Source organism: Cellulophaga sp. F20128 (genome assembly GCF_023015805.1).
Lineage (GTDB): Bacteria > Bacteroidota > Bacteroidia > Flavobacteriales > Flavobacteriaceae > Cellulophaga.
On the sequence record NZ_JALKBA010000018.1, the window covers coordinates 1 to 57671 of the forward strand.

Genomic DNA, 57671 nt, shown 5'->3' on the forward strand with positions numbered 1-57671 from the left:
AAGTATTATTACCACAAATCATTGTTGATGCTTTACAACCTAATATTGTAGAACTTGCAATTGCTACCGATGATTTATCGCTACTAGTTGACGCCTTACAACAAGCTGATGCTGGCCTGGTGGAATTACTTGGTACTGATGGGCCATTCACGGTTTTTGCTCCAACCAATGCTGCTTTTGCAGCACTACTAGACAATCTAGGCGATGACTATATGAGTCTTGCAGATTTTGACACGGACGAAGAAAAAGAACTCCTTACAAACATACTTAAATATCACGTGGTTGCCGGTGCCGCAGTAAAATCGACAGCCTTAACTGAAGGCCAAGTAATACCAACTGCAGCGGCGCAAAATGTAAGCATTAGCTTAACTGGCGGAGTATTTATCACAGATGCCAATAGCAATAGTGCTGCGGTAACTACAGCCGATGTTATGGCAAGCAATGGTGTGGTTCATATAATAGACAAAGTATTATTACCAAGCACACATTAAATTAATCTGTTGGTTTGATTAATTTGGTTGTTGTACCGGTGATTTAACAATCACCGGTTTTAACCTATAATTTTAAAATAGTATCTTACAAAACATAGGTACGAACGCACTATGAAAAAAATTATTATAATCGGTTCCGGTTTTTCTTCCTTATCTGCAAGTTGTTACTTGGCAAAGGCTGGTTATGACGTTACAATTTTGGAAAAAAATGCAACTACTGGAGGCAGAGCAAGGCAGTTAAAAACAAAAGGTTTTGTTTTTGATATAGGACCTACTTTTTATTGGATGCCCGATGTCTTTGATACCTTTTTTGCCGATTTTAATAAAAAAACAAGTGATTTTTACCACTTAGATCAGTTAAATCCCGCCTACAAAATATACTTTGACACCAATGATTCTATTGCTATTTCTGAAGATTTTAAGGAAACCAGAAATACATTTGAAAAAATAGAACCAGGCAGTGGCAAACAATTAGATCGTTTTATAAATAAAGCTAGAATTAACTATGAAATCGCCATTAAAAATCTGGTATACAACCCAGGAGAGACCGTATTTGAGATTATTAACAGAAAAACCATAACCAAATTATACGAGTTTATACTTACCATTAAAAACCAGGTTTCTGGGTATGTGAAAAATGAAAAACTTCGTAAAGTATTAGAATTTCCTGTTTTGTTTTTAGGAGCTAAACCAAGCAATACCCCCTCCTTCTATAATTTTATGAATTATGCAGACCTTAAATTGGGCACATGGCACCCACAAGGCGGTATGTATAAAGTAGTAGAAGGCATGCAAACCTTAGCTCAAAGTCTCGGTGTACAAATAATTACGGATAGTCCTGTTCAAAAAATAGATATCCAAGATGGTGTGGTAAAAGGCGTTGAGAGTAAAGCTGGGTACCTAGAATGCGATATTTTACTAAGTGGCGCAGATTATCACCACACCGAAACCTTACTACCCCCTCAGTACAGACAATATTCTGAAAAATATTGGGATAAAAAAATATTTGCCCCATCTGCCCTTTTATTCTTTGTTGGTTTTGATAAAAAAATAGAAAAGGTAAATCACCATACCTTGTTTTTTGATACTGATTTTGAAGAACACGCAAAAACAATCTACGATACCAAAACATGGCCTAACAAACCGTTGTTCTACGCTAGCTTCCCGAGTAAAACAGATAGCACAAGCGCACCCAAGGATAAGGAGGCTGCCATCTTCTTGATACCGATTGCTCCGAACATAGAAGATACAGAAGCCCTTAGAGCACATTACTTTTCTCAGATTATTAGCCGAGTAGAAAAACTGACAGACCAAAGTATTAAGGAACATATCTTGTTTCAAGAATCGTATTGCGTCTCTAATTTTAAAGACGACTACAACTCTTACAAAGGCAATGCCTATGGTTTAGCAAATACCTTATTACAAACCCATATATTAAGACCTAAATTAAAAAGTAAAAAAGTAGAAAATCTTTATTTCTGCGGACAATTAACCGTCCCTGGACCAGGGGTACCCCCATCCCTAATCTCTGGTAAGGTTGTAAGTGAACTTATTTTAAAACACAGTAAATTATGAAAGCTCTGTTCGATTCTTCAAGTGTTAATTGTAGCAAATTAGTTACAAAAACATACAGCACCTCCTTTTCATTAGGAATACGGCTTTTTGCGCCCTCAATTAGACCTGCAATTTATTCAATTTATGGATTTGTCAGGTATGCAGATGAAATTGTTGATAGCTTTCAAGGCTATGACCAAGAGGTATTACTTCAGGAATTTGAAGATGACTACAAAAAATCCTTGGTGCGAAAAATAAGCCTAAACCCTATCATAAACTCTTTTCAGCACGTAGTTAGACAGTATGATTTATTTGAGTATGTTGATGCTTTTTTAGCAAGTATGCGTCACGATCTTGACAAAACGGATTACAACACCAGAAAAGAATACAACGATTATATTTATGGCTCAGCAGATGTAGTAGGATTAATGTGTTTACGTGTTTTTGTAAACAATGACAATGAGAAATTTAATCACTTAAAAGAATCGGCCCAGTACTTAGGCTCCGCTTTTCAAAAGGTAAATTTCTTAAGAGACTTTAAGGATGACATCAATGAATTGGGTAGATCTTATTTTCCCGAACTTGAGACAAACACGCTAACTCAGAACGCAAAAGAAAGCATCCTATTAGATATAGAGAACGATTTTAAAGAAGCATACAAAGGCATAGTGCAATTACCTTTGGAAAGTAGAATGGGTGTATTTGTGGCCTATAAATACTATTCTAAGTTGCTTAAAAAGTTAAAAAAAGCAGATACTACCCGTATTATGAATAGTAGAATCCGAATTTCAAACCCCTTAAAGTTTATAATTTTAACCAAGGCATATATCCGACTTAAATTCAATATCATTTAAGGTAAAACATGTAACTTTATAGTACTTTAATTTTACTGTATATTTATTGAATGAAATTCGTTTTTTCCTTTGTGGTGCTCCTTTTCAATCTAACATCAGATTGTACAACTATGACTGACCTTAGAAAGCAGTTTCACACCATTAAAACCCAAGAAGATTTAAAAGAATTTATCAACGCAACAAAAGATAGTAAGTGCCCTAAAGTAACACCTTATATTGCCTCATGCACAATGAAAAAAGCAGAGTACACCATATGGCCTTTTAAAAAATTAGCTTATTTTAATGAAGGCAAAAAAGCTTTAGAGCTTTATATTGAACAAAACCCAAAGGATATTGAAGCGCGATATGTTCGCTTTTTAGTTCAGCGTAATACGCCCACTTTTTTAGGGTATACTACAAGAATTGCAGGAGATAAAAAATTCATTAACGATCATATTTCTACTGCTAATTTACCAGAAGAATACAAGAGCACAATTTTAATTAACGTTAACACCATAAGTCCAAACAAATGACAATAGCCCTATACATACTAATTACCCTTGGTACATTTGCTGTTATGGAAGTTGTAACCTGGTTAACACATAAATTTGTAATGCACGGTTTTTTATGGTATTTACACGCAGATCATCATCAGCCAAAGTACCCACATCCCTTTGAAAAAAACGATTTATTCTTTGTTATTTTTGCCATACCAAGTATCGCTTTATTTTATTTTGGCATTCGTCCTGCACTTAATTTTTTATTTTTTATTGGGCTTGGAATCTTATTTTATGGAATTGCCTATTTTTTAATTCATGATGTTTTAATTCACCAACGATTTAAATGGTTCAAGAATACAAAAAATAGCTATTTAATTGGGTTACGAAAAGCGCATAAGGTGCATCACAAACACTTAGACAAACATCAAGGTGAATGTTTTGGAATGCTATTTGTTCCAAAAAAATACCATACCCAATACAAACAGTAATGAAGCCTTTTTACTATTTACTTATAGATATTACCTGCATAAGTGTCCCGCTCCTTGCTAGCTTTTACAAAAAACATCCATTTTATAAAAAATGGCCCTCTTTTTTTAAAGCATGTCTTCTTGTGGCCCTATTTTTTATAGTATGGGATTATTGGTTTACTGCTATTAAAGTATGGGGATTTAATACAGACTACCTTAGTGGTTTATTCATAGGCGAACTCCCTATAGAAGAAATTTTATTTTTTATAGCCATACCCTACGCCTGTGTATTTACTTATTTTGCCTTATTATTTTTAGTAAAGAAGAATCCTTTACAAAAAATTGAAAAATACATCACCTATGTACTCATCACTATATGTATGGTGGTAGCCGTACTGTTTTACGACAAGTTATATACTTTTACCACTGCCTTTGTAGCTGTCCTTTTTCTTGTATACGTAAGCTATAAAAAAGTGAACTTAAGTTATCATTACCTCACCTACCTATTAATCATTCCGTTTTTTTTAGGTAGTAATGGAATCCTTACAGGTAGTTTATTGGAAAGTCCCATAGTGTGGTACAACGATGCTGAAAATTTAGGAATTAGAATTGGCACCATACCTATAGAAGACAGCGTTTACGGTTTAATTCTAATTTTTATGAATATTGAATTGTTTCGCTTTTTTAATAAAAAGAAACAACCTGTTATTTAATTCTCTATCCCTTCCTTATATACCTTTAGCGCTCTTTCTCTGGCCTCTTTATGCGCCACCATAGGATGTGGATAATCTAAGGTATCTAATTCCGGAATCCATTTTTTTACATATATAAAGTCTTTATCAAACTTTTTCAACTGTGTAATAGGATTAAATATTCTAAAATAAGGAGCAGCATCACAACCTGTGCCCGCAGCCCATTGCCAATTTCCGTTATTGGAAGCCAATTCATAATCCATTAACTTTTTAGCAAAATAGGCCTCACCCCATTGCCAATCTATTAACAAATGTTTACACAGAAAACCAGCAGTAATCATCCGCACCCTATTGTGCATAAAGCCAGTTTGGTTCAATTGTCGCATTCCTGCATCTACCATAGGGTAGCCTGTAGTACCAGAACACCACTTATCAAAATCAACTTTATTATTGCGCCATTGAATTCCGTCATACTTAGATCTAAAATTTTGGGTAACTACTTTCGGGAAATGATACAGGATTTGAGTAAAAAATTCTCTCCATATTAATTCACTCAAGAAAACACTTTCCTCTCCCTTTAACCCTCGTACTAACGACCGAACACTCACAGTTCCAAAACGCAAATGAGGTCCTAAATAGGTGGTCATATCATCTGCAGGAAAATCTCTTTTGGCCGCATAAATTTCTAAATGTGTTAGATTATACGGCTTAACGGCAATAGTAGATGCCACAAACCCCAAGTCATTTAAGGAAGGGAAATCGACAGACAACTCTAACAACTTCCCTTTTAAAGTACATTTTTGTTCTTGGATATATTCTGTTTTTAATAGAGACAACCATTTGTTTTTATAGGGAGTGTAAACCGTATAAGGACCTCCGTCATTTTTAAGAACATCATGCTCCTCAAAAATAACACTGTCCTTATACGAAGTTACCTTTATGTTGTTTTCTTTTAAAAGCGCATTTATCTTAGCATCGCGCTGCAGGGCATAAGGCTCATAATCTTTATTGTAAAAAACACTTTTCACCGTATAGGTCCTGATCAATTCTTTCCAAGATTCCTCTGGGGTTGCATGCATACAAAGCAGGCCACTATTAAATTTCTTCAAGCTATTATTTACCTCTGATAAGGTTTGATGAATAAACGTTACCCTTGCATCATCCTCATCCAATTCACTTAAAATATTGGGATCAAAAATAAAAATTGGCACTACCCTATTACCAGAATTTAATGCCTGACAAAGTGCCGTATTATCTTCCAACCTTAAATCCCTTCTAAACCAAAAAATGGAAATATTTTCGCTCATACTACTGATAAAATCAATCTACTTCAAAAATAACATCTATTCATGTAAACAAGGCAGTATCTGCACAATTTATCACTGCCATCATTACGAGATCGTGAATAAATTTGAAAATAAAATTCTAGAAGTTTTAATATCTACGACACATAGTTATATTTGCAGCGCTAATCTCTTGTTTAGAACAAACAAGTGTAAGCCCACGTGGCGGAATTGGTAGACGTGCTACCTTGAGGGGGTAGTGTTCTTATGGACGTGCTGGTTCGACTCCAGTCGTGGGCACAAAAAAACCGTTTCATTTGATAATGAAACGGTTTTTAATTTTTAGTTTACACCAAACTAAAGGTCTTTAATTTTTACATTTCTGTACCAAACGCCAGCTCCGTGATCCTGTAGCGCTAAATACCCATCGTTGGTTTTTCCATAATCTGGATAGTCGTTCCACTTTCCACTATTGCGCCTTTCTTTCCAATCATCGCTATATTTATTAAACTCCACAATTTTTTCACCATTAAGCCAATGCTCTGTATGTCCATTATTAAAAATAATTTTACTGGTATTCCACTCACCTACAGCCTTTAATTCCTTTTTATCATTTGCTATATGCATTTGGTAATTAGCCCCTGCATATTGCGAATCATCTATGTCTGGATAGCCGTCATCATCTAAAACCTGATATTCTGGACCAGTTTGATAAGGAGAATGATAGATTGTATCCTCTACAACATGATAAAAAACACCACTATTCCCTACTTTACTTATCTTCCATTCAAACACCAATTCAAAATTATCATATGTTTTAGTGCTAATAACATCACCACCAACATCTCCTGCTTTCCCAAAACATTCAATGATGCCATCTTTAATAGACCAGTTGTCTGGTAATTCTTCTTTATTATATCCTCTCCAGTCGGTTGCATTCGTTAAAGAAACCCAATCATTAACAATTGGCGTTTCAACTAGTTCAACTTCTTTTTCTGTTACCGCTTCTTTTTTTTCCTTGCACGCGCCCATTAGTACTACAATGCTAAGTGCTCCAATAATTTTTCTCATCGTTCTTTTTGAATTTAAAATACGCACTAAATATATCAATTTATTATAAATATTAGTTTCCATAAATTAAACTTTAAATCCATAGTATTCCAATGCAAAAAGTTATACTATATTAACTATATCCTTATCTTTACGGCTTCATACAATGAAAGTATATCCTTTTAAAATACCCAAACCGTTAAACAACAACCTCATTATACAGGTTGATGAAGAAGATATTTTTTACAACAAACTACATCAACACCAAGAAATTCAGATTTCATATATCCAAAAAGGTACAGGAACCCTACTAGTAGCAGACAGTATACATACCTATAACCCGGGCGAACTTTACGTTATAGGCAGCAACTTACCTCACGTTTTTCAATGCGACGCCAATAACTTAGGGAAGTCGAAAATGGTATCTATTTTTTTTACCAAACAATCCTTTGGAGAAAAATTTTTTGACACCGTAGAGATGAACGAATTGCATTCTTTTTTTAAAAATGCCGGCTCAGGGTTTAAGGCAACAAGCCTTCCTTTAGCCTTGGAAAATAGCATAAGGACAATTGTGGATTTATCTATTTTAAACAGTTTCATTGTACTTATACAACTCCTTCAAAACTTGAGTCACGCAAAGGTTAAAACACTTACATCCTTTGTATATCCTAAAAACATTACAGATGCAGATGGCAAGCGCATGCAAATTATTTTTGATTATGCCATATCTAATTTTACGAATGAAATTACCCTACAATCCGTAGCAGATCTCGTATTTATGACCCCTAATGCATTTTGCAGATATTTTAAACAACGAACAAATAAAACTTTTTTTCAATTTCTAATTGAACTACGTCTAGAATACGCATGCAAGCTTTTAAAAACTGAAAGCGAGATGTCTGTAGAGGATATTTCAATTAAATCTGGTTTTAATAACCTATCCAACTTCAATCGGAAATTTAAAGAATATAAAAATAGCACCCCTAAGAGATACAAGAACTATAATTATTAATACGGTAACATAGTATCGGTTTTAGGTAATATGAACAATAGAAGTCTTTACAATTACCCCTAATTTTGTTTTTAACATTTATTAAAAATAAAAAATTATGAGCGTACAATGGAAAGGTGTTATGCCTGCAGTGACCACTAAGTTTGATGCAAATGACAACTTAGACTTGGATATGTTTAAAGTGAACCTAAAAGCACAACTAGATGCTGGGGTAAGTGGTATAATTCTTGGCGGTACTTTGGGAGAAGCAAGTACCTTAACTAAAGACGAAAAAAGCACACTTGTTAAAGAGACCGTTGCTTTTGTAAACGGAAAAGTACCAACCATAATAAATATTGCAGAACAAACAACGAAAGACGCTATTAGTGCTGCCCATGCTGCCGAAAAAGATGGCGCTCACGGGTTAATGTTATTACCTCCAATGCGTTATAAAGCCGATGATAGAGAAACTGTTACCTACTTTAAGGAAATTGCAAAAAACACTTCTCTACCAATTATGTTATATAACAACCCTATAGATTACGGTATTATGATCACCTTGGATATGTTAGAAGAATTAACAGAATGTGAGAACATTCAAGCTGTTAAAGAATCTACCAGAGACATCTCTAATGTAACCCGCATGAAAACTAGATTTGGCGACAGGTATAGCGTTTTAACTGGTGTAGACACCTTAGGTCTTGAAAGTATTTTAATGGGAGCTGATGGATGGGTTGCCGGACTTGTATGTGCCTTCCCAAAAGAAACAGTAGCTATCTACAAATTAGGACAAGCTGGCAGAATTGAAGAAGCTAGAGCAATTTATAGCTGGTTCTTACCTATATTAGAATTAGATGTTAGTACCAAACTTGTGCAAAATATTAAGTTGGCCGAAGTAAAAACGAACATTGGAACTGAAAATGTTAGAGCTCCACGTTTACCACTTATTGGTGCTGAAAGAGAAAACGTTTTGGCAATTTTAGATGCTGGTTTAAAAAATAGACCAACATTACCAGATTACTTATCTTTGTAAAGTATAATTCTATACCACAAAACTCATTGTGCTTTTTGATTTGTTTGGTTACACTTTTCTGGTAATTCAACTATTTATTCCAAAAGCACAATGAGTATTAAATCACTAGTAATTAAGTTATTGAAACAAACATTAAAAAGGAAAGACTGAAAATGATTACAGGCAAAAATTATATTGGCTCAACAGCATCGGGATTAGGAACAACATTTAAAACTTTTAATCCTATTGAAAATAGTGAGAATGACGCTACTTTTCATGAAGCTACTGAGCAGGAAATAAACGATGCAGTAGCTTTGGCTAAAAAAGCTTTTTTTACCTATAAAAATGTATCAGGATTAGAAAAATCAAATTTCTTAAATGCCATTGCTGATGAAATTTTAGAGCTTGGTGATGAACTAATTACCACTTACACAAAAGAATCAGGTTTGCCTGCAGGCAGAGCTACAGGTGAACGCGGTAGAACAATTGGCCAATTACGTTCTTTTGCAAACTTAGTAAAAGAAGGTAGCTGGGTTGAAGCTTCTATTGATACTGCAGAGCCAAACAGAGCACCTCTTCCTAAGGTTGATATTCGAAAAATGTTAGTTGCTGTAGGTCCAGTTGTGGTTTTTGGTGCTAGTAATTTTCCATTAGCATTTTCAACTGCTGGTGGTGATACAGCTTCTGCTCTTGCATCTGGCTGTCCTGTGATTGTAAAGTCGCACCCAATGCATGCCGGAACAGGCGAGTTGGTCACTTCAGCAATCCTAAAAGCAGCACAAAAAACAGGTATGCCTAATGGTGTTTTTTCTAACTTAAACAGCAGCGGCATAGAAGTTGGGACTCAATTGGTTAAACATAAAGACATTAAATCTGTAGTATTTACAGGAAGTTTTACTGGCGGAAAAGCCTTGTTTGATATTGCCAACAACAGACCCGAACCAATCCCTGTATTTGCTGAAATGGGAAGTATAAACCCCATTGTAATTTTACCGAATACATTAGAAAATAATGCCGAAAGTATTGCCAATAACTTAGCAGGATCAATTACGCTAGGAACAGGACAGTTTTGTACTAATCCAGGGCTTATTTTAGGTCTTAAAAGTGATGCCTTAACAGCATTCACTAAAAATTTAGCACTTAAACTATCTGGTATTGATGCTGGCTGTATGCTTCACCCCAATATAAAAAAGGGATTTGCAAGCACAAAAGAAATGGTTACAGCGCAAGATAACGTTGTGGTTCTAACAGAAAAAAATGCAGCTGAAAATCCAAACTTCGCTAAATCTCAACTGGCAACTGTAAGCGGAAAAACCTTTTTAAAGAACCCTAAATTACACCAAGAAGTATTTGGGCCCTTTTCTTTGGTGGTTCAATGTGAAAATAAGGATGAACTTCTAAACGTTTCACAAGCATTGGAGGGTCAATTAACAGCCACCATTTTAGGAGAGTCAGAAGAGTTGACTAACTACTCAGAAATCATCAGCTTTATTTCTGACATAACAGGGCGGATTATTTTTAATGGAATGCCCACAGGTGTAGAAGTTTGCCCTTCAATGCATCACGGAGGCCCATACCCTGCAACCACAGACAGTAGATTTACCTCTGTAGGTACAGGTGCTATTAAACGATTTGTTAGGCCATTATCTTTTCAAAACTGGCCCGAAGAATTATTACCAGAAGCACTGAAAAATAAAAATCCATTAAGTATATTACGTCACTTAAATGGAACCGCAACAGCAAAATCAATCTAAAGAATGAAAACAGTAAAGTCAATACTAATCCTAACCCTTTTATTACTTGATTTTACTGTATTTGCTCAGCACAAGGATTCCAACCAATTAGCTGAAATAATAAAAACTTATGAAAAAGAACGGACCTATGATTTTAATCGATTTGAATCTGTAGAAAATACAATTGCTTATTATCAAAAAGAATCTGATTTTGCCGAAAAATTAATAGGAGATATAGCCGCAATAAATCCAAAATCACTTTCTGAAACTGAAAATATTTCATTAGAATTATTGCTATTTGTACTTCAAGATAAAATAGATACACATACTTTTAAGATGTATTTAAATCCCATTACTTCTGAATCGGCCTTTCATTTAAATTTAGCCGCTATGGCAGACAGGTCATTTAGCAACTACAACCAAGTGAAAACCTACCTAAAAGAATTGCAAAGCCTACCCAATAAAATTGAGTATAATTTAGCACTTTTAAGAGCAGGAGTAAAGGAAGGTATTTCTCAGCCCAAAGAAGTTTTTGGAGATTATGGCTTTAGTTACAACAAACACATTACTACAGATTACAACCAAAGTGAATTTTACAAACCATTTAACCATCTTCCCAATGTACTTACAAAAGAACAGAAAGATAGTGTATTATTGGTTGCCAAATTGAGCATTCAAAAGAATGTAATAGCACAATATAAAAAAATTAAACTGTTTTTTGAAACTGAATATTTTCCAAATACTAGAACTAAATTAGGAGTTACCAATACTCCAAATGGCAAGGCCTTTTATCAAAATAGGATTAATTTTTATACCACAAGCACGGAATATTCAGCAGATGATATTCACCAAATTGGTCTTAATGAAGTTGCTAGAATAAAAGCCAAAATGCAAGAAATAATTAACGATTTAGGTTTTAAAGGTAGCTTTTCTGATTTTTTAAAATACCTGAGAACAGACCCTCAGTTTTATGCTACATCACCAAAAGAATTATTAATGTTAGCTCGGGATATTGCCAAACGAATTGACGGACAATTGCCGAAGTATTTTAAAACACTGCCTAGAAAACCATATGGTGTTGAACCTGTTCCTGCAGCAATTGCCCCAAAATACACGGCCGGAAGGTATTCCGGTGCAAGAAACGAAACCAGCGCTGGCTACTATTGGGTAAACACCTACAATTTACCGAGTAGAACTTTATACACCTTACCTGCTTTAACTGCCCATGAAGCTGTACCAGGGCATCATTTGCAAATATCATTAAACAACGAATTAAGCACATCTATTCCTAAATTTAGAAGAAATTTATACCTTTCTGCCTATGGTGAAGGCTGGGGCTTGTATGCAGAGTATTTGGCTGATGAAATGGGTATTTATACTACACCCTATGAAAAATTTGGTCAATTAACCTATGAAATGTGGAGAGCCTGTAGACTCGTTGTAGATACTGGAGTTCATGCAAAAAATTGGGGGAGGCAGCAAGTGCTTGATTATATGGCATCAAATACGGCATTATCAATGCATGAAGTTACCACTGAAACAGATCGATATATTTCTTGGCCAGCCCAAGCAATTTCATATAAAATTGGAGAAATAAAAATTCGAGAATTGCGAGAAAAAGCAGAATCGGCCCTAGGAGATAAATTTGACATTAGAGATTTCCATGTGGTAATTTTAGCCGAAGGAACTGTTACATTATCCATTATGGAAAATAGAGTAAATAGCTATATAAAGGCTGTAAAAAATGAGTAAAAACACCTTTCATTGTCTAGACGCACATACCTGCGGCAATCCAGTTCGATTGATAAAAGAAGGCGGACCTAACCTTATAGGCGCTACTATGAGCGACAAACGGCAACACTTTTTAAAAGAGTACGATTGGATTAGAAAAGGTTTAATGTTTGAGCCTCGAGGTCATGATATGATGAGTGGTAGTATTTTATATCCACCAACAAACCCGGCCAATGATATTGGCGTACTTTTTATAGAGACAAGTGGTTGCCTCCCTATGTGCGGACATGGAACAATTGGCACGGTAACCATTGCCATAGAAAAAGGTTTGGTTGTCCCAAAAGTACCAGGAGAGCTAAAATTAGAAACCCCTGCTGGCTTGGTAAAAGTCTCCTATAAGCAAGACGGAGAGAAGGTAACTTCGGTAAGACTAACCAACGTAAAATCATATTTAGCCAAAGAAAACATAACAGTAGAATGTCCTGATCTCGGAATGCTCACTGTTGATGTATCTTATGGCGGTAATTTTTACGCCATTGTAGATCCCCAAGAAAATTATCAAGGATTAGAAAATTATACAGCAGATCAGCTAATTTCATGGAGCAGGGTATTAAGAGACCGCATAAACCAAGAAAACACCTTTATTCATCCTGAGGATGATACCATTAATGGTTTAAGCCATTTATTATGGACCGGAAAAACCATATCTGATAAAGCATCTGCTAGGAATGCTGTATTTTATGGCGACAAAGCAATTGACCGCTCTCCTTGTGGCACAGGAACATCTGCACGAATGGCACAGTGGTACGCCAAAGGCAAGCTAAAAAAGGGGGATGAGTTTATTCATGAAAGCATTATTGGCAGTCAGTTTATTGGCCGTATTGAAGAAGAAACTACCTTAGGAAACCAAAAGGCAATTATTCCAAGTATTGAAGGTTGGGCTCGCTTGTATGGCGAAAACACAATTACGATAGATGATGATGATCCGTATGCATTTGGTTTTCAGGTGATCTAAAAAAAATGAGAAAATGATTTATTGGTTTGATGAACAAAAGTAAAAAAATGAAAACAAACACAATTTCATTCAATCAATAAAATACGAACTAAAGATCTATCAATTTATATTGAAACTACATAACAAAATACACAGAACAGATTCTGTCTTAGCTATTTAGCAACAGCTAGAAAAAATACAATATTTTAAATATCATTATCTCATTGTTTCATTAACTCATTATATTACCACATTGAAAAACTGTATTGTCATAGGCGGAGGAATAATAGGATTATGCTCTGCATACTATTTAAAAAAAGAAGGACATCACGTAACTATAATTGATAAATCGAATTTAGATAGCGGTGCCTCATACGTAAATGCAGGTTATATTACACCTAGTCATATAATTCCCCTTGCTGCTCCTGGAATGATGGCTAAAGGAATAAAGTGGATGTTTAATAGCAATAGTCCATTTTATATGAAACCACGATTAGATGTTGATTTTATAAAGTGGGCCTGGCAGTTTAACAAATCGGCTACAAAAGCCAATGTAGAAAAAGCAATCCCTCTTATAAAAGATATTAATATTCTAAGTCGTGAATTGTACCTAGATATCCTTACTTCAGGGGATTTAGGCGATTTTCAGTTAGAACGCAATGGTCTACTAATGCTGTACAAAACGGAAAAAGAAGGGAACCATGAAAAGGAAGTAGCTAAAAGAGCCCAAGACATGCAGTTGGCAGTAAAAGAGTTATCGGCAGAACAACTTCATCAATTACAACCTAATTTAAGCAAAGAGATTCTTGGTGCCGTACATTATGAGTGTGACGCCCATACAACACCCACCGAATTTATGGCTAAAATGAAAGACTACCTGCTAAAGAGGGATGTAGTTTTTAAAACCAATGAAGAAGTTACAGATTTCACCATTGAAAAAGACAAAATAACTGGCTTACAAACAAATAAAGATACGTATAAGGCTGATGAATTTGTGCTAGCTTCTGGGAGCTGGAGTCAGAAAATTGCAAAAAGATTACAATTAAAAATAAGCATTCAGGCCGGTAAAGGGTACAGAATAGACGTAAGCCGAGAAACACCCGTACTTTTACCTGCTATATTAATGGAAGCCAAAGTTGCCGTAACCCCAATGAAGGGTTTTACCCGGTTTGCAGGAACTATGGAGTTAGCAGGAATAAATAATACCATCAGAAAAGGAAGAGTCGCTACCATAGCTACGGCAGCAAGTAATTATTATAATAATTTTACAATTTCTGAAAATGAAAAATCAGATGCGCAATACGGATTTAGACCTGTATCACCTGATGGCTTGCCTTATATTGGCAAAACAGAACGCTTAAAAAACCTAACCATTGCCACTGGTCATGCTATGATGGGTTGGAGTTTAGGCCCGGCAACAGGAAAATTAGTATCAGAAATTATCTCGGACAAAGAAAAATCTATGGAAGTTGGTGGTTTTAATCCTAGTAGGAGATTCTAAATACACCTATTCTTTTAGTAGTTTATCTAGTAATTCCCTAGTAGTTTTACTATTCCAATTTTTTGCTCCAGTTTCTTCAACACTAATTTTTCCATCCTTAGTAAGGATGTAGGTTGTAGGAATAACTTCAGAAACTAGTTCAGCGGGTCTTTTAGAATTGGAATAAAATACAGGAAAACTAAAGTTGTTATCCGATACATACTTTGTAACACTGTTTGCATTATCCTGGGCAACAAAAACAAATTCCACTCGATCTTTATAATCCTTGTATAAGGCTTCTAAACTGGGCATTTCTGCCACACAAGGCGGACACCAAGTAGCCCAAAAATTAAGAAGAACAACCTTACCTTGCTTTGAATTAAAATTATGACTTACTCCACTTTCATTGACCAACTCCCAATTATAGTTAGTCACTGAAACCTGCTTTTCAACACTGACTACAGACGGCCCAAAGGAAAATAACTTATTTACAAATACTTTTATATGAAAACCTATAGGCGTAAATAATACTACGAGTAGGAAAACAAAAAACACTATATTACCTATCTTTTTTCTTGACATTATAACTATTCTTTAATGAGGGTATCTAATACCGTATAAATAGTTTCACTATTCCATTTAGCGATATCTTTTTTTTGATGAACAACAATAGATCCTTGTTTGCCAATTATAAAAGTAGCCGGTACAATAGTAGTATCTAGGGCAGAATTTTCTTTGGAGATTAAATAAGTTACCGGAAACGTAAATTTCTTCTTCGCCATAAATTCTTCTACCACAATCCTATCCTCATTGGTCATAATATAAAAATCTACTTTCCCTTTATAGCGATCATATGTTTCCTGAACATACTGTAATTCTGCTGCGGATGATACTAACCAGCTTGCCCACATGTGCACAAAAACTACCTTGCCTTGTGAGACTTTAAAATTAAACTCTTTGTGGTTTGCGTCTCTTAGTTTCCAATCGTATTCTGTTAATTTATCTTGCTTGGAATTTTCAATAACAACAGCTGTGGATGCAAATAATTTATACAACATCACCTTACCAAATTCTCCTAATGGTGTCACAAAAAAAGACAGCACAAAAAGAATCAATAACGTATTTAAAAATGTTTTTCTTTTCATCATTTAGCGATAACTCTCTTATTAACTCTTAGGTTGTTGTTGGTATTTACAGTATGGCTTTGAAACACAGCATACACAATCCAAAACATGTAAAATGCCACAGCATTAAAATACGATACAATTATTTCACTTAAAAGTAGGAAGATATATCCACAATAAAATAAAAAACTCCTGAATTACTTCAGGAGTTCCTTTGTTATTAAAATGTACTTTATTGATTAAGCACCATTCTCTTTCTTTATTACATTTAAGGCAGAACCTTCTCTATACCAATCTATTTGAGGTTGGTTATAGGTGTGGTTTAGCATAATTACATCTTTACTTCCATCAGCATGTATTAACTCTAAGGTTAATTGTTTCTCCGGAGCAAAGGCTGCAATATCTACAAAATTAAAAGTATCATCTTCTTGTACAAGGTCGTAATCTGCTTCATTATCAAATGTTAACCCTAACATCCCTTGTTTCTTAAGGTTTGTCTCGTGGATTCGAGCAAAAGACTTTACAATTACCGCTGCAACACCTAAATGTCTTGGTTCCATAGCTGCATGCTCTCTAGAAGAACCCTCCCCATAGTTATGATCTCCTACAACTACAGATCGTACACCTGCTGCTTTATAAGCACGTGCTGTATCTGGAACACCTGCAAACTCACCTGTTAATTGATTTTTAACAAAGTTTGTCTTTTTACCAAATGCATTTACTGCACCAATTAAACAGTTGTTAGAAATATTATCTAAGTGGCCACGGAAACGCAACCAAGGACCTGCCATTGAAATATGATCTGTTGTACATTTCCCAAAAGCCTTAATTAATAATTTTGCCCCTATTAAACTCTCGTCTTTTATGGGGGTAAACGGCTCTAATAATTGCAATCTTTCAGAATCTAGAGCAACTTTTACAACTACTCCTGAACCATCTTCATCTGGCGCTAAGAAACCTGCATCTTCTACATCAAAACCCAATGGCGGTAATTCTATACCGATAGGCTCATCTAGTTTCACTTCTTCACCATCTTCATTCAGTAACGTATCATTCATTGGATCAAAGTCTAATCGCCCAGAAATTGCTATAGCAGCAACCATTTCTGGAGAACCAACAAAGGCATGTGTATTTGGATTACCATCTGCTCTTTTAGAGAAGTTACGGTTAAACGAGTGTACAATTGTATTTTTCGCATCTCCTTTGGCATCACTTCTATCCCATTGCCCTATACATGGTCCGCATGCATTGGTAAAGATTGTAGCTCCTAAATTTTCAAAAACTTCTAAAATACCATCTCTTTCGGCTGTAAAACGAATTTGTTCAGAACCTGGGTTGATACCAAAATCTGACTTTGACTTAATTTTTTTATCAACGGCTTGTTTTGCGATTGATGCTGCCCTTGTTAAATCTTCGTATGAAGAGTTTGTACAAGAACCTATTAGTCCCCAATCTACTTTTAAAGGCCAGCCATTAGCTCTTGCCTTTTCACCCAATTGACCAACTGGTGTAGCTAAATCTGGTGTAAATGGACCATTTAAATGAGGTCTTAACTCATCTAAATTAATTTCTATAACCTCATCAAAATATTGTTCTGGATTGGCATACACTGCTGCATCTGCAGTTAGATGTTCTTTTACTTGGTTTGCAGCATCGGCAACATCATTACGGTCTGTTGCGCGTAAATAACGCTCCATAGACTCATCATAACCAAATGTAGAAGTAGTAGCACCTATTTCGGCACCCATATTACAAATGGTACCTTTACCTGTACACGAAAGATTTTTAGCTCCTTCGCCAAAATATTCTACAATTGCTCCAGTACCCCCTTTAACGGTTAAAATCCCGGCAACTTTCAAGATCACATCTTTAGCAGAAGTCCACCCCGAAATATTTCCTGTTAATTTAACCCCTATTAATTTTGGAAACTTAAGCTCCCAAGCCATACCGGCCATAACATCTACAGCATCTGCACCACCAACACCAATAGCAACCATACCTAACCCACCAGCATTAACTGTGTGAGAATCGGTACCGATCATCATTCCGCCTGGAAATGCATAATTTTCTAATACTACTTGGTGAATAATTCCTGCACCTGGCTTCCAAAAACCAATGCCGTATTTATTAGATACAGATTCTAAAAAATTAAAAACTTCTGCACTTGTACTGTTAGCACTTTTTAAATCTGCTACCGCACCATTTTTTGCTTGTATTAAATGATCACAATGCACCGTTGTTGGAACAGCAACCTTTGGTTTACCAGCTTGCATAAACTGTAATAATGCCATTTGCGCAGTGGCGTCCTGACATGCAATACGATCAGGAGCAAAATCTACATAATCCTTTCCCCTTAAAAACTCTTGGGTTGGTTCTCCATCCCATAAATGAGAATATAATATTTTCTCTGAAAGTGTAAGTGGTTTTCCAACAATTTCACGAGCCTTATCAACACGTTCAGCCATACGGGCATAAACCCCTTTAATCATATCTATGTCAAATGCCATTCTTTTAGGTTTTGAGTTTAAATTAATGCAATCCTACAAAATTAATAAAATCTGAAGGGTAAACGAAAGATTTGTGCTACGATTCATCTGAATTTAGCAAAAAAACTATAAAAGACATCCTTAAAAATGAATCTTTCATTATTAAGGTCTTTTTTTAATGAAATCGTGATAAAATTATCAGATTTTACGAATCTTATATTATTTTCTTCACAATATCCTCTTCTGAAATCCCCTCTGCTTCTGCTTTATAATTTTTTATAATTCTGTGTCGTAAAATTCCCTGGGCAACCGCCTTTACATCTTCAATATCTGGAGAAAATTTACCATTTACAGCGGCATGTGCTTTTGCTCCTAATACAAGATTTTGTGATGCTCTTGGGCCTGCTCCCCAATCTACATATTGTTTTATATAATCTGATGCCGTATTTAAATTAGGACGGGTACTGTTCACTAATTTAACCGCATATTCAACTACATTATCTGGTACCGGTATTCTGCGTACCAAATGCTGTACGGCAACTATTTCTTCTGCGTTAAACAAAGCGTTCACCTGTACATCATTATCGGATGTAGTTAGCTTCACTACCTGGATTTCTTCTTCAATAGTAGGGTATTTTAATTCAATAGCAAACATAAACCGATCTAACTGAGCCTCTGGTAGCGGATACGTCCCTTCTTGTTCTATTGGATTTTGAGTAGCTAATACAAAATAAGGGAGCTCTAATTTGTAATGATTACCAGCAATGGTTACTGCTCTTTCTTGCATGGCTTCTAATAGGGCTGCCTGTGTTTTAGGTGGTGTTCTATTAATTTCATCTGCCAATATAATATTAGAAAAAATAGGCCCTTTAATAAATTTAAAATTTCTATTCTGATCTAGTATTTCACTCCCTAAAATATCGCTAGGCATTAGGTCTGGCGTAAACTGTATTCTTTTAAAATTTAGCCCTAAGGTTTGTGCTATGGTATTTACCATTAAGGTTTTTGCCAAGCCGGGAACACCTACTAACAAGGAATGCCCTCCGGTGTATATTGATAACAGTATCTGATCTATAACAACATCTTGCCCAACAATCACTTTGGCAATCTCTTGTTTTAAGGCTTGGTGTTTTTTTACTAAATTTTGAATAGCAGTTACATCTGACATATATCTTACCTACTCTTTATACCAGTTGTTGGTAAACTCACAATCTTGGTTGTCTCTATTTACACTAACATAGGTGTCTTCTATATGCTTTTTCATCCATTTTTGAATAGCCTCAATTTTTTTCTGTGTCAAAGCCAATTCTTGAATCTTTACGTAATCCTGTGCAAAATCTGCTTCGTGCTCATCGTACCGATTGGTGATTTTCATAATCTTGTACTTCTGAGCTCCTCCTCTTTCTTCTGTTTCTAGAATAGGATTTGAAATTTCATTATCCTTAATATTTCTAATTTGGTTGTACACTTTAGAATCCATATCTGTAAGTTCAAACTTAGTTCCAAAATCTTTAGGATTTCTCAACTGTCCTCCTTCAAATTTCGTTTCTTTTTGATCTGAAAAATTAAGTGCTGCTTCTGCAAAAGTAAATTCTTTGTCAATAATTTTTTGACGAATTTCCTCCAATTCTTCTCTTGCTGCTTTTAATGCTTCATCGGAAACTTTTGGCGTTAAAAGTATGTGTCTAATATCTCTTTCAACTCCTCTAACTTTCTCTAAAAAGATGATATGATACCCAAAAGTTGTCTCAAAAGGTTCAGAAACCTCCCCTTCTTTAAGACTAAAGGCTACATCCTTAAATTCTTTTACAAATCCTGTTTCTTTAGTAATGCTATAAAAACCACCACTAGACCTAGACCCTTCATCCTCAGATGATATAATGGCTTTAATCTTAAAACTAGAACCATTCTCTAAAACATCGGATCTAATTTTTAGCAACTTATCTATTACTTTTTGCTTTTCTTCTTCGCTTGCCTTTGGTTGCTTTACAATTTGAGCAATCTCTAACTGTGTTCCAAAAACAGGTCTTTGATCTTTAGGTATTTCCTTAAAAAACTGTCGCACTTCTTCCGGAGTTATTTCTATCTCCGTAATAATATCTTGCTGCATTTTTTCAGACAACATTCTTAGCTTATTAATCTTAAAAAGGTCTTCTCTTAATGCTTCCTGAGATTCTTTTTTGTAGAAAGCAAGCAGCTTATCCATAGAACCAATCTGCCCTATTAAACCTTGAATTTGTCTTTCACTATAAGCGTTTACCTCATCATCAGCAACCAACAAACTATCTTGAACAGCCTGGTGGGCATACAAACGATCTTCCATTAGTTTCCCCAAAAGACTACATCTATTAACATCATCTTCAGAAACCCCCTGGCTACGCAAATCAATTAAAGTCTTTTCTATATCTGATTCTAATATTACATAATCACCAACAACAGCTGCAACACCGTCTAACTTTACTCTTTTAAAATCTGTTTTGGTTGTATCCTTTACCGTCTCCACCACATCTTCTTGCATGGCAAAAGCTGCTTCCATTGCCTGACTCGTAAATGGGCTAACGAGTAGCAACATAACTACAATAGCAACAATCTTATTCTTGTTTTTCATATATTTCAAATTCCTTATTTTTAATAGCTTCATCTATAATATCTACTTCTAAATTCTTTAAAAAATTTAAGCGTCTTCTATTTAACAGCACCCGCTTTATTGTTGGACTTATATGTGCTAGTGGAGCAATATCATTTCGCTCTAACACATCAACCACCTTTGTCAAATATACCCCTAATGAGTCTTGCAATTCAAAAAATTGTGATTTTTTTAAGTATAAATGCTGATTATCATCGGTTAAGGGCGGCACTTCATTTATTAATCTTGAGGCTTCTACCCATACAGAATCATTAAAATTCAACTTCCGAAACTGAACACTTATAGAATCAAGGTAGATCCGGTCTTTTTCCTCAAAATCTTTTAATTTCTCAATTACAGCAGATTTGTTTAAAAACTGAGGGGGTAATTCTACATATCGAAGTCTTAAAAGTTTCTCATTTAACTTAAAATTTTCCTTTTCTCTTTCATAAAATGCTAACAACTCGGCCTCACTGATTACAGTATCTTGCGTCTTTTGCACCAACGCTTCCTTATAGGCTCCGGTATATAAATCTGTTTTATAATTCTTCACCAACCTATCAAACTCAGCTAATTGCTCTTCGGAAAGGTTTACCCTGGATTTAGACATTAACAATTGTTTAGAGGCCCAATTATTAATAAAACTAGTTGTTAAAAGGATACTATCTTCTTTGGAGGTCTTTGTACCAACCAAGTCGGCTATATCCTCTTTATACAAATAGCTCTCTCCAACTCTAGCAATAGGCACTTGGTCGGTATCCTTCACAAAAATTCCTTCACAGGAGCCTAGTGTTAGCATTCCAAATAGCAGTATTACCAATGCATAAATTAACCTTTCTGTACGTAGCATAAAATTGCGTATCTCGCAAAAATAACAATTAGAAGCGGCAGTACAAGATTTATTATAAAGGATTAACACTTTTTAATATTAAATTGTAAAAATAATCTCCTTTTTTTGCTCTTGATTGATTCTTTTACCCGATAATTGGAAACCCAATAGCCTTATTAATTATAGAAATATTAGATTTACTGTTTTATATGAAAAAGCGATGAGTAAAAAGATAAAATTGATCTGGGATTTTAGAGGCCCTGCTGCAGAGAAAACGGCGGAACACCACGAAATTCACTTGAAAGAATTTATTGTGTCCGAGAACCTAAAATTGAATATTACGGGCTTTAGAGCATTAAATGATATGCACAGTATTGCATATCTTGTAGTTGAAGAAACTGAAATGATTCCTGTAAGAGATGCCTTAAAACCTCATAGAGGTGAATTATATACTGCGGAATGAAGTATCTTTTAACGCTTATATGTTTCTTTCTTTTGTTTTTTTCCTGCAAAGAAAGAACAACCACTTCCAATAATCCTTTAAAAACGGCCCTTGCTTCTACACATCCGGCCATACGTCAGGTAATGGATAGTGTTGCTAATTACGAAGTACAAATTAGATATACAGAAATTAACAAAACAAACGAGGCGTATCGCTTTGTTAATTACGATATAAATGTTGCTCCTGAACATTATTTTTATCCCGCCAGTAGTGTTAAATTACCCATTGCGATCCTTGCTTTGGAAAAATTAAACGAGACTAACTCTTTAAGCAAGGACACTTCTTTTTTTATAGAAGGCGATACTTTAACAACGACATTTGCCAAAGAAATTATTAAAATATTTGCTGTAAGCGACAATGAGGCTTACAACAGGCTATTTGAATTTTTAGGTCAAGAATATATCCATAAAAAGCTTATAGAAAAAGGGATAGAAGGCGTTAGTATAGTTCATCGGCTATCTACAGCCAATGCCAATGATATCACCACAAAACCTTTGATTATCTATTTAAACGACAGCACTACCTTCAGTAACACAGCTATAATTAACAACCCCCTAAAGCCTTTAAAAATCGAGAATTTAAAGAAGGGCATTGGGTATATGGATGAAGGTTTTATCGTAGACCATCCGTTTGATTTTAGTTTAAAAAATCACTACCCAATTACAGCACAACAACAAGTTCTACAACGTATTATTTTCCCAGACTCATTCACAGAAACACAACAGTTTAAACTAACAAATGGGCAATTGGAGTTTTTAAAAAATGCCATGCAATTATTACCTAAAGACGCTGGTTACCCTAAAACTTTGTATCATGATAGTTATGTGAAATTCTTTATGTATGGCGACTCAAAAGACCCTATACCCAGCACTATTAAAATATACAACAAAATTGGCTCTGCTTATGGCACCCTTACAGATTGCGCCTATATTGAAGACCTAGAAAACAAGGTGCAATTTATGTTAACAGCCACCATCCTAGTAAATAAAAATGGTGTATTTAATGACAATATCTATGAATATGACGAAATTGGTATTCCGTTTTTAGCCCAATTAGGGAGAGAGATTTATAATTACAACCGAAAACAAAAGCAGAACTAAACATCGTATTCCACAATAATTAGTGCGTACCAATGTTATATTATACAACCCATATGCAGCCTAAAATAGTATTTAATCATGAAATAGGATGGCTGGTAGCACAGGGTGTTTACAACATAAAAGGATAACAATATTGCAGGTGTACAAAAACCAATCGCTCATCTAGGACCCCAACTTATGACCAACAACCAAGAATATTTAAACAATTTAACCAAGCAATTTGAAATTCTCCTGAGCAAACAAGAGCATTTTGCCAAGGAGTTAATGATACTGCACAAGGAAATTGAGCGCTTAAAAAAAGAGGGAATCCCTAAGCAAACTGCTAACATACAAGACGCTATTAAACAGCCAAAAACAGATCAGGATAGCTCTACTACCCAGCCTATACAAGAAATTGCAAAAGAAACTCCTAAGGTTCACAATCCAGAACCTATAGAACCTGTTATGCCCAAAGCTAACAACACCGTATTACCAAAGCAAAAATCGAATATTGAAAAGTTTATTGGTGAAAACTTACTCAATAAAATAGGTATCATTATTCTTGTATTTGGAGTTGCCATAGGAGCCAAATACTCTATCGAAAATGACTTAATTAGTCCGCTGACAAGAATAATTATTGGTTACTTAACGGGCTTAACCGTACTTGGATTTGGCATTAAATTAAAAGAAAAATACACAAGCTATAGCGCTGTTTTAGTGAGTGGGGCCATAACAATATTATACTTTATAACGTTTGCAGCCTATAGTTTTTACTCCATTTTTCCACAGTTACCCGCTTTTGGTATTATGGTAGTTCTAACCGTCTTTGCCGTTATTGCCGCCGTACATTACAACAAGCAAGCTATTGCACATATTGGCCTAGTTGGTGCATATGCCGTTCCTTTTTTACTCAGCAATGGTTCTGGGCAAATAGGTATTTTGTTTTGTTATATGTCTATCATTAATATTGGCATCTTGGTATTATCATTTAAAAAAGACTGGAAGGGCTTGTTTTACTCTGCCTTTTGCTTTACTTGGCTTATCTATGCTTCTTGGTTTTTAACAAGCTTTAAATCCGAACATTTTTCTCTTGCTTTTTTATTCCTCTTTGTTTTCTTTTTGATATTCTACACTACTTTCATTGTAAATAAAATCATGAAGAATAAAGCCTTTAGTGCAAGTTCTATATTAATTTTACTAGCAAACTCCTTTCTGTTTTTTGGTTTTGGTTTCTTTTTATTAGATAACAATGTAGACTACCAAGGGTACCTTGGTGTATTCACTGCCGCCAACGCATTATTACATTTTTGTGCAGGAACTATTTTGTACAAACAAAAGTTAGCCAACAACAAACTTCTCTATTTTATTTTAGGGATGGTATTTGTGTTTATCACCATAGCTGTCCCTGTACAATTGGATGGTAACTACGTAACCCTCTTATGGGTGGGTATATCAGCCTTGCTTTTCTGGATAGGCACAACCAAAGATGCTCCTATACTTAAAAAACTATCATACCCATTACTTGCGTTAGCCTTAATTAGCCTTACTCAAGATTGGGGAGCTTACCTATTACAAGAAAACTATTACGGCACAAAAGAATTAGAAAACCACTTAACTCCAATCCTTAACATCAACTTATTGAGTTCTGTATTGTGCATCCTTGCCCTATATTTTATATACCGTATAAACATAAAACACAACGCTAACAAAAAAAGTGCTCTATTTTATAGTATTCCCAGCCTTTTAATACTACTTACCTATGTTAGTCTATTTGTGGAAATAATACATTACTGGAATCTTATTTTAGTAAAATCTACCATTGTAATTGACAAAACAAATTTATATGCAAACCCCGTTAATTATGACCTAAGCCATTTTAAAATTATATGGCTAATTGTTTACACCTTATTCTTTCTAAGCCTAATAAGTTTCCTTAATATTAAAAAAATCAAAAACAACGTATTGGGAATTGGCGTTATAAGCTTTAGTATATTAATTCTCTTTATTTCTTTAACGCTTGGATTGTTTATCCTTAGTGATTTAAGAGACAGTTACCTGCACCCATCTGAATATTACAATGCCGGTATTTACTATTTAGGTTTACGATATGTATTGTATCTTTTTGTGGGTCTTTTAATATATGCCATCTACAGCCATAGCAAACAAGGTTTTATGCGTATTAATTTTAAAATTCCATTTTCTATCGTATTAAATATAACCACATTATGGATACTTAGCAGTGAACTAATACATTGGATAGACCTATCTGGAGCAGAACAAACCTACGGACTAGAGCTCTCTATTTTATGGGGTTTATACTCTTTCTTTTTAGTAGCCAAAGGGATTTGGAAAAAGATAAAATATATCCGCATTGGAGGCATCATACTCTTTGGAATCACCATTGTAAAACTATTCTTTTTAGATTTAGCTTCTTTAAATACAATATCAAAAACTCTTGTCCTTGTAATTTTAGGGCTATTAATTCTAGGAGTTTCATTTTTATACAACAAGTACAAAAACAAAATTTTTGATGAGACAAAAACTGAATAAAACAAGCTTTTTATTGTTGTTATTAGCAACCACCTCTTATGGTCAAATGCACAATTATGACTATCAAATTAAACTCGCCAATATCACTGACACATGGCACAGCATTACGCTACCGAATACTGTTTTTTTAAACACCTTAGAAAGTTTAAGCGATATTCGTATTTATGGCATCACGGCGAAAAATGACACCATTGAAGCTCCCTATATTTTAAATTATACAGCACCTCAACTACAAACCAAAACGATAGAATACCAATTAATTAATGCAAGCTCTAAAGATGGAGTCTCGTTTTTTTCATTAAAAATACCATCTAAAGATGCCGTAAACCATATAAATTTAGATTTTGAAGAGGACAATTTTGACTGGAGAGTTCTTCTTCAAGGCAGTCACAACCAAAAAGACTGGTTTACCATTTACAATGACTATAGGATAGTAGCTATAAAGAACAGCAGAACCAACTATAACTTTACTGATCTTACTTTTTCACCCGTAGAATACACCTATTTTAGAATTGGTATTAAGAGCGATTTAGAACCTACTTTAAAAAAAGCTACCCTAGAATATCAGCAACAAACAACAGCCAATATAACCGACCGTAAACTTAAATCGTTTACTACGGATAACAATAAAAAGACCAAACAAACCATAGTACATATAGCCTTAGAAAAAAAAGCCCCAACCCATCAAATAACTATAAAAGTAAACGACAAGATAGATTATTACCGACCCATACAAATTGAAGAATTAGTAGATAGTGTAAAAACTGAAAAAGGTTTTAAATACAATTACAAAACACTTAGTTATGGCACATTAACGTCCATTGAAAAGAATACTTTTACATTTAAAAATACCTTTGCAAAAAATTTAAGAATTACCATTTCTAATTTTGACAATGAACCCCTGCAAATAACAGGCATCAATGCAAAAGGGTACAGATTTCAACTTATAGCTCGTTTTACAACACCAGCAACCTATTACCTCACCTATGGCAATAAGGAAGCATATGCACCGAGCTATGATATTGCAAAACTCAACCTTAAAATGCCCGACACTATTAGCAAACTTTCATTAGGGGAGTCTCAAAAAATAATTAAAAATGAGAAAATTGCACCCCAACCACTATTTAAAAGTGAAATATGGCTATGGGCTGTTATGGGTATCTTGCTCCTAGTAATTGGCTGGTTTTCCTATAAGATGCTAACAAAAAAATAGCAAAAACAAAGATCTTCTTAACTAAACTGTCAATTACATTTTAGAAATGATATTAAACTTCAGCCTTAACAATTACGTCTATCGTTTTTTGTAAGCCTATTTTGGCAATTTCTAACATATCTTCCTTATAGTACTCCGGATTATACATTTCTAAAGAAACACAGCCTTTATACCCAATACTTTTTAAGTCTTTTAAAATTTCTGGAAGTGGCAATATTCCGTCTCCTGGAAATACCCTGTGCTTATCTTCCATCATTTTAATATCCATATCTTTAGGAGCGTCATTAAATTGAAAAATAGCAAAAATAGCACCATTTAACAATTTCATACCATTAAACCCTACTTCAGAAATATACATATGGTATACATCTGGAATAATTTTTGCCTGTGAATGATTGGTATCTAATGCAACACCTACCGCCTGCCCCATCGTTTTTAACGGAAACATTTTTACAAATACTAAGGCAGGAATTACATTGTATTCACCAATGCCAATCGCTAACAATCTAGCATAACAAGAAACCACAAATGCATGATCATAGTCTTCCCCCACCTTATTAGGAATGGCTTGTGCATAAGTACACCCTATTTCAGAAGCCATTCGAAAGCGGTTTCTGGTCGCGGGTAATGATGCCTGAAATTCTTCTTCATTTTTAGGGATGCACCCCCACAAACCAATCATACTGGGTACAAACAAACCCGCATCTCTAATTCTTTTTCCTAACTTTTTAAGATCGCCCCCATTTTTTTCATACTCCATAAGATCACTATCCCAAGGCTCTATGGCATCATAGCCCGCAGCAATGGCAATATCAACCTTTTTATCCAATCCTTTTACAGGGCGTATGGTAGCCGTATCCAAACAAATGGGCCACGGGCTTTTCCCATTTTGATAGCGTTTTTCTTTTGAAGTCGCAGGTTCCTCAATCTTTGTAGAAATACTTCCTTTACAAGATGCCGTAAGCAGTGCAGTAGCTGTAGCACCAGATATAAATTTTCTTCTATCCATTTTTTTTAGTTTGTTTAGCAACAGACTAAAGTTATAAAAAAGAAATCTAGTGGCCTACATTAAATACAACCCAACTAACAGATTGATTAACAATCAATTAACTACAATTCTGTAAAAGTCACAAGAACACAATAACACACGCTTTTGATCTTTTGGATGCAAAAGAGTATGTTAAATCAGTATATTTAATTATTTTTCAACTGGCTCACCATACAAATCAAAGTCAGCAGCCTCCGTTATTTTTATGGATGTAAATTCACCTTGTTTTAAATAGAATTTAGTGGCATCTATTAAAACTTCATTGTCAACATCTGGAGAATCAAACTCGGTACGCCCAACAAAGTAATTTCCTTCTTTACGATCGATAATACACTTAAAAGTTTGACCAATTTTTTCTTGATTCAATTCCCACGAAATCTGAGATTGAATTTCCATTATTTGGTTCGCTCGATCTTGCTTTACCTCTTCTGGAACATTATCTTCTAAATTATAGGCATGTGTATTTTCTTCATGACTATACGTAAAACAACCCAAACGCTCAAAACGCATCGCTGTAACCCAATCTTTTAAGGTTTCAAAATCTTCTTCCGTTTCTCCAGGGTACCCAACAATTAAAGTTGTTCTAATCGTCATATCCGGAACAGTGGCCCTAAAATCTTGTAATAACTTTGTGGTTTTGGCTTGGGTAGTACCGCGACGCATACTTTTTAAAATAGCATCGGCAATATGCTGTAAGGGAATATCTAAATAGTTGCATATTTTAGGCTCTTTGTTCATAAGATCTAAAACATCCATTGGAAAACCAGTTGGAAATGCATAATGCAAACGGATCCACTCAATGCCTTCTACCTTTACCAAAGCTTCTAAAAGCTCTGCTAAATTTCTCTTTTTATAAATATCAAGACCGTAATAGGTTAGATCTTGCGCTATAAGAATAAGTTCCTTAACGCCTTTGGCTGCCAATTTTTCGGCCTCAGTTACCAACGCTTCAATAGGGGTGCTCTTATGCTTACCACGCATAATGGGTATGGCACAAAAAGAACAAGGTCTATCACAACCTTCTGCAATTTTTAAATACGCATAGTTTTTTGGAGTCGTTGTTAAACGCTCACCTATTAATTCATGCTTATAATCCGCTTCTAAAGCCTTTAACAGGCTGGGCAATTGACTTGTACCAAAATACTCATCAACATTTGGAATTTCCTTTTGCAAATCGGGCTTATAACGTTCGCTTAAACAACCTGTTACAAAAACCTTATCTACCTCGCCAGCTTCCTTTTTCTGTACAAAATCTAAAATTGTATTGATACTCTCTTCTTTAGCGTTGGCAATAAAACCACAGGTATTTATAACAACAATGTTACCCTCTTCTTCATGAACTACTTCCTTTCCATTGGCTTTTAGTTGCCCCATAAGTACTTCTGAATCGTACACATTTTTGGAACAGCCCAAAGTTACAACATTGATTTTATTCGTTTTTAGTGATTTTGTGCGCATAAGCTTTAAAATTGGCTGCAAAAATACAACTTGATTAAGTAATGACACCTATGAAGAACTAATTTTATGATTTTTACGTTAAACCATTTAAACAGAATACATTCTAATTGTTAAACCCTAATTATGAAAGTCCTTCATTTTGCCCCTATTTTAATACTATTCTTAAGTTGTTTTGGTTGTTCAACGGATACTGATACTCCGGATGATGTTCCAGAAACCGATGCCTTGTATTTTCCTCCTTTAGATGCTGACACCTGGGAAACAAATTCCTTAGCCCAGTTAGGATGGAATGAAGATAAATTACAACCTTTGCTCGACTTTTTAGATGCTAAAAACACAAAGGGCTTTGTAGTCTTATACAACGGTAAAATTGCTATAGAACATTATATGAATGAGCATTCTGCACAAAAAATTTGGTATTGGGCTAGTGCAGGAAAAACATTAACAACTGCAATAGCCGGCATTGCTCAAGACGAAGGCCTGCTAAACCTAAATACAAAAGTGTCAGACTATTTGGGAACGGGGTGGACAAGTGCCACCTTGGATCAGGAAAATTTAATCACTTGTAAAAACCTATTATCTATGACTTCTGGCCTGGATGATAGCCAAGGAGACGGTATCGCACCAGAAAACCTACAATACAGGGCTGATGCAGGCACTCGATGGGCCTACCACAATGTCTATGTAAAAATGCAAGATGTGGTAGCACTAACCAGCAATCAGAGTTGGTCTGCCTACTTTAATTCTAAGTTGAGGGACAAAATTGGAATGACAGGAAACTGGACAACAATTAACGACCTTAGCGTTTATTGGAGTACCACAAGAAGTATGGCCCGTTTTGGATTATTGATGGCAGCCAACGGCAAGTGGGAGGATACCCAAATAATTCCGAAACAATTTTTAACTGAAGCTACCAATACCTCACAAAATATAAATTTAGCCTATGGATATTTATGGTGGTTAAACGGAAAAGAAAACTACCATTTACCTCAAAGTCAAATGCAATTTAACGGTAACCTGATACCCGATGCTCCAAAAGATATGTATGCAGCCTTAGGTAAAAACGACCAAAAAATCTATATAGTACCCAGCAAGAATCTCGTAATCATAAGAATGGGAAATGCAGCCGACGGCGACAATTTTGCCTTATCTAATTTTGACAATGAACTGTGGTTAAAGCTGAATGATGTGCTAAATTAATATTTGTTATGATTTGAAATTGTTACTGTTTTAAAACTAATAAAAAAGGGGTATTTACAATTTACCGAAACCACTCTATTAGTAAACATTGTGATAGTTTACCCAAACAAAATGGTACCGCCAATATTCTAAACACTTTTAAAAATAGTAGTCGCATTATGCCCGCCAAAACCAAAGGTATTACTCATTGCAATATTTACTTTATGATTGGCAGCTTCTTTTATAACTATGGGCATTGCTGATGGAATCAATGGGTCTATTGTAGTTGTATTAATGGTTGGCGGTATGGTATTATTTTCTATCGCCTTAATAGCAACAATAGCTTCTATTGCTCCGGCAGCACCAAGCAAGTGCCCCGTCATGGATTTAGTTGCACTTATTTTTAAATTTTTAAACTGATGATTAAAGGTTGTTGACACCGCTTTAATTTCACTGATATCACCAACGGGCGTAGAGGTTGCATGGGTATTTAAATAATTAATTTGGTCCGATGTTATCCCAGCTTCTTCCATAGCCAACTCCATCGCTTTAATAGCACCTATTCCTTCTGGGTGGGTTGCCGAAATATGGTAGGCATCATCGGTCATAGCTGCACCTACTATTTCTGCATAAATTTTTGCGCCACGTGCCTTTGCATGTTCGTACTCTTCAAGAATTAAAGCCCCAGCTCCTTCTCCCATTACAAAGCCATCTCTATCCGCGTCGAACGGTCTAGATGCCCCTTGCGGATCATCATTACGGGTAGATAGTGCTTTCATTGCATTAAAACCACCTATAGAAGCTTCTGTTATTGGCGCTTCGGATCCGCCAGTTACCATAACTTTAGCCTTGTTTAAGCGGATATAGTTAAAGGCATCCATAATAGCAGAACTAGAAGATGCACAAGCAGAAACCGCCGTGTAGTTTATACCCATCAATCCAAATTTCATCGCTATCATTCCCGATGCCATATTTGAAAGTAATTTAGGAATAAAGAAAGGATTAAAACGTGGGTTTTTGCCACCTTCAGTATAATTCTTAACCTCTTCTTCAAAAGTTTTCATTCCACCTTGTCCCGTTCCCCAAACAACACCAATATCAAAAGGAGATAAGGAGGCTATATCCAAGCCGCTATCTTCCATAGCCTCGGTTACAGCGTAAAGGGCATATTGCGTAAACGGATCGCTTCTTTTAATTTGATTGCGGTCTAAGTATTTTTCAGGGCTAAAATTTTTAAGCTCTGCAGCAAACTTTGTCTTGAAAAGGGAAGTATCAAATTTGGTGATTTCTAATGTACCACTTTTCCCTTTTACAGCATTCTCCCAAAACTCATTTACCGAATTTCCAATAGGTGTTAATGCTCCCAACCCTGTAACGACTACTCTTTTCATATGTATTTTATAACTGATATATTGCTGCCAACTTAAATTTACTATTCCATAGGCAAATTTACTAAAACTTGTTTGTAAACGGTTACTGATTGCGCACCATTTAAGTCATTTTTCTATTAAAAATAATAGCAAGATTTTAACCGAACAAACCAAAAGAATATCGTAGCTCAAAAAAAAAAAAAATGTTTACTGCAGCAATTACCGATACCTTTTTTTAAATTCCAAGGGCGTGTTATTGGTGCTTTTCTTGAAAACCTTAGAGAAATAGGCGTAATCTTGATACCCTAAAAGTTCGGCTATTGTAGCCAAAGAATTATCAGAATGTACTATAAGGCGCTTAGATTCTAAAACAACCCGTTCAGTAATTAATTCAGTAGTTGTTTTATCTACCGTAGTTTTACTAATCCGGTTTAAGTGCTTTGGCGACATGTGCAACTTGTCTGCATAAAATTTTACAGACTTTTCTGTTTTATAATTTGATTCAATAGTTTTTTCTAAATCATTAAGCTTTTCAACATATGAAACAGAAGTGGTTTTACTTATAAGATCCAAACTACTATAATATCGTGCTAAATCCACATAGACAGTGTTTATGAGACTTGCTATCTTTTGCTTTCTATAAAGAAGATTATTCTGGTATTCTTTTTTAATAGTTTTAAAAACGGAAGCTACTTCTTGTATTTCATTTTCTATAAGTCTGAGTGATGGGGTGTTTTTATAGGAATGAAAAAAAGGAAATTGTTCCAATTTACTTTTTGAAAAATGAAGTTCATAAAAATCCTGAGTATGAAAAAAAATATAACCCTCTGGAATTGTGGCAAAGGTCCAATAATGGGTTTGCCCAGGTTGTAAAAAAAATACGCTACCTGGTTTCACATTGTATGTATTAAAATCTATTTCATGTACTCCCGTACCCTTCGTAAACAACACACATAAGTAAAAGTCATGCCTATGTGGTCTGTGAAAAAAATCCTTGTTTTTAAACAAATGGCTTTCTAGGTCATTGGCATAAAAACTAGACCTTGGTATGTCTTGCTCAAATTGGGAAATGTTTAAAACAGGAATAAACTGCATAATCTTTAATATGTCCTAAAAGTACAAAAAATGGAGTTAATTACACGAGTAACAAACTAAAGCAATCCATTAAATTTGTCATTAAATAAAAGTCATTATTATGCAATTTTTAGATATTATTAGGTACAAATGTCCAAAATGTAAAAAAAACAACATCTTTAATTCTAAGGGTAATTTGTTTCTACTTCAAATTCCTAAAATGAATGAAAGGTGTGAAAATTGCAACTACAAGTATGAAATTGAAACTGGTTTTTTCTTTGGTGCAATGTATGTTAGTTACGGTTTAACAGTGGCGGAAATAACTATTTTCTCCATACTCTCCTTCTTTATTTTTAAGGCATCCTTACTTACAACCTTCCTTGGCGTAATCGTCGTTTCCGTTCTTTTGAGTATTAAAAATTACAAATTAGCCAGAACCATATGGATATACCTTTTTTACAAGCCGACTTAATCAAGATCCCTAACCAGTCCTATTATTATTTATAGAAAGAAACCAATAACTTTCTACAAAAAAACCCTTAGTGATAAGGAGCTACTTTTTTAGATTAAAGAAAGAATCTACAAACTCATATTTATTAAAAACCTGTAAGTCTTCTATACCTTCACCTATACCGATATATTTTACAGGAATTTTAAACTGATCTGATATTCCAATGACAACCCCGCCTTTTGCAGTGCCGTCTAATTTTGTAACTGCCAAAGAGGTTACCTCAGTAGCTTTTGTAAACTGTTTTGCTTGCTCAAAAGCATTTTGCCCTGTAGAGCCATCCAAAACCAGCATCACATCATGTGGAGTATCTTCTACCACTTTATGCATTACTCGTTTTATCTTGGTAAGCTCATTCATGAGGTTCACTTTATTATGCAAACGCCCAGCGGTATCTATAATAACAACATCTGCACCTTGTGTAACTGCAGAACTCAAGGTATCAAAAGCAACAGATGCAGGATCACTACCCATTTTTTGTTTTACCAAAGGAATTTCTACCCGGTCTGCCCATACTTGCAACTGGTCAATTGCCGCGGCTCTAAAGGTATCTGCAGCACCTAATACAACTTTTAACCCTTGCTTTTTAAACTGATATGCCATTTTACCTATGGTAGTAGTTTTTCCAACACCATTAACACCTACAACCATAATAACATAGGGTTTTACCCCTTTAGGAATTGTAAACTCCGTTTCTTCACCAACATTAGTAACAGCCAAAAGTCCTGCAATTTCTTCACGCAGAATTACATTCAATTCTTCCGTACCCAAATATTTATCCTTGGATACCCGTGCCTCTATACGATCTATGATTTTTAAGGTAGTCTCTACCCCAACATCCGAAGTTACCAAGACCTCCTCCAAATTATCAAGGACATCATCATCTACTTTGGTCTTGCCGGCAACAGCCTTGCTTAATTTAGAAAAAAAGCTCGTTTTACTTTTCTCTAAACCCTTGTCTAAAGTTTCTTTCTTTTTAGAAGAAAATATATTTTTAAATAAACTCATTTTGTGTTCCGCTATTTCATCAAAGATATAAAAATAAAAAAAGCCACTTTCAACAGAAAGTAGCTTTTTCAACCAAAATTAATTTTGATTCTTATTTTTTAGCCAACCATTCGCTTACTAATTCTGGAGCCATAACAGATTCCACAAATGTGTAAGCACCTGATTTAGGAGACTTCACCATTTTAATGGCTTTTGTTAATCGCTTTGAGCTGGTCTGTAAACTTGCTACTGTCTTCTTTGCCATAACTTTTAGTTTATCAATTTCCTATACAGGAAAAATCTTTAATTATTTTATTTCTTTATGAACTGTCATCTTCTTCAAGATTGGGTTGAATTTCTTTAACTCAATCCTGTCTGGAGTGTTTTTCTTATTTTTAGTGGTAATATACCTAGAAGTTCCTGGTTGACCAGATTCCTTATGCTCAGTACATTCTAAAATAACCTGTATTCTGTTACCTTTTTTTGCCATCGTAATTCAATTTATTGGGATTACTTAATTGTCCCTTTTGCTTTAGCCTCCTTAATAACTGCGGAGATTCCTTTTTTGTTGATACTCTTAAGCGCTCTTGCAGATACTTTCAAAGTAATCCAACGATCCTCCTCTGGAATGTAAAAACGTTTTTTGGAAAGATTTACATCAAACCTTCTTCTTGTCTTATTAATAGAGAAAGACACGTTATTTCCAAACATTGCTTTCTTTCCGGTGATTTCACAAACTTTTGACATTATAATCGATTTTGTGTTATTTTAAACAGGGTGCAAATTTATATCTTTTTTTTGGGCGTACAAAATTCTTTTCATCAATTTTTGCATTTTATTTTCAATATTAACAAACCGCCATCTGTCAATATTTTAAAATCTCCTTATACAACAGTTCAAACGCCTTATTTACAGACCTATCCACAATTCTTTCTCGCTGACTTCCTTGTTGTAATTTTATTGCAAATACATGGGCTGGGGTGGCTATTCCAATAAAAACAGTACCCACTTCTGCATCAGAATCACCTTTTGCAGGTCCTGCGTTGCCTGTTGTAGCAATTGCAAAATCGGTTTTAAGCAATTTTTTTACATTTTTAGCCATCGCTAAAACCACCTCTTCACTTACAACCGAATGTTTTTTGATCAGTTGTTCCGAAACTCCAAGTACATTTATTTTTGTCTCCGTAGCATAGCTAACTATGCTTCCCTTAAAATAGTGTGATGCACCAGGATTGGCCGTTAACAATTCTGATATTTTACCGCCCGTAAAACTTTCTGCAGTTGCAAGTGTCATTTTCTTTTGTGTCAGTAAATTACCGATAACGACCTCTAATTTCCCTTCTCCATCCTCTTCAAACGTAATATCACCAATTAACCCCATCAGCTTAGCAGCTTCTGTAGCCATCGTTCGTTCCAACAACTCCTTATTGGTGCTTTTTGCAGACAAGCGCAACCTAACACATCCTAAACTGGGTAAATAGGCCAGTTTTATCATAGAAGGCAATTGATCTTCCCAAGCTTCTATACGTTCGGCTAAGGCACTCTCTCCCACCCCGTAGGTCACAAATGTTTTATGTTCTATAAAAGGTCTTTTAAAGGTTGAAATGATACGCGGTACAACCTCAGCCTCAATTAAGTATTTCATCTCAAAAGGAACTCCAGGCATAGAAACAAAAACAGTATCCCCGTCTGTGATCCACATTCCAGGAGCTGTGCCTTTGATATTGTGTAAGACCGTAGCCCTGGTTAAAACCATAGCTTGCTGCCTATTAATTTCTGAAATTGGTTTGTCTGAGTAGTTTTTAAAAAGTGCCTCTACATGTTGTAATACCCCAACATCCATAACCAAGGTGTCCTTAAAATATTCACAAAGTGCATGTTTGGTAACATCGTCTTTTGTGGGCCCTAATCCTCCAGTTATCAAGACAATATCTGCCCTTTTTGCAGCATCTTTAAGCGCCCTAAGAATATGCTGCTTACAATCTTGTATGGAAGTGATTTGATAGACAGAAACCCCTATTTTATTTAATTCTTTCCCTATAAAGGCAGAATTTGTATCTACAATCTGACCTATGAGTAACTCATCGCCTATTGTTATTATTTCTGCAAACATTACAAGCTAAAATCAATTTTCAACTCAGAAATTACCTGATGAATATCTAACTTCAGTAAATTAAAAGTTTCTTCAATTTTAGCAAAATCTCCTTCTTGTTTCCCTAATGTTTCTATCTCGTAGGCAGCAGCTCTCGTCTGTTCCATCCCCAATAAATCCACATTCGGCTTTATTTTATGCGCTAATTGATAGGTAGATTCATAATCATTTTCCGCTATTGCTTTTTCTAACAATTCCAAATCTGCTGGAACTTCATCCAAAAAAACTGAAACAACCGAATTGATAAAATCCTGATCTCCATCAGCCATTTCATTTAATTTATCAAGACTATAAATCATTTATTTTATATTTAAAGTAAACATTTCTTCATTCTCCAATACACCACAAAGATAATCATTAACAACTACCTTTCCTACACCGGCTGGTGTCCCCGTAAAAATAACATCCCCTTTTTTTAAGGTGAAAAATTGAGACACGTATGCGATTAACTCATCAATCTTCCAAAGCATTAGACCCGTGTTCCCTTTTTGTACCACCTCATTATTTTTTAAAAGCGAAAAATTAATATTATCTACTGTTTTAAAATTACTTTTTGCCACCCATTTCCCGAGTACTGCAGCCCCATCAAAACCTTTTGCTTTTTCCCATGGCAAGCCTTTTTCTTTTAATTCCGATTGTAGGTCCCGTGCAGTAAAATCAATTCCTAGGCCTATTTCATCATAATAATTGGCCGCAAACTTTTTATCAATATGCTTCCCAACCTTTTTTATTTTTACCAAAACCTCAACTTCATAATGAATGTTGTCTGAAAATTCTGGAATATAAAAATCCTGTTCCTTAGGTAAAACTGAAGAATCCGGTTTTATAAAAACCACAGGATCAGTAGGGCGCTCATTTTCTAGCTCTTTAATATGAGCTGTATAATTACGACCTATGCAGATTATTTTCATACTTTGTATTATTTTTCTTTAAACAAACTTAGACTAACTGCTGGTATAAGGGCCTGCTCATTCTTTTTCAAGGTTTCTTGAAAATCTACCCACGCTCCCATCTCATAAACCATAACTTTAGTATTTTGGTTTTTATTGTTAATTCCTCCAAAACTAGGTGCAAAACCATTTTCTATCGTTAATTTATGATCTACTGGATGTTTCCCTTTAACAGCATACCAATTATAGGGCACAAACAACCACTCTAAACCAATATAAACCCCATGACTAGGCATTTCAATATTAAAATCAGATAAATCTACAGTAACAAAATCACTTTCTGCCACCACATCCAACACCGTGCTTTTATGCAATAGATCCTTTGCTGGTTTCTGAGATAGGGTATCTACATCATACACCCTTATTCTAAATTTAGACACAGGCCTTTTTAAATTCCCTTCTTTTTTTAAAAAAACCGTAACCTTGTTTATATATTTTCTTTTAGGATCTGTATTGGGAAAATAGGTAGCTAAAATCCTAGGCGCAGTCGCTGATGAAATCCCACCTTCCAAATCAGAGCTAGCAATAGCATGCAACACCTCTAATTCTCCCGACGGTTTACCCACTACAATGTTATCTATGGTTTGGTGGTCTTTAACCATACCAAACGGCTTCTCGCCAATTACCTCATTTAACGCTACAACGGTATCGGCATACCCTAAGGTTGAAAGCTGTACATTCTTTTCCAGATAAGTAGCTGGAACATCCATAAAAAAGTAACCCTTTTCATCTGTAGTTGCTCCTTTTAAGGTGTTTAAAATACTGACATGTACAAATGGGATAGGCCTTTTTGTCTCGTGGTCATAAATAGTGCCATCCAATAATACTTCTTGAGCACCTATTTTAAGTACACAAACAAGAAATACAAAAACAAATTTCATTTTAACTCAACTTATTATTTAGTTTACTTAGCTTTATTTGCGTGAGGACTTTTTTGGTATATAGGGGAAAATCCGCATTTAGAATCCACCCAAAATACCCTGGTTCTTCTTCTAGCACCCGATCAACTTTTTTTCCTTTGTGTTTCCCAAAAGAAAAGGCCGGATCACCATCCTTGTCCAAACTTATAAAACCAGCAAAATCTACAAACTTTCTGCGTGTTGTAAACTCTGACAGTTTTTTAATATCGTTTTCTAATTCTGGATAGCGGTCTAGCTGAGATTTTAAAACCTCAAAGGTTGCGTTTGTATCTGCCGCAGCACTATGTGCGTTGGTCAAATCTTTATCACAATAAAACTTATAAGCAGCTTCTAGCGTTCTTTTTTCCATTTTATGAAAAATAGTTTGCACATCTACTGACACCGTATTTTTCATATCAAAATCTACCTCAGCTCTTAGCATCTCTTCTGCTAAAAGAGGAATATCAAACCTATCCGAGTTATAGCCCCCCAAATCGCAGTCTTTTATCATTGCATAAATTTCTTTAGACAACTCCTTAAAGGTTGGTTCATTGGCTACTTTCTCGTTGGTAATTCCATGTACAGCAATTACCTCGTCAGAAATATGCATTTCTGGATTCACCAACCACGTTTTACTTTCTTTATTACCGTTTGGATATACTTTTAAAATGGAAATCTCTACCACTCTATCCTTAGCCACATTAATCCCAGTTGTTTCTAAATCAAAAAAACAAATAGGTCGTGTTAATTTTAATTCCATTTACCTTATTTAATTACAAATTATAGAAAGATACCAATTTTTAACATCCTTGAAGAAAGAAAAAAAATGCTTAACAAAAAATAATATTTACAGTATAAAAATAACGATTACACTTCTCTGTTTACATCCCAAGCTTCAAGATAATCTGCAACAGCTTTTATAAACATACCTCCTAAAGCACCATTTACGACACGGTGATCATAACTATGAGATAAAAACATTTTTGAACGTACCCCTATAAAGTCACCATCTTTTGTTTCTATTACAGCGGGTACTTTACGAATGGCACCTAATGCCAATATTGCAACCTGCGGCTGATTGATAATAGGCGTTCCAAATACACTTCCAAATGTTCCAACATTGGTCACCGTATAGGTACCTCCTTGAATTTCTTCTGGCTTTAATGCATTGTTTCTAGACCTGCCCGCCAAATCATTTACCACCTTGGCCATACCTACCAAATTTAATTGATCTGCATTCTTTATCACAGGCACAATTAAATTACCGTCGGGCAAGGCAGCAGCCATACCTATATTAATATTTTTTTTCTTAATTATTGTATCCCCATCTACCGAGACATTAATCATTGGGAAGCTTTTCAATGCTTTGGCAACAGCCTCCATAAATATCGGGGTAAATGTAAGTTTCTCTCCTTCTCGTTTTTGAAAAGAATCTTTCATTTTATTCCTCCAATTCACCACATTGGTAACATCTACTTCTATAAAACTTTGCACATGTGCAGCCGTTGAAACACTAGACACCATATGGTGCGCTATGAGTTTACCCATTCTAGAAAGCGGAATTACCTCATCACCATTAGCAATTGCAGTTGGAGTTGTTTTGGGCTTTTCTACCTTTTGAGGTGCTGGTTGTGGCGTTGGAACTGACGCTACTTTTTCTTCGGTAGCCGCAGTAGCTTTACTTGCTGAAGTTCTATTTTCAACATAGGCAAGAATATCGTTTTTGGTTACCCTATCTTCATTACCTGTCCCTTTAATTGAATCCAATTCCGCTACTGTTATTCCTTCCTGTTTGGCTATATTTTTTACCAAGGGAGAATAAAATTTATCGGTATCGCCAAAATCTTGAGGTGTAGCAACGGTTTCCTTTGCCAATGCAACAGCATTCTCTATTTCATCGATGGCCTCGGGTTCAACAATAGCTTCCTCCGAAATAACACTTGTTTTTTCTTCTTCTAAAACCGTCCTACTCTCTTCTTCACCTGAAATTTCTATAATAGCCACAGTTTGCCCTATTTGCACTATATCATCTACATTAAAAAGCTTTTCTACTAACACCCCTTCCACTTCAGAAGGAACTTCAGAGTCCACCTTATCCGTAGCTATTTCAAAAACAGCCTCATCCATTTCTATGGTATCACCTACTTCTTTTAACCAAGTAGTCAATGTTGCCTCTGCAACACTTTCCCCCATTTGAGGTAATTTTAATTCAAATTTTGACATATCACTATATTATAAAAGCAATTTTTACACTTTAGTTTGCAAAACTAATAATTAAAATGTCATTTAATTACATTTATTGTAATTTTTAAGACACAAACTATCCTATTTTTAAAGAATTCTCAAAAGAAACCCTGTTTATAATACTCCTTCCTAAGGTAACTTCATCTGCATATTCCAATTCATCTCCTACCGATATTCCACGTGCTATGGTCGACGTTTTTATCACCACCCCCTCGAGCTGCTTGTAAATATAAAAATTAGTTGTATCCCCTTCCATAGTAGAGCTCAATGCAAAAATAAGCTCTTTTATAATTCCTTCTTTCGCTTTGGTAAGCAAGGAACTTATTGTTAAGTTTTGCGGTCCTACACCTTCCATTGGAGATATCCTACCTCCTAAAACGTGATACAATCCTCTGTATTGCCCTGTATTCTCTATAGCCATTACATCTCTTATATCTTCTACAACACAAACTAAACTTTCATCTCTTTTTGGATTTGCGCAAAGCTCACACAATTGAACGTCCGATATATTATGACAATTGGAACAGAATTTTATTTCTTCTCTTAATTTCCCCAACGAACTAACCAAGGCTGTAGTTTGATCTTTGGGTTGCTTTAACAAATGTAATGCCAACCGTAATGCCGTTCGCTTACCAATTCCTGGTAGCTGAGAAATTTCATAAACTGCATTTTCCAATAATTTTGAAGAAAATTCCATTGCTTTAGTTTTCACTACAAAATTACAATTTTATTCTTGTTTAAACGGATGGATATTAGCCTATGATGATAATTTTTCTTTTTGTACTTTGGCATTGAAATTTAAATTTATGACATCTACACATATCCTAATCTTAATTGGCTGTTACTTTTTAGTTCTCCTTTTTATATCCTACTTAACCGGAAAAAACGATTCTAACGACGATTTTTTTAAAGCAGGAAAACAATCGCCTTGGTATATTGTTGCCTTTGGTATGGTAGGAGCATCACTTTCTGGTGTAACTTTTATCTCGGTTCCCGGATGGGTAGAAGGCTCACAGTTTAGCTACATGCAAGTTGTCTTTGGATATTTAATTGGTTATTTCATTATTGCCTATTTGTTAATGCCCATTTATTATAAATTAAATGTTACTTCTATCTATGAATACCTTAAAGATCGGTTTGGCATAGTAAGTTACAAAACTGGGGCTTTCTTCTTCTTTGTCTCAAGAGTTTTAGGCGCTTCTTTTAGGCTGTTTTTGGTGGCCCTTGTTTTACAACAATTTGTTTTTGACGATTTAAATGTTCCTTTTGAAATTACCGTAATATTATCCATACTTCTCATTTGGATTTATACGTTTAAAGGCGGAATAAAAACAATAGTTTGGACAGACACCTTGCAAACCTTGTTTATGTTAACCTCAGTTGGACTTTCCATATATTTTATTACCGATAGACTAGATATTAGTATCACTGAATTACTAGCATCAGAGGAATTGAAGCAATACAATAAAATATTTTTTACAGATGATATCTTAGCAAAAAACCACTTTTTAAAATCGTTTTTTGGAGGAATGTTTATTGCCATTTGTATGACAGGACTAGATCAGGACATGATGCAAAAAAACTTGAGTTGCAAAAGCTTGAAGGACGCACAAAAAAATATGGTTTCCTTTAGTATAGTCCTAGTTGTTGTAAACTTTATTTTCCTTGTATTGGGCGCATTATTATTTATTTACGCCGATAAATTCAACATAGCAACACCTGCTTTGGGTGGTATTGGAGATCCAAAAACAGACCTACTATTTCCTGAAATTGCATTAAATAGCGGATTGGGAATTACCATTGCAATTACATTTATGCTAGGCCTAATCGCCGCCGCATATAGTAGTGCAGATAGTGCCCTTACCTCCTTAACTACCTCTTTTTGTGTAGATTTCTTGGACATCGGAAAAAGAGCTGAAAAAGATCAAAAAAGAATACGAAAAATTACCCATGTTGCCATGAGCCTTTTATTGATTATTGTAATAATCATCTTTAAGCACGTATTAGACCGAAATGTGATAGACAGCTTGCTAACCGTAGCAACTTACACCTATGGTCCATTGCTAGGGTTATTTGCCTTTGGTATTTTTACGAAACATAAAATTAAAGACAATTTGGCTTGGTTGGTTGCCATAGTCCCCGTAATTATCATTGTACTATTAGCAAATATTCCAGCAGCGCAACTTGGCGGATATGCCGTGGGTTACGAATTACTGCCTTTGAACGGTTTATTGACGTTTTTTGGACTTTGGTTGATTCGAAAAAAAGAGGTAAAAGTTAAACTGTAACCACAATCCTCAAATTTAAAACTGCCTCCTGCCGATCAACAAAAATAAATAGTCCGCTTTATTTTGCCTTTCATCAGTAGTCTAATTAATATTGATCGGTAGCCAAAAGAACTAAGGTACAAGCCTCTAAAACCTGTATACCACTCTTCTCTAGCAACTTATAAAACGCTGGATTTTCTGTCCCAGGATTAAAAATGACACGTTTTGGATTTAATTTTATGATATCCTGATAGTATTCTTCTTGCCTTGTTGGGTTGAGATATAAAGTAACGGTATGAATATTTTGAATATCCATTAAATTATCTTTAATTTGAACATCTAAAATTGCCCCCGAAGCTTTACCAAAAGCGACAGTTTTTATATTCTTTTCTAAAAGTTTTCTGACGGCAAGATTGCTATACCGATTAGGCTTCAATGAAGCTCCAAAAACAAGAGTTTTAAGCATTCTCCAATAGTGTTAAAATGTGTTAAGTTTTGAGATTTTAAATTTAAATTTCGTCTATTTAACCATAGGTAAAAGAAAAAACAAACGAAATAAAGTCATTGATAACGTTATATTTTTATAGTTAATGGTTAGTGTTTAGTATAACCTATCAATGACAAAGAAGCCCAGAGTTCTGCTCTGGGCTTTGTGTTTTCTACCATTTAATGACAACACTACCCCATGTAAACCCACTTCCAAAAGCAGCTAAGACAACCAAGTCGCCTTTATTTACCCTCCCTTTTTCCCAAGCTTCTGTTAAAGCTATTGGAATAGAGGCAGCGGTTGTATTCCCATATTTCATAATATTATTAAAAACTTGATTATCTTCTAGTTTAAATTTCCTTTGAATAAACTGAGAAATTCTAAGATTTGCTTGATGTGGTATCAACATATCAATATCTGAAACTTCTAAATTATTAGCCTGCAAGCCTTCCATAATAACTTCACTAAAACGGACTACGGCATTTTTAAACACAAACTGCCCATTCATATACGGAAAGTAGGATTCATCATTAGGGTCTTGATCTTTAAGGATATCTGTCACCCATCGTTTTCCCATTCCCGGAGCAATTAAAGAAAGTTCTTCTGCATGTTGCCCTTCAGAATGCAAATGCGTAGAAAGTATCCCTTTGGTTCTATCCTCTTCCCTACTTAAAACTGCTGCTCCTGCACCATCACCAAATATAACGGATACCCCTCTTCCTCTAGTGGTCATATCCAGTCCATGTGAATGTAATTCAGAACCAATGACTAAAACATTCTTGTACATCCCACTTTTTATATACTGGTCAGCTACAGAGATGGCATATACAAATCCTGAACATTGGTTTCTAACATCCAAAGCGCCCACGGTCTTAATCCCCAAATCTCGCTGCACCAATACTCCTGGCCCAGGAAAATAATAATCGGGGCTCAAAGTGGCAAAAACAATAAAATCGATATCGTCTTTATCTATGCCAGCACGTTCAATAGCAATTTTAGCCGCTTTAACACCCATAGTTGTGGTTGTGTCTTCCCCACCTTTTACAACGTGTCTTCTCTCTTTAATACCAGTACGTTCTTGAATCCAGGCATCATTGGTATCCATCACTTTAGACAAATCATCATTTGTCACTATATTTTCAGGTACATAATACCCCAGTCCTGCTATCTTTGAGTTATACATAAATTGTAAGTTTTTAATCTAAAAAATCAAGTAAATTCGATCACTTTATTTTGCAATATATAAATAATGCTGCTTTTTTTAGTGCAATTGATTCAAGATAGCTAAAAATTCTGATTTCTAACTTATTCCTTGAATGATTTGAATGCACTACAAATGAGTACACATATTATTGTTACAAATTAAAGAAGCAAAATGATTTTAGGGTGTCAGTTTGTCACGTATATGCGAATTGGTATTTTATTTGCCATACACTAAATAACAAAAAATTAATAACAAATTTTCTGCCTATGCAGAAATCAAAAAATTATAATTATTATGGCGACAGGTAAAATTAATGTATCCGTTGAAAATATTTTTCCGCTGATAAAGAAATTTCTTTATAGTGATCATGAAATATTTTTACGTGAATTAATCTCCAATGCTACAGATGCAACTTTAAAATTAAAACACCTAACAACAATTGGCGAAACCAAAGTAGCATACGGCAATCCAGTTATTGAAGTAAAGATTGACAAAGAGGGTAAAAAATTACATATTACAGATCAAGGTTTGGGTATGACAGCGGAAGAGGTTGAAAAATACATCAACCAAGTAGCTTTCTCTGGTGCTGAAGAGTTTTTAGACAAGTACAAAGATTCTGCTAAGGATTCTGGTATTATTGGCCATTTTGGTCTTGGTTTTTACTCTGCCTTTATGGTTGCAGAAAAAGTAGAAATTATCACCAAAAGTTTTAAAGATGAACCTGCTGCACATTGGACTTGTGATGGTTCTCCTAACTTTACACTAGAAGCTTCAGATAAAACAGAGCGTGGTACAGAAATTATCTTGCATATCGCAGATGACTCTACAGAATTTTTGGAAGAAGGTAAAATAACTGAGCTTTTAACGAAGTACAATAAATTTATGCCAGTGCCAATTAAATTTGGAACCAAAGAAGTAAACGACCCAGACCATACACCTGAAACAACAAAAGATAAGGACGGTAAAGAAACTACTGAACCTCAAAAACAAATAACAGTTGATAATATCATCAATAATCCTAATCCTGCGTGGACAAAAGCTCCAGCAGATTTAAAGGAAGAAGATTACAAAGGTTTCTACAGAGAGTTGTACCCAATGCAGTTTGAGGAGCCCTTGTTTAGCATTCATTTAAATGTTGACTATCCTTTTAACCTAACAGGAATTCTTTATTTCCCTAAATTAACAAACGATTTAAACGTTCAAAAAGACAGAATACAACTGTACCAAAATCAAGTATTTGTTACGGATAATGTTGAAGGTATAGTACCTGAGTTTTTAACTATGTTGCGTGGGGTTATCGATTCTCCAGATATTCCTTTAAATGTATCGCGTTCGTATTTACAAGCAGATGGTGCGGTTAAGAAAATATCATCTTATATTTCTAAAAAGGTAGCAGACAAGCTTTCTTCCTTGTTTAAAAACAACAGAGAAGATTTTAATGCCAAGTGGAACGACATTAAGATTGTTATAGAATACGGAATGCTTTCTGATGACAAATTTTTCGAGAAAGCTGATAAATTTGCCGTGTACCCAACAGTAGATGGTAATTTCTATACGTTTGAAGAGTTACAAGAAAAAACAAAAGCAACACAGACCGATAAGGACGATAAATTAGTATTGCTATACGCATCTGACAAAGAAGCGCAACACAGTTATATAGAAACTGCCAAAGCGAAAGGATATGAGGTACTATTGTTAGACTCGCCTATTATTAGTCACTTAATGCAAAAGCTAGAAACTTCAAAAGAGAAAATTTCCTTTGCAAGGGTAGATGCTGATCATATAGACAATCTAATTAAAAAAGACGAAGAGCAAATCTCTAAGCTTTCTGATGAGGAAAAGGAAACCCTTAAAAAAGAGCTTGAAGAAACAATTACAAACAAAAGCTTTACGGTACAGTTAGAAGCAATGGATAGCGAAGCTGCTCCATTTACGATTACAGAACCAGAATTTATGCGCCGCATGAAGGAAATGCAACAGTCTGGTGGCGGTGGCGGTATGTTTGGTATGGGCAATATGCCAGAAATGTACAATCTAATTGTAAATACAAATCACGCTTTAGTTTCTGAAATACTAACCACTAAAACAGCTAAAAAGAAAGAACGATTAATCAATCAGTCTTTAGATTTAGCACGTTTATCTAAAGGGCTTTTAAAAGGTGAAGAATTAACAAACTTCATTAAAAGAAGCTACGAGATGGTAAAGTAATTGGTTTAGGAACCTGTACTTAATAACTAAAAATCCGCATCATAAATTATGATGCGGATTTTTTACGTTTTATGCCTTACATTTTTAATCGTTTATTGTAGTAATTTACATAAATAGGCACTTGCACAATGGTCATTACGGCTAAAGCCATTATGCCGTAAACAACACTACTAGACATAGACAAACCACTAAACAAATTTAAATCTGTAAACAAACTGTAATCTAACTGAGGCATCCAACTTGCCTTTTCTTCACTATAAAACACAGAAAAATAAACACAAATGCTACAGGTTACTATAAAAATAACCACCCACGCTTGTTTTGATATCAAGGCACTATACCTTGTAACCTCAGATTGTTTGGCCACCGTGATCTGAGACATAATAGTTGACGTAAAATCTACGGAAGGTTTTTCTACGTCCACATTTTTTAACGTTTTGCGTACAAAACGGTCTGTATATATTTTTTGCTCATCCATAACTCTTCACAATTTCTGGAGCCATTTTATGCTGTATTATGGCTGCCAATTTTTTCCGACTTCTAAATAGCTTTACCTTTAAATTATTTATAGATGTGCCTGTTACTTTAGAAATCTCCTTAAGTGTTAATTCTTCAAAATAAAACAAGGTTAATAACGCACTTTCATCTGGAGACAATAATGCCATACATTCCTGTATTGCTTTTGTTCGCTCTTTTTGCTCCATTTGTTCAAGGGCATTGTCAACTGTTTTTAATTGCCGCTCTGTAACTTCTTCTAATGGTAATACAACAGCATCTTTCTTATTTTTCTTTAATCGATCTAAACAGGTATTATACACTACTTTATAGAGCCATGTTGAAAATTTTGAGTCCCCTTTAAATTTAGATAATTTATGATACATTTTTATAAAAGCATCTTGCGAAACTTCTTCTGCCTCTTCCCTATTTTTAAGCATGCGTATTGCCAAGGTAAATACCATATCCTTATAACGGTTCACCAAAAAGGTGTACGCTTGGGCATCTCCTGCCAATATCTTGTCTATATAGTGTTGGTCGTTTGTACGGGTCATTTGATGGTTGGACGACAGTAGCACCGGTTTGGTTACCAAAGAATCTAAAAAATATGTTGAAAAATTTGTAACCATACTTTAAAAGCTATCGTCTTACCTTAAGAACAAACTAAAATTAATCAATTTAAAACAAAAAATTATGGGAGGAGAAGTTATTATCATAGCCTTAATATTTGGAGCAATTTTTGGTGTCTTTTATCTTTATTTTTCAACACGAAACAAAGAGCGCTTGGCGCTTATAGAAAAAGGAGCAGATGCTAGCATTTTTGTCAAAGGTAAACAAGACAAAACTGCACCTATATGGAAAATACTAATTCTTAACCTTTCATTATTAATCATAGGTGTAGGATTAGGAATTGCAATAGGCTCCTTATTTGTTAGGATGGGCTTGGATGAAGAAGTTGCAATTGGCACAACTTTTATAACAGCAGGTACAGGTTTATTAATAGGATTTTTTATCACCAAAAAAATGGACAAGGAAGAAGACTAATTCATTACGAGCTCAATTTTACATAAAAACCATTACGTTTTGTAATGGTTTTTTATCTTTATACGATGAAGATAATTTCTACCAACATTGGAAAATCAACAACCATTATTTGGAATGGAAAGGAAGAACAAACAGGTATTTATAAATATGCCACAACCGCTGCCCTACATTTAAGAAATGAAGGTGTCCAAAATGACACTATTTCCAACAAAAAAGTGCATGGAGGCTTTGACAAAGCCTGCTATTTATTTTCTTCAAATCACTACCAGTACTGGAAAGAGCTTTACCCAGATTTACCATGGCAATGGGGTATGTTTGGCGAAAATCTTACGGTAGAAAATTTAGATGAAGCCACGCTTAGAATTGGAGACATTTATAAAATAGGTACTGCATTGGTAGAAGTTTCACAACCAAGAGAACCCTGTTACAAATTAGGAATTCGTTTTGGAACTCAAAAAATACTAAAGCAATTTATAGCACACAATCATCCTGGAGCCTATGTACGGGTATTGAAAGAGGGCATGGTTGCAAAAGGAGATAGTTGCACCTTAATAACCCAGTCTAAAAACACGCTTACCATTCAAGAATTTTATAAACTCTTGTTTGCAAAAGAAAAAAACTTAGAAATGGTAACACTTGCTATTAACAACAAAGCATTACCTGAACATAAAAAGATGCAGCTAAAAAAATATGTATAGAATAAGGCTGCCTTAAAAATATACTTTTAAGACAGCCTTATTTAAAATAGTTAGATTTACAAATTACTTAACACTGACAACACTTGAGTAGATTTCATCGGCTACCTTAACCACAAATCTGTAGTTATCATTGGGTATTGTAGTAAAATCAAATGCTTTTTCTACAATTAATTTATCCGTAAATTCCTCATAGTACACTTGATCATTTTCAATATCATAAATGGTAAGTTTCACTTTGTTTTTTCCTTTATTTAAAAAGGTCATCACCACAAGATCATTTTTCTTTTGAATAACTGGTTTTGGAGTTTCAATTTCATCGTCGATCACCACTAAACTTCCTGTAACATGGATATTGTAAGTTACCTTTTTTAATGTGTTTTCAATTGTCAAAAAGTAATTACCGTCGCTTAAATTTTTGATATTGAATTTTTTCAAATAAACTGAGGTATCAAACACTTCTTCAGAATAAAATACGGTATAACCGTCTCCAAATTTAACCTTTGTTTGTAGATTTTGAGTTTCATATCTAAAAATAAGGTCTTTAGAATTATTTTTCGTAAATAATTCTAAACTAGAATCGTCTGCAAAAGTTACTGTTGTGGCCAACATAAACATTGCAATAGTCGTAATTTTTAAAATGGTTTTCATAGGTTTTCTGTTTTATGGCATTAATATTACGTACATACTTAAGTACACTACAAAGGTATGTTCTATCTCTACAATGGATTATTCCAATATTCCCCAATATCTATGCTATTTTACCCATTAAAACAACTTTGCAATTTATTGATGTTAATTTAACATATTATTCTCCCTATTTTTTAGAATAAAGATTTCCGAATTACCAAGTATTCCGTATTTTTACGGCCCTAATTAGATTGCAATAATGAGTAAGCAAAAACCGATTTTTGAATCCATCGCACCAGATTTTGGACATTCTTTTACCTATCAAAAATTTGATGCCTTTCAGAACAACAAAAACAACACTTGGCATTTTCATCCAGAGCTAGAGCTTGTTTATGTAAATGGCGGATCTGGAAAAAGACAAATAGGAAGCCATATGTCTTATTATACGAAAGGCGATTTAATTTTAATTGGCGGTAATCTTCCCCATTGTGGTTTAACAGATGCACTTACTGAAAACAAGAGTGAAACAGTTGTTCAAATGCTGCCTGATTTTTTAGGCGCTAATTTTTTTGGTCTTCCTGAATTAAAAAACATTCAATCTCTTCTAAATATATGCAAAGGGGGTGTTGCCTTTTATGGAGCTACAAAATTGAAAATTGGTGAAAAGATGGAAATTTTAGAGTACCAAACTGATTTTCAACGTCTGTTAGCTATTTTGAATATTTTAAACGAATTGGGGAAATCTTCAGAATACAAAATTTTAAATGGTGAAGGATTTGCTATTAAAACTGAGATTAAAGATAACGACAGAATAAACGTTATTTTTAATTATGTAAAAATCAATTTTAGAGAAGAAATTACGCTTGATGAAATTGCTAACCTTGTGAGCATGACCGTGCCGTCTTTTTGTAGGTATTTTAAAAAAATAACAAACAAAACATTCATTCAGTTTACCAATGAATATCGTTTGGTACACGCATCTAAACTTCTAGCAGAACAAAATATTTCCATTACAGAAGTTTGTTATGAAAGTGGATTTAACAACTTTTCGCATTTTAATAAATCCTTTAAGAAGTTTACGGGTCAAAATCCGTCTGAATATAGAAACGAGATAAAAACCATAGTAGCATAGTAATTTGTTATATCTTTATTTTCCTATGGAAAATTACCCCTGGCATTTGTATGTAATGGCTGCAATCTATGTATTTGCGGGAAGTATGCATTTTATAAAACCAAAGGTATACATGCGTATTATGCCACGCTATTTACCAAAGCACAAACTCCTTGTTTATGTCAGTGGACTTGCAGAAGTACTTTTGGGAATTGGCCTGTGCTTTTCAGCTACTAAAAATTATTCCATTTATGGCATAGTAGCCCTGTTAACAGTTTTCTTATTGGTTCACTTTTATATGCTTTCTAGTAAAAAGGCAAACGCTGGGTTTTCTAAATGGGCTTTAATCCTACGGATTCCATTACAATTTGTACTCATCTATTGGGCATATTGGTATCTATCTTTTTCGTGATTTTCCATCAGTATGCACAATTTGTTTCCAGACCATAATTTACATTTAGACCTACCGCAAAGCGATATCCGTTACTTTTCTAATATTATTACGGAAGCAGAGGCCCTTACTCTCTTTAAAAGGTTAAGAGAAACTATAGCTTGGCAACAAGATAACATCACTGTATTTGGAAAAACACACCCTCAACCAAGATTAACGGCCTTGTATGCTACCAACTCTAAACCCTATAGCTACTCTAATATTATTATGCATCCTATCCCATTTACGGCTGAACTCTTAAGGTTAAAGCTGACTGTAGAAGCACTTAGCAAAACGACATTCACTAGCTGTTTATTAAATTTATATAGAGACGGAAAGGACAGTAATGGATGGCATTCTGATGACGAAAAAGAATTAGGGAAAAACCCGGTCATAGCTTCTGTAAGTCTAGGAGCCGAACGCATATTTCATCTAAAAAACAAACACAACAACAACCTAAAACACAAAGTACTACTTGAAAACGGGAGTCTGTTACTAATGCAAGGAAAAACGCAACATCATTGGCTGCATCAAATTCCTAAAACAACCAAGCCTATTGGTGAAAGAATAAACCTCACTTTTAGAACTATTTTATAAATTGTTGATTACATACTATTTAGGATTTTATACCAAATAAAAAAGGGTTGCCATAACGACAACCCTTTTGTACTTAATATCATTACCCTATTATTTATGTGTAACGTTAGGATACATAATTTTAATCTCCCAAGTACCAGGGCCATTAATTTGAAGATTGGTTCTAAAATTTAACCAATATTCATCATCTGGATTATATTCATCAACATCTATTTCTCCAATGGATCCGTTTGGAATATGATAGTATCTAAAAGGATTATTAGCATTGTACCAAGAATAAAAAGGAAATGGCGTTACGGGAAAATGAAATATAAATTCCTCATCGGTTAACTCTGTATCTACAGATGTTTCTTCATAAAAAGGAAGGTTAAAACCTGGCCAATTTGGCAACACTTCTCCCGTTTTAGGGTTAAATGGTGTACCATTTTTATCAACTACCTTTAGGATCACTGTTACCCCTGGAGCTGATTCGTTAGAAATCTTAGTGACGGTATTGATAGCACTAGTACCATCATATAAGGCATCTAAATCTTCAACATAAGAATAGAGTGTAGCCGCCGGTGTAACACGTCTAACCTGGATACGCGAACCTGTCACATACGTAACTGGTACAAAAGGTTGCATCACAACTTGCCCAATTCCTGGATAGGTTTTTTCTCCCCTTACATTGGAAATTTTAAGATCAAACTCATATTCACTTGCTTCAGCTTCTCTAGTGTTTGGATTCCATCTAATTTCACCATTTATGGTGTTGAATTCAAAGGCAGGAACATCAATAGTTTTTAGTTTAGCCTGTACCTGAGCAAGGGTTGTATCTGTTTCATAGGAATACGCTTCTGTCCACTGCACTAAAGGCCTAAGGGTTAACAAATCTTCTGCAATTGTACCTGTCTCCTTGTTACGAATTTCTAACAATTCTACCGTAAGTGGTTTTGTAGAACCATCGGGCAACAACTTTACCGATGTAAAATCGCTTCCAGAATCAACGTATAATATTGGGCTTTCATATTTAATGTAATCACTTAAATACCCCACTTCCACCTTACTACATGACCAAATTACTATGGACATTACAATTGTGGTAATTATAATTTTATTTGTTTTTTTCATTGTATTTATTTTAGTTTTCAGGAAAATGAGTTTGTACAAAATAGAACATAGTATGGCTATTTTCTAATACATGAATAACCCCTGTATTAGTCTCAATGCCTGATGTTTGACATACATTACGAATATCTATTTCCTCTTCTGGAGGAACTGTCCCTGGAGTATCTAAGCCAGCACCCCTAATATGGGTTAAAAACACATATTCTGGCCAGGTACTTACAATACCTGCATAGACATCATCAACAGGAATTAAAGCAACTCCTACTTGGTTCCCCAATAAAGTTTGGAACACCTGGTTTTCTTCGGTTAAATCATCTCTATTTACTTTATTAGGAATGATATACATCTGTAATGAATCACGTAATGTCTGAACTGGAATATCATCCATTGTCCACTCTACAAAAGCATTTTGAGCAATTGTATCTCCATACTTTTTTGTTATATAGTTTTTTATAGAAAAATCTGTCGGTGGAAAAAAAGTAACATCACCATTGATGGTTTCTTTTAATTCCGCCTTATCTATAAGTAACAACAAAGTATCAAAAACTGCATTAGTTTGTAAATACTCGTAGGTTGTCATATCTACTACTCCAGTTTCATGAACTCCCCCATCGATGAGGTAATCCTGTTTTTCACACCCAATAAAAATGGCTGTTACTACAACTATCAGAAGAATATATTTTTTCATTTGTTTTGTTTTTTTGTAAAATTTAATACGTAATTGTTGCCCAAAATGGATTCTGTCTCAATAATGGATTATCTATAATATAGGTTGAAGGTACTGGCCAATAATAGCCTCTCTGTTCTTTACGAGCTGCCGTCATCCAACCAATATCTTCCCACTCATCCATACGAATTCTATCGAACATTTCATGACCTTCACCCATAAGTTCTCTTACGCGTTCTAAGAATATTTCATGTAACATTTCACTATCCGAACCTACATAAGGAGTGGCTTCGGCTCTTTCACGAATGGTATTTAACAATATTCTAGCTTCTCCATAACGCTCCAATTTTGCTAAGGCTTCTGCTCTGAGTAAAACTATTTCTGAAAGACGTATTAGCATAATGTTACTAATACCATGCGGCGTTTGAAACCTCGCTTCATCCTCATATATTACACTAGCATATTTTAAAGTAATTGGACGGTTCGTGTCCCAATAGGCATAAAAACGTTCTAATCTTAAATCGGTTTCTTCATACAATCCGTCAACCTCACTTTTAATAACATGTTTGGTGCTACCAGCCTCATTCATATTATTGATATATGGGTGATAAACCGTTCTATGTAACATACCACTGTTTGTATAAGACTCGCTTTGATCATAATCGATGTTCAATTCAAATATCCCTTCTGTAGAACGACCAACAAACATATTCACAACAGCCAATGAATCTGTGTAATTCACTAAAGAATACCCTGCTTTTGTAATTACATTATCCGCAGCTTTTTCAGATGCTAACGGCTCATCTAGCCAAAGGTATACATGTGCCATAAGCGCTTGTACAGATCCTTTATTTCCTTGTACTGCCCATTTAGAACTACCCAAAGTTCCGTAATCTAAATAACCCTCGGCTATTTTTAAATCTATGATACATTGCTCCAAAACTTCTTTCTCTGGATTTTGTCCTACATTGATGATAAACCCATCTTCTGTAATTGCATCGGTTACTTCAAGGGTTGGTGTAAGAACTAGTGGCACATCTCCCCATACCTTAACCATATAGAAATACGTATAGGCTCTAAGGAAATACGCTTCCCCAAGTAACTTATTTTTGCCGTCTGTTCCACCGTCAAAAAGATCATCATCTAATTTTGCCCCTTCATGTAAAATAAGGTTACATTGTGCAATAACCTTATAAAAAGGTGCCCACTGCATTTCTCCCATACTTGAGTTTGGAAAACTAGTGGTGCCAAATTTCTCTTGATTGGTTAAGGTCTTGGTTCTCATATAATTTCCATTAATTTCTCCCCAAGTATGGAACCTGTTGCCTGTTAACATCGCTGTTCTCAGTAATGAATATGCACCAGCCAAGGTTTGATCAACCGAGCTTTCTGATGTCCAAAAAACATCTCCGTACGTTTCAGATATTGGCTCCATTTCTAACCAATCATTACAACTGGTAAATGTTAAGCCAACCAATACAAAAACTGCTATTAGTTTGGTTTTAAAATATTTCATATCTATATTTTTTAATAAGTTTAACATTAAAATTTAACATTCATTCCAAAAGTAACTTTACGTGGTAAAGCATAACCAGATCCTATATCATAACCCGCTACATTTACACGTTCTGCATCAGGACCTGTAAATTTTTGAAAAATTGCAACATTGTTCATCATACTATACAAACGCAAGGCTTTAAATCCTAATTTTTTAAGCTTTGCTCCTTTAAAGTTATAACTTAACGTAATACTCCCAATTTTTAGATAAGATCCATCTTCTAACCAAATAGACTGCTGTGTTCTGTTGTTAAGATAATTATTCCCTCCTGGATCTAATGTCGCTATGTCTGCAACATCTCCTGGTTGTCTCCAATAATTTAAATTACTCAATACTGGCGTATTAAAATTTGCCCAAGTATCTGGCACAACATTTTGCCTATCCTTACTAATTGACCATAAACTTGTCACCAATGTTTGGTTGTATATAGTTCTTCCTGATACAAAACTAGAAATTACACGAAGGTTCCAATTTTTATAACTAAACGTATTTGTAAATCCACCTGTGTACTTAGGATTAGGATCTGCATTTGGAATAACGATATGGTCATCTCCAAATTCAATAATGTGATCACCATCTACATCTACATAACCGTAACTACCTACCTTAGTTACCCCATTAAATTGAATAGGTAATAAACCTCCAGTATAAGGATCAATTGGAATATCATCTACTGTACTGTACACTTCTCCCGTATTTTGAAGGAAATAATAGGAGTTTAAAGGCATACCAACAGTTAAACTTCTAACGCCAGATACCCAGTCACGACCACCATTTGGCAATGCCGTAATTTGATTTTCATTATGTGCAACGTTAAAACCTATTTGCCACTGAAAATCATGCTTAGGATCAAATAAATACGCATTTAAAGAAAGTTCCCAACCGTAGTTTCTAACCCCTGCAATATTTGCTTGTGAATTTGCATATCCTGTTTCAATTGGGAAATCAACATCAAATAACAAATCTCTTGTTTCCCTGTTGTAAATTTCAGGAGTGATGAAAATTCTACGATTAAATAATTCTAAATCCATAGCCAAGTTCCATTGTACTGAACGTTCCCATGAAAGATCTTCGTTGGCAATTTTGCTATAGTTAGGATTTACAACCGTTGTTCCATTATAAGTAGATACAGGTCTGTTACCTGCTGGAAGATAAAAACCACCCCCAGAATTGTAGGTATTAAAGCGCAGATAATCATTAGAAAACTGCGAACCATTTACACCATAACTACCATATAATTTACCAAAACTGATCCAAGGCATCTTTTCTTTGATAAACGATTCTTCTGAAAAAACCCAACCTGCTGAGATTGCAGGAAAATATCCCCATCTTGTATTTTTACCAAAACGAGAAGAACCATCTGTTCTAAAGTTAAAATCAACTAAGTATTTATCTTTCAATTTATACCCTAAACGATACCACAATGAAGCCATCCCATTTTCAGAAAAACTTGTACCACCAAAAATATCTTCTTGATCTATACCGGTAACCGTTTGGATATTGTCACTAGCAGCACCTTTACCACCTACTCTTGAGTATTCATTTTGGTTGTAATTAATTGAGGTACCCAATAAGGCATTTACCTTATGTATATCCAAAAATGTTTTTGAATACGACAAATAATTATCTAAGTTAAAGTTTTTAGTACCAGACCACGTGTAATCAGCATAAGTTAAACCATCTGAATTTAAGGTAGACGGTGAAAAGTAATCCTTTTTAGTTGTATTTGTTGAAACCGCTACTAGGTTATTAAAATACAAGCCATTCGCAATTTTATATCGTAAGGTATTGCTAAATTGCATGGAGAAATTAATATTCACATTTCTAATATCTTCATACTCACCCAACAATGCTTTTTTCTCATCTGGTGTAATATACAATAAGGATGTATTCATTTGTAATGGGTTAATAGGGAACGTTCCAGAAGCAGCGTTGGTATTCCCTAATCCTGTTTGTCTATCTACATAACCCAAACGAACTACTGTTTGGTTGTCTAATTTATCACTAAGCTTTACACCTAAGTTTAAAGTAGCCGAAATACGTTCAAAACCCGTACCTACAACAATACCTTCTTCATTGTAA

The 57671-nt window shown here is 34.8% G+C and carries 57 protein-coding genes and 1 tRNA gene (1 of these 58 running past the window's edge); 26 read left to right on the forward strand and 32 right to left on the reverse strand.

Annotation, left to right across the window (positions count from 1 at the left end; translation table 11 throughout):
- The 6 genes from MWU65_RS14115 to MWU65_RS14140 form a co-directional block, all read left to right on the forward strand.
- The coding region (locus MWU65_RS14115; RefSeq protein ID WP_247078906.1) for a fasciclin domain-containing protein at positions 1-491 on the forward strand (491 nt) is incomplete at its 5' end.
- A 111-nt stretch (positions 492-602) separates the two neighbouring features.
- Entirely contained in the window at positions 603-2066 is a 1464-nt protein-coding gene (crtI, locus tag MWU65_RS14120) for a phytoene desaturase family protein (protein ID WP_247078909.1), read from the forward strand.
- Positions 2063-2899, forward strand: a complete 837-nt coding sequence (locus tag MWU65_RS14125; RefSeq protein WP_247078911.1) for a phytoene/squalene synthase family protein — start codon at positions 2063-2065, stop codon at positions 2897-2899. The genes crtI and MWU65_RS14125 overlap by 4 nt, the downstream gene beginning before the upstream one ends.
- Positions 2900-3009: 110 nt before the next feature.
- Positions 3010-3411, forward strand: coding sequence for a hypothetical protein (locus tag MWU65_RS14130; RefSeq protein WP_247078913.1), 402 nt, complete (start codon positions 3010-3012; stop codon positions 3409-3411).
- Complete coding sequence (locus MWU65_RS14135) at positions 3408-3866, forward strand: sterol desaturase family protein (protein WP_247078915.1); 459 nt, start codon at positions 3408-3410, stop codon at positions 3864-3866. Before MWU65_RS14130 ends, MWU65_RS14135 begins: the two co-directional genes overlap by 4 nt.
- Positions 3866-4558: a lycopene cyclase domain-containing protein gene (locus MWU65_RS14140; RefSeq protein ID WP_247078917.1), complete on the forward strand. Its 693-nt coding sequence runs from the start codon at positions 3866-3868 to the stop codon at positions 4556-4558. The genes MWU65_RS14135 and MWU65_RS14140 overlap by 1 nt, the downstream gene beginning before the upstream one ends.
- Here the strand turns inward: MWU65_RS14140 and MWU65_RS14145 are convergent.
- Positions 4555-5844: a deoxyribodipyrimidine photo-lyase gene (locus MWU65_RS14145; protein ID WP_247078919.1), complete on the reverse strand. Its 1290-nt coding sequence runs from the start codon at positions 5842-5844 to the stop codon at positions 4555-4557. The two genes, MWU65_RS14140 and MWU65_RS14145, sit on opposite strands and share 4 nt — an antisense overlap.
- A 192-nt stretch (positions 5845-6036) precedes the next feature.
- Between MWU65_RS14145 and MWU65_RS14150 the strand changes: the two genes are divergently transcribed.
- Positions 6037-6120 (forward strand) — tRNA-Leu (locus MWU65_RS14150).
- Positions 6121-6177: 57 nt separating this feature from the next.
- Here MWU65_RS14150 and MWU65_RS14155 read toward each other — a convergent pair.
- Entirely contained in the window at positions 6178-6891 is a 714-nt protein-coding gene (locus MWU65_RS14155) for a DUF1080 domain-containing protein (RefSeq protein ID WP_247078920.1), read from the reverse strand.
- A gap of 145 nt (positions 6892-7036) precedes the next feature.
- Here MWU65_RS14155 and MWU65_RS14160 point away from each other — a divergent pair, with 145 nt between their 5' ends.
- The 6 genes from MWU65_RS14160 (at position 7037) to MWU65_RS14185 (ending at position 14832) form a co-directional block, all read left to right on the forward strand.
- Positions 7037-7882 carry an AraC family transcriptional regulator gene (locus tag MWU65_RS14160; protein WP_247078922.1) on the forward strand — a complete coding sequence of 282 codons (846 nt, stop codon included), beginning with the start codon at positions 7037-7039 and terminating at the stop codon, positions 7880-7882.
- Between the two features lie 97 nt (positions 7883-7979).
- Complete coding sequence (locus MWU65_RS14165) at positions 7980-8894, forward strand: dihydrodipicolinate synthase family protein (protein WP_247078924.1); 915 nt, start codon at positions 7980-7982, stop codon at positions 8892-8894.
- 152 nt (positions 8895-9046) lie between these two features.
- Complete coding sequence (locus MWU65_RS14170; RefSeq protein ID WP_247078926.1) at positions 9047-10627, forward strand: aldehyde dehydrogenase (NADP(+)); 1581 nt, start codon at positions 9047-9049, stop codon at positions 10625-10627.
- A gap of 3 nt (positions 10628-10630) precedes the next feature.
- Complete coding sequence (locus MWU65_RS14175) at positions 10631-12358, forward strand: DUF885 domain-containing protein (protein ID WP_247078928.1); 1728 nt, start codon at positions 10631-10633, stop codon at positions 12356-12358.
- Entirely contained in the window at positions 12351-13352 is a 1002-nt protein-coding gene (locus MWU65_RS14180) for a 4-hydroxyproline epimerase (RefSeq protein ID WP_247078930.1), read from the forward strand. The genes MWU65_RS14175 and MWU65_RS14180 overlap by 8 nt, the downstream gene beginning before the upstream one ends.
- A gap of 232 nt (positions 13353-13584) precedes the next feature.
- On the forward strand, positions 13585-14832 hold the full coding sequence (locus MWU65_RS14185; protein ID WP_247078933.1) for an FAD-dependent oxidoreductase: 1248 nt from the start codon (positions 13585-13587) through the stop codon (positions 14830-14832).
- 6 nt (positions 14833-14838) lie between these two features.
- Here MWU65_RS14185 and MWU65_RS14190 read toward each other — a convergent pair whose 3' ends face one another.
- From MWU65_RS14190 to MWU65_RS14215, 6 genes are all read right to left on the reverse strand, one after another.
- Entirely contained in the window at positions 14839-15393 is a 555-nt protein-coding gene (locus MWU65_RS14190) for a TlpA disulfide reductase family protein (RefSeq protein WP_247078935.1), read from the reverse strand.
- Positions 15394-15398: 5 nt separating this feature from the next.
- Positions 15399-15959 carry a TlpA disulfide reductase family protein gene (locus MWU65_RS14195; protein ID WP_247078936.1) on the reverse strand — a complete coding sequence of 187 codons (561 nt, stop codon included), beginning with the start codon at positions 15957-15959 and terminating at the stop codon, positions 15399-15401.
- Positions 15960-16174: 215 nt separating this feature from the next.
- On the reverse strand, positions 16175-18442 hold the full coding sequence (locus MWU65_RS14200; protein ID WP_247078938.1) for an aconitate hydratase: 2268 nt from the start codon (positions 18440-18442) through the stop codon (positions 16175-16177).
- Positions 18443-18635: 193 nt separating this feature from the next.
- Entirely contained in the window at positions 18636-19589 is a 954-nt protein-coding gene (locus tag MWU65_RS14205) for a MoxR family ATPase (protein ID WP_247078940.1), read from the reverse strand.
- 9 nt (positions 19590-19598) lie between these two features.
- Positions 19599-21029: a peptidylprolyl isomerase gene (locus MWU65_RS14210; RefSeq protein ID WP_247078943.1), complete on the reverse strand. Its 1431-nt coding sequence runs from the start codon at positions 21027-21029 to the stop codon at positions 19599-19601.
- Positions 21013-21897, reverse strand: coding sequence for a peptidyl-prolyl cis-trans isomerase (locus tag MWU65_RS14215; protein ID WP_247078945.1), 885 nt, complete (start codon positions 21895-21897; stop codon positions 21013-21015). The genes MWU65_RS14210 and MWU65_RS14215 overlap by 17 nt, the downstream gene beginning before the upstream one ends.
- A gap of 199 nt (positions 21898-22096) precedes the next feature.
- Here MWU65_RS14215 and MWU65_RS14220 point away from each other — a divergent pair, with 199 nt between their 5' ends.
- From MWU65_RS14220 to MWU65_RS14235, 4 genes are all read left to right on the forward strand, one after another.
- Positions 22097-22339, forward strand: a complete 243-nt coding sequence (locus tag MWU65_RS14220) for a hypothetical protein (protein ID WP_247078947.1) — start codon at positions 22097-22099, stop codon at positions 22337-22339.
- A complete protein-coding gene (locus MWU65_RS14225; protein WP_247078949.1) occupies positions 22336-23478 on the forward strand; it encodes a serine hydrolase in 1143 nt (380 codons plus the stop codon). The genes MWU65_RS14220 and MWU65_RS14225 overlap by 4 nt, the downstream gene beginning before the upstream one ends.
- 177 nt (positions 23479-23655) lie before the next feature.
- Positions 23656-26007: a DUF2339 domain-containing protein gene (locus tag MWU65_RS14230; RefSeq protein WP_247078951.1), complete on the forward strand. Its 2352-nt coding sequence runs from the start codon at positions 23656-23658 to the stop codon at positions 26005-26007.
- Positions 25988-27220, forward strand: coding sequence for a DUF3999 domain-containing protein (locus tag MWU65_RS14235; RefSeq protein ID WP_247078953.1), 1233 nt, complete (start codon positions 25988-25990; stop codon positions 27218-27220). The genes MWU65_RS14230 and MWU65_RS14235 overlap by 20 nt, the downstream gene beginning before the upstream one ends.
- A gap of 52 nt (positions 27221-27272) precedes the next feature.
- Here the strand turns inward: MWU65_RS14235 and MWU65_RS14240 are convergent, their stop codons facing one another.
- Together MWU65_RS14240 and rimO are read right to left on the reverse strand one after the other, a co-directional pair.
- The gene (locus MWU65_RS14240; RefSeq protein ID WP_247078955.1) at positions 27273-28229 is read right to left on the reverse strand and encodes a sugar phosphate isomerase/epimerase; all 957 of its coding nucleotides are present in this window, start codon (positions 28227-28229) and stop codon (positions 27273-27275) included.
- Between the two features lie 189 nt (positions 28230-28418).
- On the reverse strand, positions 28419-29726 hold the full coding sequence (gene rimO, locus MWU65_RS14245; RefSeq protein WP_247078957.1) for a 30S ribosomal protein S12 methylthiotransferase RimO: 1308 nt from the start codon (positions 29724-29726) through the stop codon (positions 28419-28421).
- Between the two features lie 123 nt (positions 29727-29849).
- Here rimO and MWU65_RS14250 point away from each other — a divergent pair, with 123 nt between their 5' ends.
- Positions 29850-30926: a serine hydrolase gene (locus tag MWU65_RS14250; protein WP_247078959.1), complete on the forward strand. Its 1077-nt coding sequence runs from the start codon at positions 29850-29852 to the stop codon at positions 30924-30926.
- A gap of 128 nt (positions 30927-31054) precedes the next feature.
- On the opposite strand, the gene fabF is transcribed toward MWU65_RS14250, so the two are convergent.
- Both fabF and MWU65_RS14260 read right to left on the reverse strand, forming a co-directional pair.
- Positions 31055-32296 (reverse strand): beta-ketoacyl-ACP synthase II, encoded by a 1242-nt coding sequence (gene fabF / locus MWU65_RS14255; protein ID WP_247078961.1) that lies wholly within the window; start codon positions 32294-32296, stop codon positions 31055-31057.
- Between the two features lie 198 nt (positions 32297-32494).
- Positions 32495-33370 carry an AraC family transcriptional regulator gene (locus MWU65_RS14260; RefSeq protein WP_247078963.1) on the reverse strand — a complete coding sequence of 292 codons (876 nt, stop codon included), beginning with the start codon at positions 33368-33370 and terminating at the stop codon, positions 32495-32497.
- A gap of 199 nt (positions 33371-33569) precedes the next feature.
- Here MWU65_RS14260 and MWU65_RS14265 point away from each other — a divergent pair, with 199 nt between their 5' ends.
- The gene (locus tag MWU65_RS14265; RefSeq protein ID WP_247078965.1) at positions 33570-33821 is read left to right on the forward strand and encodes a DUF983 domain-containing protein; all 252 of its coding nucleotides are present in this window, start codon (positions 33570-33572) and stop codon (positions 33819-33821) included.
- 81 nt (positions 33822-33902) lie between these two features.
- Here the strand turns inward: MWU65_RS14265 and ftsY are convergent, their stop codons facing one another.
- The 11 genes from ftsY to recR form a co-directional block, all read right to left on the reverse strand.
- Positions 33903-34865, reverse strand: a complete 963-nt coding sequence (gene ftsY, locus MWU65_RS14270) for a signal recognition particle-docking protein FtsY (protein ID WP_247079057.1) — start codon at positions 34863-34865, stop codon at positions 33903-33905.
- 91 nt (positions 34866-34956) lie between these two features.
- Positions 34957-35109: a DUF4295 domain-containing protein gene (locus tag MWU65_RS14275; RefSeq protein ID WP_072304899.1), complete on the reverse strand. Its 153-nt coding sequence runs from the start codon at positions 35107-35109 to the stop codon at positions 34957-34959.
- Between the two features lie 42 nt (positions 35110-35151).
- Positions 35152-35334: a 50S ribosomal protein L33 gene (gene rpmG / locus MWU65_RS14280; protein WP_024481505.1), complete on the reverse strand. Its 183-nt coding sequence runs from the start codon at positions 35332-35334 to the stop codon at positions 35152-35154.
- A 20-nt stretch (positions 35335-35354) separates the two neighbouring features.
- Positions 35355-35591 (reverse strand): 50S ribosomal protein L28, encoded by a 237-nt coding sequence (gene rpmB, locus MWU65_RS14285; RefSeq protein WP_247078967.1) that lies wholly within the window; start codon positions 35589-35591, stop codon positions 35355-35357.
- 118 nt (positions 35592-35709) lie between these two features.
- Positions 35710-36957 (reverse strand): CinA family nicotinamide mononucleotide deamidase-related protein, encoded by a 1248-nt coding sequence (locus MWU65_RS14290; RefSeq protein WP_247078972.1) that lies wholly within the window; start codon positions 36955-36957, stop codon positions 35710-35712.
- Positions 36957-37295, reverse strand: a complete 339-nt coding sequence (locus MWU65_RS14295) for an Hpt domain-containing protein (protein ID WP_247078973.1) — start codon at positions 37293-37295, stop codon at positions 36957-36959. The genes MWU65_RS14290 and MWU65_RS14295 overlap by 1 nt, the downstream gene beginning before the upstream one ends.
- Positions 37296-37907 (reverse strand): fumarylacetoacetate hydrolase family protein, encoded by a 612-nt coding sequence (locus tag MWU65_RS14300; protein ID WP_247078975.1) that lies wholly within the window; start codon positions 37905-37907, stop codon positions 37296-37298.
- A gap of 8 nt (positions 37908-37915) precedes the next feature.
- Positions 37916-38827, reverse strand: coding sequence for a carboxypeptidase-like regulatory domain-containing protein (locus tag MWU65_RS14305; RefSeq protein WP_247078976.1), 912 nt, complete (start codon positions 38825-38827; stop codon positions 37916-37918).
- 1 nt (position 38828) lies between these two features.
- Positions 38829-39605: a 3'-5' exonuclease gene (locus MWU65_RS14310; RefSeq protein WP_247078977.1), complete on the reverse strand. Its 777-nt coding sequence runs from the start codon at positions 39603-39605 to the stop codon at positions 38829-38831.
- Between the two features lie 107 nt (positions 39606-39712).
- Positions 39713-41068, reverse strand: coding sequence for a dihydrolipoamide acetyltransferase family protein (locus MWU65_RS14315; protein ID WP_247078979.1), 1356 nt, complete (start codon positions 41066-41068; stop codon positions 39713-39715).
- A gap of 97 nt (positions 41069-41165) precedes the next feature.
- Positions 41166-41786, reverse strand: coding sequence for a recombination mediator RecR (gene recR / locus MWU65_RS14320; RefSeq protein ID WP_247078981.1), 621 nt, complete (start codon positions 41784-41786; stop codon positions 41166-41168).
- A gap of 109 nt (positions 41787-41895) precedes the next feature.
- Between recR and MWU65_RS14325 the strand changes: the two genes are divergently transcribed.
- Positions 41896-43377 (forward strand): sodium:solute symporter, encoded by a 1482-nt coding sequence (locus MWU65_RS14325; RefSeq protein WP_247078984.1) that lies wholly within the window; start codon positions 41896-41898, stop codon positions 43375-43377.
- A gap of 85 nt (positions 43378-43462) precedes the next feature.
- Here the strand turns inward: MWU65_RS14325 and MWU65_RS14330 are convergent, their stop codons facing one another.
- Together MWU65_RS14330 and MWU65_RS14335 are read right to left on the reverse strand one after the other, a co-directional pair.
- The gene (locus MWU65_RS14330; protein WP_247078987.1) at positions 43463-43822 is read right to left on the reverse strand and encodes a CoA-binding protein; all 360 of its coding nucleotides are present in this window, start codon (positions 43820-43822) and stop codon (positions 43463-43465) included.
- 193 nt (positions 43823-44015) lie between these two features.
- Positions 44016-45026 (reverse strand): beta-ketoacyl-ACP synthase III, encoded by a 1011-nt coding sequence (locus MWU65_RS14335; protein ID WP_247078990.1) that lies wholly within the window; start codon positions 45024-45026, stop codon positions 44016-44018.
- Positions 45027-45341: 315 nt separating this feature from the next.
- Here MWU65_RS14335 and htpG point away from each other — a divergent pair, with 315 nt between their 5' ends.
- On the forward strand, positions 45342-47255 hold the full coding sequence (gene htpG / locus MWU65_RS14340) for a molecular chaperone HtpG (protein ID WP_247078992.1): 1914 nt from the start codon (positions 45342-45344) through the stop codon (positions 47253-47255).
- Positions 47256-47331: 76 nt separating this feature from the next.
- Here htpG and MWU65_RS14345 read toward each other — a convergent pair whose 3' ends face one another.
- Both MWU65_RS14345 and MWU65_RS14350 read right to left on the reverse strand, forming a co-directional pair.
- Positions 47332-47733 (reverse strand): hypothetical protein, encoded by a 402-nt coding sequence (locus MWU65_RS14345; protein WP_247078997.1) that lies wholly within the window; start codon positions 47731-47733, stop codon positions 47332-47334.
- Positions 47726-48379 carry a sigma-70 family RNA polymerase sigma factor gene (locus MWU65_RS14350; protein WP_348646040.1) on the reverse strand — a complete coding sequence of 218 codons (654 nt, stop codon included), beginning with the start codon at positions 48377-48379 and terminating at the stop codon, positions 47726-47728. Before MWU65_RS14350 ends, MWU65_RS14345 begins: the two co-directional genes overlap by 8 nt.
- Before the next feature lie 64 nt (positions 48380-48443).
- On the opposite strand from MWU65_RS14350, the gene MWU65_RS14355 reads away from it, so the two are divergent.
- Positions 48444-48794 carry a DUF6249 domain-containing protein gene (locus MWU65_RS14355; protein WP_247079000.1) on the forward strand — a complete coding sequence of 117 codons (351 nt, stop codon included), beginning with the start codon at positions 48444-48446 and terminating at the stop codon, positions 48792-48794.
- A gap of 65 nt (positions 48795-48859) precedes the next feature.
- On the forward strand, positions 48860-49492 hold the full coding sequence (locus MWU65_RS14360) for an MOSC domain-containing protein (RefSeq protein WP_247079002.1): 633 nt from the start codon (positions 48860-48862) through the stop codon (positions 49490-49492).
- A 63-nt stretch (positions 49493-49555) separates the two neighbouring features.
- On the opposite strand, the gene MWU65_RS14365 is transcribed toward MWU65_RS14360, so the two are convergent.
- Positions 49556-50140 carry a hypothetical protein gene (locus tag MWU65_RS14365; RefSeq protein WP_247079004.1) on the reverse strand — a complete coding sequence of 195 codons (585 nt, stop codon included), beginning with the start codon at positions 50138-50140 and terminating at the stop codon, positions 49556-49558.
- 238 nt (positions 50141-50378) lie between these two features.
- Between MWU65_RS14365 and MWU65_RS14370 the strand changes: the two genes are divergently transcribed.
- Genes MWU65_RS14370 through MWU65_RS14380 form a run of 3 tightly spaced genes read left to right on the forward strand, consistent with a single transcriptional unit; the run spans position 50379 to position 52257 of the window.
- Positions 50379-51251 carry an AraC family transcriptional regulator gene (locus MWU65_RS14370; protein ID WP_247079006.1) on the forward strand — a complete coding sequence of 291 codons (873 nt, stop codon included), beginning with the start codon at positions 50379-50381 and terminating at the stop codon, positions 51249-51251.
- Between the two features lie 25 nt (positions 51252-51276).
- Entirely contained in the window at positions 51277-51642 is a 366-nt protein-coding gene (locus MWU65_RS14375; RefSeq protein ID WP_247079007.1) for a hypothetical protein, read from the forward strand.
- A gap of 12 nt (positions 51643-51654) precedes the next feature.
- Entirely contained in the window at positions 51655-52257 is a 603-nt protein-coding gene (locus MWU65_RS14380; RefSeq protein WP_247079010.1) for an alpha-ketoglutarate-dependent dioxygenase AlkB, read from the forward strand.
- A 90-nt stretch (positions 52258-52347) separates the two neighbouring features.
- Here MWU65_RS14380 and MWU65_RS14385 read toward each other — a convergent pair whose 3' ends face one another.
- The 4 genes in view from MWU65_RS14385 to MWU65_RS14400 are tightly spaced (at most 26 nt apart) and all read right to left on the reverse strand, a layout consistent with a single transcriptional unit that may run on beyond the window.
- Entirely contained in the window at positions 52348-53367 is a 1020-nt protein-coding gene (locus tag MWU65_RS14385) for a DUF5007 domain-containing protein (protein ID WP_247079012.1), read from the reverse strand.
- A 10-nt stretch (positions 53368-53377) separates the two neighbouring features.
- The gene (locus MWU65_RS14390) at positions 53378-54052 is read right to left on the reverse strand and encodes a fasciclin domain-containing protein (protein ID WP_247079015.1); all 675 of its coding nucleotides are present in this window, start codon (positions 54050-54052) and stop codon (positions 53378-53380) included.
- 22 nt (positions 54053-54074) lie between these two features.
- Positions 54075-55547, reverse strand: a complete 1473-nt coding sequence (locus MWU65_RS14395) for a RagB/SusD family nutrient uptake outer membrane protein (protein ID WP_247079018.1) — start codon at positions 55545-55547, stop codon at positions 54075-54077.
- Positions 55548-55573: 26 nt separating this feature from the next.
- Positions 55574-57671 carry the 3' portion of a SusC/RagA family TonB-linked outer membrane protein gene (locus tag MWU65_RS14400; protein WP_247079020.1) on the reverse strand. 1157 nt of this gene lie beyond the right edge of the window, so the window shows 2098 of its 3255 coding nt (coding positions 1158-3255); its start codon lies off the right edge, out of view; it ends in the stop codon at positions 55574-55576.

Bases quoted from the DNA above. Each gene is read 5' to 3' on its own strand.
- crtI (WP_247078909.1), top strand. From the start codon at position 603: ATGAAAAAAATTATTATAATCGGTTCCGGTTTTTCTTCCTTATCTGCA.
- MWU65_RS14125 (WP_247078911.1), top strand. From the start codon at position 2,063: ATGAAAGCTCTGTTCGATTCTTCAAGTGTTAATTGTAGCAAATTAGTT.
- MWU65_RS14130 (WP_247078913.1), top strand. From the start codon at position 3,010: ATGACTGACCTTAGAAAGCAGTTTCACACCATTAAAACCCAAGAAGAT.
- MWU65_RS14135 (WP_247078915.1), top strand. From the start codon at position 3,408: ATGACAATAGCCCTATACATACTAATTACCCTTGGTACATTTGCTGTT.
- MWU65_RS14140 (WP_247078917.1), top strand. From the start codon at position 3,866: ATGAAGCCTTTTTACTATTTACTTATAGATATTACCTGCATAAGTGTC.
- MWU65_RS14145 (WP_247078919.1), bottom strand. From the start codon at position 5,844: ATGAGCGAAAATATTTCCATTTTTTGGTTTAGAAGGGATTTAAGGTTG.
- MWU65_RS14155 (WP_247078920.1), bottom strand. From the start codon at position 6,891: ATGAGAAAAATTATTGGAGCACTTAGCATTGTAGTACTAATGGGCGCG.
- MWU65_RS14160 (WP_247078922.1), top strand. From the start codon at position 7,037: ATGAAAGTATATCCTTTTAAAATACCCAAACCGTTAAACAACAACCTC.
- MWU65_RS14165 (WP_247078924.1), top strand. From the start codon at position 7,980: ATGAGCGTACAATGGAAAGGTGTTATGCCTGCAGTGACCACTAAGTTT.
- MWU65_RS14170 (WP_247078926.1), top strand. From the start codon at position 9,047: ATGATTACAGGCAAAAATTATATTGGCTCAACAGCATCGGGATTAGGA.
- MWU65_RS14175 (WP_247078928.1), top strand. From the start codon at position 10,631: ATGAAAACAGTAAAGTCAATACTAATCCTAACCCTTTTATTACTTGAT.
- MWU65_RS14180 (WP_247078930.1), top strand. From the start codon at position 12,351: ATGAGTAAAAACACCTTTCATTGTCTAGACGCACATACCTGCGGCAAT.
- MWU65_RS14190 (WP_247078935.1), bottom strand. From the start codon at position 15,393: ATGTCAAGAAAAAAGATAGGTAATATAGTGTTTTTTGTTTTCCTACTC.
- MWU65_RS14195 (WP_247078936.1), bottom strand. From the start codon at position 15,959: ATGATGAAAAGAAAAACATTTTTAAATACGTTATTGATTCTTTTTGTG.
- MWU65_RS14200 (WP_247078938.1), bottom strand. From the start codon at position 18,442: ATGGCATTTGACATAGATATGATTAAAGGGGTTTATGCCCGTATGGCT.
- MWU65_RS14205 (WP_247078940.1), bottom strand. From the start codon at position 19,589: ATGTCAGATGTAACTGCTATTCAAAATTTAGTAAAAAAACACCAAGCC.
- MWU65_RS14210 (WP_247078943.1), bottom strand. From the start codon at position 21,029: ATGAAAAACAAGAATAAGATTGTTGCTATTGTAGTTATGTTGCTACTC.
- MWU65_RS14215 (WP_247078945.1), bottom strand. From the start codon at position 21,897: ATGCTACGTACAGAAAGGTTAATTTATGCATTGGTAATACTGCTATTT.
- MWU65_RS14220 (WP_247078947.1), top strand. From the start codon at position 22,097: ATGAGTAAAAAGATAAAATTGATCTGGGATTTTAGAGGCCCTGCTGCA.
- MWU65_RS14225 (WP_247078949.1), top strand. From the start codon at position 22,336: ATGAAGTATCTTTTAACGCTTATATGTTTCTTTCTTTTGTTTTTTTCC.
- MWU65_RS14230 (WP_247078951.1), top strand. From the start codon at position 23,656: ATGACCAACAACCAAGAATATTTAAACAATTTAACCAAGCAATTTGAA.
- MWU65_RS14235 (WP_247078953.1), top strand. From the start codon at position 25,988: ATGAGACAAAAACTGAATAAAACAAGCTTTTTATTGTTGTTATTAGCA.
- MWU65_RS14240 (WP_247078955.1), bottom strand. From the start codon at position 28,229: ATGGATAGAAGAAAATTTATATCTGGTGCTACAGCTACTGCACTGCTT.
- rimO (WP_247078957.1), bottom strand. From the start codon at position 29,726: ATGCGCACAAAATCACTAAAAACGAATAAAATCAATGTTGTAACTTTG.
- MWU65_RS14250 (WP_247078959.1), top strand. From the start codon at position 29,850: ATGAAAGTCCTTCATTTTGCCCCTATTTTAATACTATTCTTAAGTTGT.
- fabF (WP_247078961.1), bottom strand. From the start codon at position 32,296: ATGAAAAGAGTAGTCGTTACAGGGTTGGGAGCATTAACACCTATTGGA.
- MWU65_RS14260 (WP_247078963.1), bottom strand. From the start codon at position 33,370: ATGCAGTTTATTCCTGTTTTAAACATTTCCCAATTTGAGCAAGACATA.
- MWU65_RS14265 (WP_247078965.1), top strand. From the start codon at position 33,570: ATGAATGAAAGGTGTGAAAATTGCAACTACAAGTATGAAATTGAAACT.
- ftsY (WP_247079057.1), bottom strand. From the start codon at position 34,865: ATGAGTTTATTTAAAAATATATTTTCTTCTAAAAAGAAAGAAACTTTA.
- MWU65_RS14275 (WP_072304899.1), bottom strand. From the start codon at position 35,109: ATGGCAAAGAAGACAGTAGCAAGTTTACAGACCAGCTCAAAGCGATTA.
- rpmG (WP_024481505.1), bottom strand. From the start codon at position 35,334: ATGGCAAAAAAAGGTAACAGAATACAGGTTATTTTAGAATGTACTGAG.
- rpmB (WP_247078967.1), bottom strand. From the start codon at position 35,591: ATGTCAAAAGTTTGTGAAATCACCGGAAAGAAAGCAATGTTTGGAAAT.
- MWU65_RS14290 (WP_247078972.1), bottom strand. From the start codon at position 36,957: ATGTTTGCAGAAATAATAACAATAGGCGATGAGTTACTCATAGGTCAG.
- MWU65_RS14295 (WP_247078973.1), bottom strand. From the start codon at position 37,295: ATGATTTATAGTCTTGATAAATTAAATGAAATGGCTGATGGAGATCAG.
- MWU65_RS14300 (WP_247078975.1), bottom strand. From the start codon at position 37,907: ATGAAAATAATCTGCATAGGTCGTAATTATACAGCTCATATTAAAGAG.
- MWU65_RS14305 (WP_247078976.1), bottom strand. From the start codon at position 38,827: ATGAAATTTGTTTTTGTATTTCTTGTTTGTGTACTTAAAATAGGTGCT.
- MWU65_RS14310 (WP_247078977.1), bottom strand. From the start codon at position 39,605: ATGGAATTAAAATTAACACGACCTATTTGTTTTTTTGATTTAGAAACA.
- MWU65_RS14315 (WP_247078979.1), bottom strand. From the start codon at position 41,068: ATGTCAAAATTTGAATTAAAATTACCTCAAATGGGGGAAAGTGTTGCA.
- recR (WP_247078981.1), bottom strand. From the start codon at position 41,786: ATGGAATTTTCTTCAAAATTATTGGAAAATGCAGTTTATGAAATTTCT.
- MWU65_RS14325 (WP_247078984.1), top strand. From the start codon at position 41,896: ATGACATCTACACATATCCTAATCTTAATTGGCTGTTACTTTTTAGTT.
- MWU65_RS14330 (WP_247078987.1), bottom strand. From the start codon at position 43,822: ATGCTTAAAACTCTTGTTTTTGGAGCTTCATTGAAGCCTAATCGGTAT.
- MWU65_RS14335 (WP_247078990.1), bottom strand. From the start codon at position 45,026: ATGTATAACTCAAAGATAGCAGGACTGGGGTATTATGTACCTGAAAAT.
- htpG (WP_247078992.1), top strand. From the start codon at position 45,342: ATGGCGACAGGTAAAATTAATGTATCCGTTGAAAATATTTTTCCGCTG.
- MWU65_RS14345 (WP_247078997.1), bottom strand. From the start codon at position 47,733: ATGGATGAGCAAAAAATATATACAGACCGTTTTGTACGCAAAACGTTA.
- MWU65_RS14350 (WP_348646040.1), bottom strand. From the start codon at position 48,379: ATGGTTACAAATTTTTCAACATATTTTTTAGATTCTTTGGTAACCAAA.
- MWU65_RS14355 (WP_247079000.1), top strand. From the start codon at position 48,444: ATGGGAGGAGAAGTTATTATCATAGCCTTAATATTTGGAGCAATTTTT.
- MWU65_RS14360 (WP_247079002.1), top strand. From the start codon at position 48,860: ATGAAGATAATTTCTACCAACATTGGAAAATCAACAACCATTATTTGG.
- MWU65_RS14365 (WP_247079004.1), bottom strand. From the start codon at position 50,140: ATGAAAACCATTTTAAAAATTACGACTATTGCAATGTTTATGTTGGCC.
- MWU65_RS14370 (WP_247079006.1), top strand. From the start codon at position 50,379: ATGAGTAAGCAAAAACCGATTTTTGAATCCATCGCACCAGATTTTGGA.
- MWU65_RS14375 (WP_247079007.1), top strand. From the start codon at position 51,277: ATGGAAAATTACCCCTGGCATTTGTATGTAATGGCTGCAATCTATGTA.
- MWU65_RS14380 (WP_247079010.1), top strand. From the start codon at position 51,655: ATGCACAATTTGTTTCCAGACCATAATTTACATTTAGACCTACCGCAA.
- MWU65_RS14385 (WP_247079012.1), bottom strand. From the start codon at position 53,367: ATGAAAAAAACAAATAAAATTATAATTACCACAATTGTAATGTCCATA.
- MWU65_RS14390 (WP_247079015.1), bottom strand. From the start codon at position 54,052: ATGAAAAAATATATTCTTCTGATAGTTGTAGTAACAGCCATTTTTATT.
- MWU65_RS14395 (WP_247079018.1), bottom strand. From the start codon at position 55,547: ATGAAATATTTTAAAACCAAACTAATAGCAGTTTTTGTATTGGTTGGC.